The following is a 57,671-nucleotide window of genomic DNA, read 5'->3' as shown; positions in this document are numbered from 1 at the left end:
CGACTTCGACCGGGTCGCGGAGGAGTCGCTGGAGTTCCTCGGCGAGTTCGGCTTCGTGCCGCTGCGGAGCCAGCCGGTGGGGAGCCGGTAGCCATGACCGGCGGCCTGCTCGTCGGCGTGGACCTCGGTACCACCGGTGCCAAGGCGGTCGTGGTCGACCCCGGCGACGGCAAGACGGTGTCCCGGGGCTACCGCGCGTACCCGTCGGACACCACGCACGCCGACCGCCACGAGCAGGACCCGGCCGACTGGTGGAGCGCGTCGGCGGGCGCGTTGCGGGACGCGCTCGCCGAAGTGCCCTCCGGTGCGGTCCGCGGCGTCGGGCTGAGCGGCCACACCCACGCCGTGGCCCTCTTCGACGCCGCCGACCGCCCGGTGCGCCCGGCGATGACCTGGGCCGACCGGCGGGCCGCCGCCGAGGTGGCCCGGCTGCGCCAGCACGGCGACCTGTTCCGGGAGCGCTGCGGCAACCCGGTCGTCGAGGCGTTCACCGCGCCGAAGCTCGCCTGGCTGGCCGCGCACGAGCCGGACGCGCTGCGCCGGGCGGCGCGGCTGGTGCAGCCGAAGGACGCGGTCCGCCACCACCTCACCGGCGAGTGGCACACCGACGTCTCGGACGCCGCCGCCACGCTCCTGTTCGACGTCCGCCGCAACGGTTGGGACCCGGAGCTCTGGGCGCTCTGCGCCGCCGACACCCGCCTGGCCCCGCCGGTCGTCTCCGGTACCACGGTCGTGGGGGAGGTCCGCGCGGAGGCCGCGCGCCTCACCGGCCTGCCGGCCGGCACCCCGGTCGTGGCCGGCGGCTGCGACGTGGCCTGCGCCGCGCTCGGCGGCGGGGCGGTCGCCCCCGGCCGGGTCTACGTCAACGCCGGCACCGCCGCCCAGGTCCTCACCCCGCTGCCGGACCTGCGCGCGGGCGACTACTTCGTCTTCGCCCGCGCCGGCGAGCCCGGCTTCCTGGCCATGGTCTCGGTGTACGCGGCCGGCCTCGCCATCGGCTGGTGCGAGGAGCACCTGCTCGGCGGCGCGGCCGGCGAGCCGCCCGGGCGGGCCGACCGCCTCGCCGCGGGCACCGAGCCGGGGGCGCGCGGGCTCACGTTCGTGCCGCACCTCGTCGGCACCAGCACGCCCACCCACGACCCGCGGGTACGGGCGGCGCTGCTCGGCGCCGCACCGATGCACGGCACCGGCGACGTCGCGCGGGCCGCGCTGGAAGGGGTCGCCTACGCCTGCGCCGCCGCCGTCGACCACCTCGCCCGGGCCGCCGGCGGCGACGTCACCGAGGTGCGGGTCGGCGGCGGCGTGGCCCGCTCCCCGATCTGGCGGGAGAGCCTCGCCGCCGTCCTCGACGCGCCGGTGCGGCGGCTCTCCCAGGACGCCACCCCGCGCGCCGCCGTCGCGCTGGCCGGCGCCGGCACCGGCGTCTGGCCCGACGTGGCGGCCGCCTCCGCCGCGCTCGACGACACCGAGCCGGTCACCGTCCCCGATGGACACCTCGCCGCGTACCGCGAGGCCGCCGAGCGGTACACGGTGGCCGCCGACGCGATGCTCGCCCTCGCCCGCTCCGGTGCCGGCGGCCGCTGGTCCGAGCGGAGCGACGCGGCCGGCGAGCGAGGCGAGCCGGGGGTGGCGCCGTGACCGGGTCGCCGCCCCGGATCGACCATGACGCCGTGGTCGCGGAGGCGGCGCGGCTGATCGCGGTCGAGGGGCACCAGGACCACCCCCGCGCCGAACGCGCCGTAGCCGACCACCTGGCCGCCCGCCTCACCGCCGCCGGCGCCGAGGTGACGCTCCAGCCGGTGGGCGCAGACCGCCGCAACGTCATCGCCCGGGTACGCGGCCAGCGCCCCGGCCCGACGCTCATGCTCAACGCGCACCTGGACACCGTGCCGCCGTACGCCATGCCGGACGCCCTCACCCCGCGGGTCGAGGACGGGCGGCTGTGGGGCCGGGGCGCGGTCGACATGAAGGGCGCGCTGGCCGCGATGGCGGCGGTCGTCGCCGCGCTCGCCGCCCCCGGCGTCCGCCTCGCCGGCGAGCTCGTCCTGACCGCCGTCGCGGGGGAGGAGAGCGGCAGCGACGGCATGCGGGCACTGGTCGCGGCGGGCACCGGCGCCGACTTCGCGGTCGTCGGCGAGCCGACGGCGCTGCGGGTCGGGCGGGCGCACAAGGGCGCGATGTGGGCCGAGGCGGCGTTCCGGGGCGTGGCGGCGCACGGCAGCGTGCCGGAGGCCGGCGTGAACGCCATCCACCACGCGGCCCGCTTCGTCGAACGGGTCGAGCGGAGCCTCGCCCCGGCCCTCGCCGAGCGGCGGCACCCGCTGCTCGGGCCGGCCACCGTCAACGTCGGGGTGATCGCCGGCGGCGACCGCCCGCCGATGGTGCCCGCCGCCTGCCGGGTGCAGCTCGACCGCCGCTGGCTCCCCGGCGAGCGGCACGAGCAGGTGCTCGGCGAGCTCCGCGCGATCGTCGCCGACCTGCGCCGCGCGGACCCGGCGGTCGACGCCACCGTGACCGAGATGGAAGGCACGTCGGGCTTCGTGCACGCCCCGCTCGACACCCCGGCCGACCACCGGTACGTGCGGCTGCTCGGCGAGGTGGCGGCCGAGCGGACCGGCCAGGACACCGCGCCGGTCGGCCTCCAGTTCTGGACCGACGGGGCGCTGCTGGCCGCCGCCACCGGTACGCCGACCGTCGTCTGTGGACCCGGCGACATCGCCCAGGCGCACTCGCTGGCCGAATGGGTGGCCGTCGAGCAGCTGCACCGGGCGGCCGATGTCTACTTGTCCCTGGCGGCACGGATGCTCTCCGTGCACGCCGCCTGACGTCACGCGGATAGGGAGGATCTGACCGTGGCCAACACCGAACGCGGGCCCGACGGGCTGCGCGCGGTCGAACGGACGATGGCGGTGCTCACCGCCCTCACCGAGCACCCGCACGGCGCCTCCCTGACCGACATCGTGCGGATCACCGGCATCCCCACCACCACGCTGCACCGGCTGCTCGGCGTGCTGCGCGGCACCGCGCTGGTGCGGGAGACGCCGGACGGCAGGTACGCGCTCGCGGCCGGCACGATGACGCTCGCCCGGGCCTTCCTCGACGGGCTCGACCTGCGCCAGGAGGCCCGCGCCGCCATGCGCGGCCTGGCCGGCGAGACCGGCGAGACCTGCCACCTCGGCGTGCTGGCGGTCACGCACGTGGTCTACATCGAGAAGATCGACAGCCCGCACCCGGTGCGCATGTACTCCCGGGTCGGGTCGAGCAACCCGGCGCTGACCACCGCGATCGGCCGGGCCGTGCTGGCGTACTCGCCGGAGCACGTGGTCACCGAGGCGGTGGAGGCCTCCGCGCGGCTCACCGGCGAACCGGCGCAGGACGTCGGCGCGCTGCTCGCGGCCGTGCGGCACCACGGGTACGCGACCGACCTGCAGGAGAACGAGGCCGGAATCTGCTGCCTCGGCGCCCCGGTCTTCGACCACGCCGGCCGGGTCGTCGCCGGGCTGAGCGTCTCGATGCCGGCCACCCGCTTCGACGCCGGCGCGCTGCCGAAGACCGGCGCACTGGTGCGGGCCACCGCCGACGACCTGTCCCGCCGCATGGGCTGGAACGGCACGGTGGCCACCAGCGGCGACCCCGGCGATTTTCCGCTCCCGCCGCCCGCCCCGCGCCCAGAGCCGACGGTGCTGTGATGAGCGGCCGCCGCGACTTCACCGTACGCTGCACCGCCTGCGCGGCGCCGGCCACGTACCCGGCGTACCGCTGCGACCGGTGCGGCGGGCCGCTCGTGCTCGACCTGGCGCCGCTCGGCCCGGCAGACCACCGCCCCGGCCCGGGCGTCGGCGCCTGGCGGTACGCCGGCATGCTGCCCCGCACCCGGCACGCGGTCAGCCTCGGCGAGGGCGGCACCCCGCTCGTACCGCTCCCTCGTGGACAGTCCACTCTGTACGCCAAGCTGGAGTCGCTGAACCCCTCGCTCTCCTTCAAGGACCGGGCGATGGCGGTCGCCGCCGCCACCGCGCTCGACCTCGGCCTGGGTGGTCTGGTGCTCGCCTCCAGCGGCAACGCGGCGGTCTCCGCGGCCACGTACGCGGCCGCGGCCGGGCTGCGCTGCCGGATCTACTGCGCCACCGGCTCCAACGCCCAGGCCAAGCTCGACGTCGCCCGCGCGCACGGCGCCACGGTCGAGCTCGTCGACGGGCACTACAGCGACGCGTACGCGCGGGCGGTCGAGGCCGAGGAGGGCGGCTGGCTCAACGTCACCACCACGTACCGGAACCCGCTGCTCGCCGAGGCGTACCGGCCGGTCGCCGCCGAGCTCGTCGAGCGCCTCGGCGCCGCGCCGGACGCGGTGGTCGTACCGATCGGCGCCGGGCCGCTGCTGCACGGGGTACTGCGCGGCTTCGAAGACCTGCGGGCCGCGGGCGTCACGTCCGCGGTACCGAGGATGGTGGGGGTGCAGGCCGCCGCGTGCGCGCCGCTGGCGCGCGCGTGGCGGTCCCCCGACTGGCGGGCGGCGCTCGCCGAACCGGTCGCGGTCGGCCCCACCGCGGCAGCGGCCATCGCCGACGCGCTGCGCGGCTACGCGGACGAGGGGCTGCTGACGCTCGCCGCCGTCCGGGACAGCGGCGGCACGGTCGTGGCGGTGGACGAGGCGCGGATCGCCGCCGCCACGGCCGACCTCGCCCGCCGCGGCCTGCTGGTGGAGCCGGCCGCCGCGACGGCTTTGGCCGCGCTGGACGATCCGGCGGTCGCCCGCCTCACCGGGCCGGGCTCCGCCGCCCGCGTCGTGCTGATGCTGACCGGCCACGGCGCCAAGGAGCCGGCCGCGTTCCGCTCCGCTGGAGGTGCGTCATGAGCCAGGGACCCACCGTCGTGGTCGCCGGGGTCGGCCGCTTCGGAGCGTTGCACGCCCGGGTCTGGCGCGAGGCCGGTGCCCGGGTCGTCGGCCTGGTCGACACCGACCCCGGCCGGCTGGCCGAGGTGGCCGCCGCGCACCGGGTCGCGCAGACCGACCGCGACCTGGCCGCGCTGCTAGCCCGGCAGCCCGCCGACGCCGTCGTGGTCGCCTCCGACGAGGCCAGCCACGCCGACCTCGCGGTCACCGCGCTGGAGGCCGGCAGCCACGCCTTCGTGGAGAAGCCGCTCGCGCTCTCCACAGTGGACGCGCAGCGGATCGCCGACACCGCGGCCGCGCGGGGCCGGCAGGTCGTCGCCGGGCACATCTCCCGCTTCGCCGCCCCGATGGCCCGGATGCGCGCCCGCATCGCCGGTGGCGCCGTCGGCACCCTCTGCGTCCTGCGGCTGCGCCGCGACTTCAGCCGCGCCTGGTACGCCTCCTTCGGCGACCGGGTACACCCGGTGTGGGAGTCCTGCATCCACGACATCGACCTGGCCATCTCGTTCACCGGCCGGCCGGTGCGGCGGGTGGTGGCGACCCGGAGCGCGGCCGCGGGGGAGGCGGCGCCGAGCGTGGTGAGCGCGCTGCTGGAGTTCGACGGCGGGGTCATCGCGACGATCGAGTCCGCCTGGCTGGTACCGGCCGGCGCCCCGGGCACACTCGACGACGGCCCGCTCGCGCTGGACGGCGCCATCGTCGGCGAGGCCGAGGCGCTCGGCCTGGGCGGCGTCATCAAGCAGCGGCTGGTCAGCGACGCCCTCGTGGAGTGGACCGGGAGCGGCGCGCAGGTGCCGGACCTGTCGCTGTGGCCCGAGGAGGACGGCGTGGTCGGTGGGGCGCTGCGCCGCGAGGTCGGGTACGCCGTCGACGTCTTCACCGGCCGCCGCGCACCCGACGTCATGCCGCTGCGCGAGGCGTGCTGGGGCGTCGCCACCGCCGAAGCCATCGTCTCCTCCCTGGACACCGGCGACCCGGTACGTGTCACCGCCCCCGCGTGATCGAAGCTCCCCCCATGCCGTTCTAGCGACGTGAGGGGAGCTTCGATCACGCGGGGTGTGCCCAGGGTCAGGTGAGGAGGGTTTCGCCGATCCAGCCGCCCGCCTGGCAACCGGGCGGCACGGCGAAGACGGCGGAGCCGATCGGGGTGATCCAGTCGTTCATCAGGTCGGCTTCGGCGAGGTTGCGCTGGATCGGCAGGAACTGGTCGCCGACGTCGCGCTGGTACGCGGCGAAGACGAGCCCCATGTCGGGGCGGCCGTCCGGGCCGGGCGGCTCGTCGTAGTTGTACGGCCGGCGGAAGATGCGCTGCCGGTCGCTGTCGACGTGCGCGCGGGCGATGTGCGCGGCCTCGGCGATGACGGTGAGCCCGAGCGCGTTCGTGGCGGCGTAGTCGGGCGGGTCGTGCTCGTGCTCCCCGCTCAACGGCGCCCCGGTGTCCAGCCGGCGGCCGACCGCGAACTCCTTGCCGGCGGTGTCGACCGCGTCCCACTTCTCCATCTCGGCCCGGATCCGCCGTACGACCAGCGTCGTGCCACCGTGCAACCAGGACGGTCCACTGTCGACCCACACCGCGCCGTCGAACTCCGGGCTGCCCAGCGCCGGGTTGCGGGTGCCGTCGAGCTGGCCCATCACGTTGCGCTGCGTCACGCCGTCGTCCTGGGTACCCCGGCCCCGGCGGAAGCCGCGCTGCGTCCACCGTGGACGGGCGAAGGCGAGCGTGTCCTTGACGAGCATGCGCTGGGCGTGGGTGACGGTGAGCGGGTCGTCGGCGCAGACCTGGACGAGCAGGTCGCCGCCGCACCACCGCTGCTCCAGCCGGTCGATGCCGAACGCCGGCAGCGGCGCGACCGACTCCGGCCGCAGCGCCTCCCGCCCGGCCGCGGCGAAGAAGCGCGGCCCGAAGCCGAACGTGACGGTGAGGCGGGCCGGGAGCGCGGCCAGCTCGGGCTCGGTGTCGGCGAGGGCCGGCCGCCCCTGGGTGAGCCGCGCCGCGTCGTCGGTGAGCAGCCGCATCAGCCGGCCGAGCGCGGCCCGGTCGACGCCGGCCGCCAGGTCGAAGGCGCAGAACGCGGCGTGCGCCTGCGCCGGCGTGTCGATCCCCGCCTGGTGTACCCCGTGGAAGGGAACGGTCTGCGTGCCGTGCGCGACCGGCCCGGCCTCGGCGGGGGTCGGGGTGTCCGGGTCGCGGGCGAGAGCGACCGCGGCGCCCGCCATCGCGCCACCGGCGGTCAGCGCCCCGCCGGCCAGCAGGCGGCGCCGGCTCAGCCGGCTCATCCGCCCATGCTCATGCTCGGCGAGGCCGACATGCCGGGCATCTCCGGCTGGTAGCTCTCGTTGCCGCCGGCGAAGTCCTTGCCCAGTGCGGTGAACTCCATCGTCCCGCCGTCGGCGAACGTCAGCGTGATGGTGACTTCCGTGCCGGCGGTGACCGGCGTCCTGACGTCCATCATCATCAGGTGGTCGCCGCCCGGCTCCAGCTCGTGCGAACCGCCGGCCGGGATGGTGAACCCGCCCTCCTTGGGGCGCATCACCATCTTGCCGTCCACTGTGGCCACTTCGTGCAGCTCCATCGTGGGCGAGGCGGTGGAGGTGGCCTTGACGACGGTGACGTCGGCACCGGTGGTGTTCATCAGCGTCCCGTACGCGGCGGACATCCCGGACGTCGCGGTCTTGACCCACATGTCCTTCACCACCAGCGGCCGCGCGGCCGCTGGCGGCGACCCGGACGGGCCGGCCTCCGGCTCGGCGTCGTCGCCGCACGCCCCCAGCAGCAGCACAGCCGCCGCCAGGACGCTGCCCAAACCCCACGCACGGCGCCGGTTTCCACCCACGGTCATCGAGAACTCGCCCTTCCCACGATCAGGCTCGGTCAGGAAGGTTGTCGCCGCGCGGCCCCGGAAAGTTCCCGCGATGGTCGATGGCGAGTTCGCTTGACAAACCACCGGGGGTGAGGCGCTACGGTGGGCGCCGTGAATCGCTACCGCCCGCTGTCCGCCGCCGCCCTCCTCGCCGCGGCGCTGGCCGTCGCCGTGCTGCCCGCCGCGCCGGCGTCGGCGCACACCGAGCTGAAAAGCACGACCCCGGCGGCCAAAAGCACCACGACCAGGCCCGTCGCCGAGGTCACGCTCACGTTTACCGGGCTCGTCAAGAAGCCGGGTACGACGGTCGCGGTTACCGGTCCGGACAAGACGTCGTACAGCAGCGGCGACGCCGAGGTCCTCGACCGGACGATCACCCAGAAGGTCGACGCGCTGCCGGTCGGGGCGATCACCGTCGCCTGGCGCACGGTCGCCGCCGACGGGCATCCGATGCAGGGCAGTTTCACGTTCACCAACCGGGCCGCGCCGCCCACGCCCAGCGCGGAGCCGAGCCCCAGCCCGAGCGCCGTGCCGACCACCGCCCCGCCCACCAGCGCCGCCGCGCCGACCCCGGTCGGTCAGGCCAGCGACGACGACTCCTCGTCATCGCCGGTGGTGTGGGTGGTCGTGGCCGCCGTCGTGCTGGCCGCGGCGGCGCTGGGCGGCGTGCTCTGGCGCCGCCGCAGATCCGGCACCTGAGCCGGCGGCGGGTTAACGTCGGGGGATGGACGCCCGGGAGCAGCGGTGGGAGTTCGCGGTGGCGCCGCCACGCAGCGCCCCGGGGGTCGGGTCGATGGTGGGCTACCGGGCGCTCGACGTCCCGGACGCCGTCCACCGGGGGTTGCCCTCGTCGCGGCTGACGTTCATCGTGAGCCTGGACGACGGGGTCGAGGGCGCGGCGACCGCGGCGGCGCTGGCCGCCACCGGCCCGATCCCGGTGATTCTCGGCGGGCTGCACGTCCGGACGAGCCACGTGCGGCTGCGGCGCGGCCAGGCCGGGGTCCAGCTCGCGGTGCACCCGCTCGCCGCGCGGGCGCTGTTCGGGGTGCCAGCCGCCGAGCTGAGCGTGACCGACTTCGACGCCGCCGCGGTGCTCGGCCGCCCCGCCGTCGACCTGCGCGACCGGCTGGCCGAGGCCCCGGGGTGGCGGGAGCGGTTCGCGCTGGTCACCGGCCATCTCGTGGCCGCGCGGGGGCGCCGCCGCGACCCGTCGGTGCGGCCGGAGGTGGCGTACGCCTGGCACGAGCTGGAACGCAGCCGGGGGTGCCTGCCGGTCGGCGCGCTGGCCGACCGGGTCGGGTTGACCGCGCGGCACCTGGGCACCCTGTTCCGGCGCGAGGTCGGCCGCGGCCCGAAGACCGTGGCCAGGCTGATCCGGTTCGAGCACGCGGTCGCCGCGATCGCCGATTCCGTACGCCGGTCCGGCGGCGTGGACCTGGCCGGTGTGGCGGCGGCGACCGGCCACTACGACCAGGCCCACCTGACCCGCGAGTTCGTCAGCTTCGCCGGCGTACCACCCCGGGCCTGGCTGGCCGAGGAGTTCCGTTCCATCCAAGACGGCGGCCACGCCGGGTGGTCAGACTGGGCGGATGACGAACGTGAACCCGACCGTGTGGTTGACGCTCCAGGCGCATGACGCGCCGGCGTTGATCGACTACTACGTGCGTACATTTGGCTTCGTGGTGGCGGCCCGCTACGGCGCGGAGGACACCGTCGACCACGCCCAGCTCAACTGGCCGGAGGGGTCCGGCGGCATCATGCTGGGCAGCCACCGCCCCGGCGCCGCCTGGTCCCGCGAGCCGGGCACGGCGGGCGGCTACGTCGTCGTCGCCGACCCGGACGCGCTCTACGAGCGGGTGCTGAAGCAGGGCGCCGACGTCGTCCGGCCCCTGGCCAAGACCGACTACGGGGCGCGCGAGTTCGCCGTACGCGACCCGGAGGGCAACCTCTGGTCCTTCGGCGACTACGCCGGCGAGCCCGCGCCGTCGTAGCCGTCCGGGCGCACCGCCGGCACCGACCCGAGAAAGACATGAGCTACCGCGACGTCGACGGTGTGATGCGCGGCGATCGTGGTATTCCGGTGCCCGCCCGAGGGCACCTGCGTACCACGATCTCGACGAACGGCGCGGGGAAGAGCCGCACCGCCTGGCCCGGGCCGGCCTCGGGCGCACCTTCCAGACGTCGAACCTCTTCCTCGGGCGGAGCCTGCTGGAGAACGCGAGGCTCGCGGCGAACGGCCGGGACTCGCGGCTGCGCACCGGGTTTCGCCGGTCGGGCGCCGCCCACCGGGCGTGACCGCGGGCCACCCGGGTCGGCGGCCTCGGACGCGGCCCGCTGCGGCTCGTGTCCGGGAAACCGGGCGGTGCCGCCGCGCCGTACGATCTCGCCGGCGATGCCGAGCGCCGCCGGCAGGTTTCCACCTGAAATGCCGGTTGGCGGCTCCGCGGGCGGGTATCGCGGGCGGTCATGAGAGCCGGCGTGATCACGATCCTCGTCGTCGCCGCCGTCGTGGTGCTGATCGCGCTGGCGATGAGCGTGCGGATGGTGCAGCAGTACGAGCGGGGGATCGTCTTTCGCTTCGGGCGGGTGCTTGAGCGGGTACGCCAACCCGGGCTCCGGCTCATCGTCCCGGTCGCCGACCGGATGGTGAAGGTCAGCATGCAGACCACGGTCGTCGGCGTACCGGCGCAGGGGGCGATCACCCGCGACAACGTCACGCTGACCGTGGACGCGGTCGTCTACTACCGGGTGGTCGACCCGGTGAAGGTGCTGGTGAACGTCCACGACTACCCGGCCGCGGTGCTGCAGGTCGCGCAGACCTCGATGCGCTCGGTCATCGGCCGTACCGACCTCGACACGCTGCTGAGCGACCGCGAGCGGGTCAACACCGAGCTCAAGAACGTCATCGACGCCCCCACCGAGCAGCCGTGGGGGCTGCTGGTCGAGCGGGTGGAGGTGAAGGACGTCGCGCTGCCGGACGCGATGAAGCGGTCGATGTCGCGGCAGGCCGAGGCGGAGCGGGAGCGGCGCGCGCGGGTGATCTCGGCGGACGCCGAGTACCAGGCCTCGCGCCGGCTCGCCGACGCCTCCAGCACGATGTCCGGCACGCCCGGCGCGTTCCAGCTGCGGCTGCTGCAGACCGTCGTGGAGGTCGCCGCCGAGAAGAACAGCACGCTGGTGATGCCGTTTCCGGTGGAGTTGCTGCGCTTCTTCGACCAGCTCACCCAGGGCCGGTCGACGCTCGCCCAGACCGCCGGCGACGGCCGAGGAGCGGCGAAGACCCGCTGACACCGGCGCCGGTGCCGCCGCTCAGCGCAGGACCGTGTCGCGAAACGCGGCGAACCCGTCCGGCCCCAGCACCCGGCGGCATATTGACTACCACGCGATGCAGATGAATACTACTCCCTGGGGTCAGATGCTATGCCACGGGGGAGACGCCGTCATGCCGTCGATCATCATCGCCGCGATGCCCATCCACGGCCACGTCACACCGCTGCTCGCGGTCGCCCGGCACCTGGCCGGCCGGGGAGACCGGGTGCGGTTCGTCACCGGCGCGAGGTTCGCCGCGGCCGTCGAGGCCACCGGCGCCGAGCACGTCCCGCTGCCCGCCGAGGCCGACTTCGACGACCGGCAGGACTGGAACGCGACGTTTCCCGAGCGCGCCGCGCTGAAGGGTACGAAGGCGATCGCGCACGACATCGAGCAGATCTTCGTGCGCCCCGGGCGGCCCCAGCACGACACGATCATGGCGGCACACGCGGCCGAGCCGGCCGACGCCGTGCTGGCCGACCCGGCCTTCGTGGGCGGCGCGTTCCTGCTCGGCCACCCGCTCGGCGTCCGGCCACCGGTCGTCATGTGCGGCATCTGCCCGCTGATGATCTCCAGCCGCGACACGGCGCCGTTCGGCATGGGGCTCACCCCGCTGCGCGGCCCGATCGGCCGGCTCCGCAACGCCGCGCTCGCCGCGGTCACCCGCAAGGTCGTGTTTCCGCCGGCCGAGCGGATCGCCGAGCGGACGTTCCGGGAGCTGCACGGCCGCCCGATCCCCTTCGCGGTGCTCGACTGGCCGCGGCACGCCGAGGCGATCGTGCAGTTCACCGTGCCCGAGTTCGAGTACCCCCGCTCCGACGCGCCGGCCACCCTGCACTTCGCGGGACCGGTCTCGGCCTCCGGCTCGCGGGCGCCGCTCCCGCCGTGGTGGGAGGAGCTCGACGGTTCGCGGCCGGTCGTCCACGTCACGCAGGGCACGATCGCGAACGCCGACTTCGGCCAGCTGGTCGAGCCGGTGCTCCAGGGGCTCGCCGGCGACGACGTGCTGATCGCCGTCGCGACCGGCGGGCGGCCGGTGGAGTCGCTGCCACCGCTGCCGGCGAACGCCCGGGCGGCCGAGTTCCTCCCCTACGACGACCTGCTGCCGAAGACCGGCGTCTTCGTCACGAACGGCGGGTACGGGGGCGTGCAGTACGCGCTGCGGTACGGCGTGCCGATCGTCGCCGCCGGCCGCCACGAGGACAAACCCGAGGTCATCGCCCGGGTCGAGTGGGCCGGTGTCGGGCGGCGCCTCAAGACCGACACCCCGACGCCGGCCGCGGTCCGCGGCGCCGTCCGGGCCGTGCTCGCCGACCGGCGGTACCGGGACGCCGCGCGCCGGGTCGCCGGCCGGATGGCGACCACCCGCGGCGTCCACCTGCTCGCCGACGTCGTCGACAAGCTGATCGCCGAGAGCCCTCGGGCCCTCGGCCGCCCGTGAGGGCGCGGCATCCGCCGCCGCCGCTCAGCCCTTTCGCAGCGCCCGCTGCAGCTCGGCCTTGCTCATCCCGGAGCGGCCCTTGATGTCGCGGCGCCGCGCCTCGGCGTACAGCACGTCGCGCGAGGCGTCGCCCCGGCTGATCGCGGCCCGCTCGGCCTTGGTCGGCGTGTGGGCCTTCGTCGACGTCTTCATCGTCGGGGTCGGCTTGCCCAGCTCCTGCCAGCGGGTCGCGGTCATCTCGACGCCGTACCGGTCCGCCGCCCGCCGGATCCGCCGGAACGCCTCGCTCCGCTCGTCGTCGCTGGCTTCGCGGACCTGGTCGAAGCGGGCGATCGCGTTACGGACGTGCGACGCGTCGTTGATCGGCTCCTTCCGCAGGCGCGGGAAGGCGTAAGCGCTCTCCGGTATCGCCTTGCGCTCCTCGGCGTTCAGGTCGTGCCGTGTGCGTGTTCTGGCCATGACGTGGGACTACCCAGGGTGCGCGGATCCTACGCACCGGCCGGCGGGATGTTGTGGTTGAAGCGGAACATGTTCTCCGGGTCGTACCGGGCCTTGAGCCGCTGGAGCCGCCGGTAGTCCTCCGGCTCGTACGCCTCGCGCACCCGCTCCACGCTCGCCGCCGGCCCGGACATGAAGTTCAGGCTGCGGCCGAGCACCCAGCGCCGCTGTCCATCGTGGACCCGCTCGTGCGCCGACCCGACCGCGTCGACGTCCGCCGACGGGTCCAGCGGGGTGACCAGGGCCAGCAGGTACGACGCGTTCCGGTGGCCGACCGCGCTCGGCTCGGCGGGTGGGCGGGCGAGCGCCCCGCCGAGGTGGCGGATCTCGGCGATGAACGGCACCTGTGCCTCGGGCGGCGAGGTGCGTTCCAGCACGGCACCACTGTCCACCGTGCTCAGCAGGACGTTGGTGCTGTAGGCGGCGACCGGCTCGGTCGGGTCGTTGTGCACCGTGCCGGACTCCGCGTACGGCATGTCCCGGGCCGTGTCGAGCAGGCGCGGGCCGGCCGCGCGCAACGGCGCGAGCAGCTCCGCGCCGTCGCCGGCGTCGCCGGAGTACGCGACCCGGACCTGCGCGACATGCTTCCCGCGCAGCGGCTCCGGGATGGCCGGCAGGTCGGGAAACCGCGCCAGCGCCAGGGAGGACGCCATCTGCTCGGGCACCGTACGGGTCCAGGACAGGTAGGTGTCCATGATGGACTGCGCCCGGTCGCCGGGGAAGGAGAGCGCGCCGCCGTACAGCCGGGCGACCGGTACGAGGTCGACCTCCAGGCCGGTGACCGCGCCGAAGTTGTCCCGCCCGCCGCGCAGCGCCCAGAACAGGTCCGGCTCGCTGGCCGCGGTGACGTGGTGCGCACCGCCGTCGGGCGTGACCACCTCGATGCCGCGTACGCTGTCCGCGGCGAAGCCGTAGCCGCGGGAGAGCAGGCCCAGCCCGCCGCCGAGCGTGTAGCCGACCGCGCCGACGTGCGGGGCGCTGCCGCTCAGCGGCGCCAGGCCGTGCGGCGCGCAGGCCTCGATCACCTGGTCCCAGCGGGTGCCCGCCTCGAACGAGGCGGTGTGCGCCTCCTTGTCGACGTGCACGCCGGTCATCCGGCGGGTGCTGACCAGGACGCCGCCGGACGCCGCGACGGACGTGCCGTGCCCGGTCGCCTTCACCGCCAGCGGCAGCCGGTTGGCGGCGGCGAACTCCACCGCCGCCTGGACGTCGCCCGCGCTCTCCGCGACGTAGATGACGTCGGGACGGTGTTCCACCGCGGCCTGGAACCCGGCCCGCTCCTCGTCGTACCCGGCCTCACCCGGCCGGACCGTGCTGGTCATCGCTCTCCTCCTCGGGTGAACCTCCAACGGCGTCGTACCCGATGCGGCGCGCTGAACACGCCGACGCCGGGGTTCATGCCGGGAGCGGGGCGCCGACCCGTTCCACCCGCAGGGCTGTGACGACCCCGCGGTCACGGCTCGGCGCGGACCGCGGTGAGGCCCCAGGTCGCGTACCGGAGCGTGACGGTGCCGCCCAGCGCGTCGACCGCCGCCGCCACGTCGGCCAGGATCCCGGCCACCTTGTCCGGCGGGAGGCTGGTGAGGCCGCCGGACGTGGGGATCAGGTCGAGCAGCTCGTCCCGGCGGTACGCCCGCTCCCAGTCGTACCGCCACAGCTCCGGCTCGCCGAACCCGCCCGCCTCGCGGATCCCCTCCGCGGCCCTGGCGTAGAGCCCTCGGTACGCGTCCAGGATCGACCCGTCCCGCTGGCCGTCGAAGCCGACGGGCGATTCGGGAGCGGCCCGCCGGTACGCCGCGGCGAGCGCCTGGGCCACGCCGGGCGGGAGCTCGAACACGTGCCCGAAGGGCGCCAGCACCCCGCCGGGCCGGAGCACCCGCGCGGCCTTGGCGGCGCCGGCGACCGGGTCGATCCAGTGCCAGGCGGTGCCGGCGACGACCGCGTCGAAACTCCGCCCGGCCGGGTCCCACGCCTCGAACGCCGCCACCTCCACCTCGACGCCGGTACTTCGCGCGAAGCCGGCCATCCGCGGGTCCGGCTCGATGCCGAGCACCCGGCACCCGGCCGCCTGGAACTGGCGCGCGTCGATGCCGGTGCCGCAGCCGACGGCCAGGAGGTCCGGGCCGGGGCTGGCGGCCAGGATCCGCTCGACCATCGCGTCCGGGTACGGCGCCCGGGTCCGGTCGTAGCGCTCGGGATCGACCCCGAACGACTCCGCCATCTCGCGGTGCCGGTGGGGCTCGGGTTTCGCGGCGGGAACAGTGGGCATGCGCCCACTCTAGTGGGCAAGTGCCCATTAGGCACACGATAGTGTTCCGCGGTGAGCGGCGAGCGTGAGGGAGGTCCTGGCGGTGCCCACCGGTGTGGCGCTGAGCGACCCGCGCCAGCAGCTGTTCGACGCGGCCGAGCGGGTCCTGCTGCGGACCGGGGCGGCCGGGCTGACCAGCCGGGCGGTCACCGCCGAGGCGGGCGTCGCCAAGGGGGTACTGCACCGGCACTTCGCCGACTTCGACGGGTTCCTCGCGGAACTGGTGCTGGACCGCATCGCCCGGGTCGGCGCCCAGACCACCGCGCTGCGCGGCGCGGCCGGCACCGGCTCCGTCGCCGGCAACCTGACCGGCGCGCTGACCCTCCTCTTCGAGCCGGTGATGGTGGCCATCGTGGCCCTGGTCATCGCCCGGGACGAGCTGCGTACCCGGTTGCGCCGGGCCGGCACCGCCCGGTTCCCGCTCGTCGGCGAGGGGACCGCGATGGTCGCCGGCTACCTCGCCGCCGAGCGCGACCTGGGCCGGATCGCCCCGGACGCCGACGTCGACACGCTCGCCCCGACCCTGATCGGCGCCGCGCACCTGCTCTTCACCGAGCGGAAGGGGAGCCCGCCGGAGCCCGAGGCGCTCCGCAGGGTGGTGACCACGGTCCTGGCCGGCGTCACCCGCTGACGGTCGCGCTGACCGCCGTCAGCCGGGCGCTGGCCACCCCTCGACGGCGTGTCCCGTGTGAAGACCGCCCCGGTCGTACGCCGGCTGAAAGGCCCTGGGATCCTCCTCGTCCCCTGAGCCTCAGTCCTTGAGCAGCCGCTCGCTCAGCTCCCAGAGCCGCCGCGCCGACTCCGGGTCGATGGCGTGCGGCACGACGTCGGAGGGGACGTCCTCCCCGCTGCCGAAGTCGAAGGCCCGCGGGGTGTCCAGCGGCCCGACCTCGTTGTCCTTCAGGTAGACGCCGCCGATGCCGTCGAGCAGCGGGCTCGTCGCCGCGAACACGCTGGTGCTCGCCCCCTGCCGCGGTGTCTTCATCTCCCGGGCGGGGTCGAGGACCGGCCGGCCGGTCTCGTCGATCAGCCCCATCGCCCGCAGCTGGTCCTCGTTCACCGCGGGGCCGTCCTCGGTCCGCGACGGGCCCAGGCCGGTGGTGACCACGATGCCCGGGTGCGCGGCGTAGCCGCGGATGCCGTCCGCCGCCCACCGCCGGTCCAGCTCGACGGCGAAGAGCACGTTGGCGGTCTTGGACTGGCCGTAGGCGAGCAGGCCGTCGTACCCGGTGGTGAAGTGCGGGTCGTCCCAGCGGATGTCGGAGAGGCGGTGGCCCCCGGAGGTCACGTTGACGACCCGGGCGCCGTGGGCGGCGCGCAGCGCGGGCAGCAGGGCCAGGGTGAGCTGGAAGTGGCCGAGGTGGTTGGTCGCGAACTGCGACTCGTAGCCGCGCGCGTCGCGAAACAGCGGGCCGCCCATGATGCCGGCGTTGTTGATCAGCATGTGCAGCGGGCGGCCGGAGTCGAGGTAGCGGTTGGCGAAGTCGTCGATGGACTTCGGGTCGAGCAGGTCCAGCCGGCCGACCTCGACGCGCTCGATGCCGGCCACCGCCGCCGCGGCGCGGTCCGGGGTACGCGTACCGACGACGACGGACGCGCCGGCCTTGCCGAGCGCCCGGGTGGTCTCCAGGCCGAGCCCGGCGTGGCCGCCCGTCACGATGGCGTACCGGCCGGTCAGGTCGATGCCCCGCAGGACGTCGTCGGCCGTCGAGGCGGCGGTGAACCCGGTGCCGATGGGGTGCTGCTTGTCTGTCATGCCACCAGCCTGCGCCGGGCTTTCCGGACTCTGAATAGTTGTCAGTCCGCATTTCTTGCGTGATAGTACGGAGGTGGCCGGTGACCAGCTGTCCGAGGTGTTCGACCTCGTCGAGATCCGCGGTCTGCTCTCCGGCGGTTTCGCCGTGCGCGGCCCCTGGGTGTCGCGCGCCTCCGTGGAGGGCCTGAAGTTCTTCGCGCTCGTCTGCGGCCGGGCCCGGCTCACCACCGACGGCATCGACCGGCCGATCGACCTCGAGCCGGGCGACGTCGCCATCCTCAACAACCGGTCCTGGCTGGAGCTCGAGGGCGGCACCGGCGACGGACCGCCCCGCGAGATCCAGCCCGAGCCGGGCTTCTCCTCCAGCCGCCTCCAGTGCGCCGACCGCGGCACCGACGACATCATGGTCGGCGGCCGGGTCGAGCTCAACCCGGCCGGCCAGGCCCTGCTGCAGCAGGCGCTCCCGCCGGTGGGGCACGTGCGGGCCTCGGCCGCCGCGGCGACCCACCTGCGCGGCAGCCTCGACCGCCTCTTCGACGAGGTGACCGGCAACCGCATGGGCTCCGCGTTCGCGATCCGGCAGTACGGCCAGCTCCTGCTTCTCGAAGTGCTGCGGGCCTACGTCGACCAGGCCGAGCTGCCGCCGGGCTGGCTGCGGGTGCTGGCCGACGAGCGGCTGCGCCCGGCACTCCGCCTCATCCACGCCGAGCCCGGCAGGCCCTGGGGCCTGGCCGAGCTGGCACACGCCGCCGCGATGTCGCGCACCTCGTTCGCCGAGCGCTTCCGGAGCGTGGCGGGCATGCCGCCGCTGACCTACCTCAACCGCTGGCGGATGCTGCTGGCGCAGCGCGCCCTCCGCGACGGCGAGGTCCGCGTCGGGTCGCTCGCCACGAAGCTGGGGTACGCGTCGGAGAGCGCCTTCAGCACCGCGTTCAAGCGGGAGGTGGGCGAGTCGCCGCTGCGCTACCGCTACCGCCTCCGCGCCGAGCGGTCCCGCTGACCGCCGCCGGACCGAGTCTGTGATCGAAGCTCCTTTGAAGTCGCTAGAGCGACTTGGCGGGAGCTTCGATCACGAACACCGCCGAGGCGGTTGAGCTCGTCGAGCCCGACCGGTCCGCGCTCCAGCCAGACGTCGTTCTCGTGGATGTGCGGGGGTAGGAGAAGGCCCGGCTCGAAGGGTTACTCGATGATCGAGACGGCGCCGGCGGTCTCCTCGGCGTAGAGCTTGACGACGACGCCGTGGGCGTCGTCTCCCTCGTCGGCGGCGATCAGGGTCTTGCCTTGACCCGATTCTGCATGGCTAACCTCCTTGCCCGCGCTCGTCGCGGCGGTCAGGTCTCGTCGAGTCGTTGGTCAGTCGAATCTCGTCACCCCTCCACCCTTGCCCCGACCGGCTGTCGGTCATGCCTTCCCGGAACCCTCCGGGAGTGCGTCGAATCGAGGACAGTCTCCTTTATCGGGGCGGGGTGGTCGGTAGCCTCGCATTTAACGAATTTTCCGGCGGCGAAACCGCGCCGACCGTCCAGCGTTTTCGCCTTTCGCTGTCGGGGACACGATCGACAAATGGGGGAGTCGTGAATCTCGCACAGTCAACGTCGCCACACCGCCATGCCTACCCGCTACGGGGGATCGACAACGTCGCCAGGTCCGCATTGTTCGAGGGCCGATTCGGGCGAATCTTCCGCCGCCTGCCGGCATTCACGCCCGACGACACCACGATCGCCGAGATCGCCGCGGCGATGGCCGAACCCAGCGGCGGTGACCCGGCCCTGGACAACGAGAAGATCCCGGCCGGATACACCTACCTGGGGCAGTTCATCGACCACGATCTCACGTTCGACCCGGTCTCCAGCCTCGACCGGCAGAACGACCCCGACTCGCTCACCAACTTCCGCACACCCCGCTTCGACCTCGACTGCCTCTACGGGCGGGGCCCGGCCGACCAGCCCTACCTGTACGACAAGAGGAACAGCGGCCAGTTCGTGATCGGCGAGCACGACAACGAGCTCGACCTGCCCCGAAGCGGCCAGGACACCGCCCTGATCGGTGATCCGCGCAACGACGAAAACATCTTCGTCAGCCAGATCCACCTGACCATGCTGCTGTTTCACAACAAGGTCTTCGAACGGCGTGCCGACTTCGGCCAGGCGGTCGCCCAGGCCACCGAAACCGAATTCACCGCCGTGCAGCGGGTGGTGCGTTGGCACTACCAGTGGGTCGTGATCCACGACTTCCTGCGCCGGATCGTCGGCGAGGAGACGCTCGGCCAGGTGCTGATCCGCGAACCGCAGACACCGTACGGGCCGCCGGTCGAAAAGGCGCGGCTGGCCTTTTTCAAGTGGCGCAACCAGCCTTTCATGCCGGTCGAGTTCGCGGTGGCCGCGTACCGGTTCGGGCACTCGATGATCCGCGGCAGGTACACGTTCAACAGCACCGTGCCGCCACTTCCGATCTTCACCAAGGAACCGATCGCCGAGTCGCCACCGCTCAGCCACCTCGGCGGGTTCCGCATCCTGCCGCCGTTCTGGCAGGTCGAGTGGGCCCGGTTCTTCGAGATCGACCCGGCCGTCCAGCCGCAGGCCACCCGCAGGATCGACACCAACATCGTCGGCCCGATGCTCGAACTGCCGCCGGAGGTCGCCCCCGGCATGCCGTCGCTGGCCGAGCGCAACATCACCCGCGGCGCCCGCCTCGGGCTCCCCTCCGGACAGTCCGTCGCCCGGGCGATGGGCCTGACCCCCCTCACCGACCAGGAGCTCGCGCTCCCCAAGCCGGGCCCCGCACCGCTGTGGTACTACGTGCTGCGCGAGGCCGCCCTGCACGCCAACGGTGAGCACCTCGGCCCGGTCGGCGGCCGCATCGTCGCCGAGGTCTTCCTCGGGCTCCTCGCCGCCGACCCCTCCTCCTACCTGCACACCGACCCCGGCTGGACACCCTTCCTGCCCGCCGCCACGCCCGGCGAGTTCACCATGGTCGACCTGATCAACTTCACCGGGTTCGGCCTTACGCCGATCGTCTGAGCGCCGATTGGGCGGCCTGGGCTGGACCCGGCAGCCGCCCGGCAGTGAGGGAATACCCCCGATCCGGCGGCGGGCGCGACGCGCCCCCGCCGGTGCCGGGCGGCGGCCGGCATGCTGCTGGCATGGGCAGGATGTCGCTGCGCCGGCTCCGCGACTGGCGGACGCCGGCGCCGTCCGCCTGCGGCGACGGCCTGATCGTCGAACACTACGGCGTCGGCGTGCTCATCACCCACCCCGCCGATCCGCCGTACGTGTACTGGCGCATGCTGCGCACGGCGGCCGGTACGGCGGGCGAGCCGCTGGTGCTGATGTCTCCGGGCGCGGCCGGGCATCCCGAGGCCCGCACCGTGCTCGCGGACGCGGTGTGCGCGGCGGCGCGGGCCCGTCCCGGCCGCGAGCGGGTCTGGCTGGGCAACCCGGGGCTCGGCGGCACCGACCCGGCGAACGTCGCCTGGCTGGCCGCGCTCTCCCGGACGTCCGGTGTGGACCTCGTCGCGGCGGACGGCCAGATCGCGTTCCTGCCCGGTGGCGGCCTCTACGCCGGCCCGACCTCCGGCGCCTCCGGCTGGCGGCTGTTCGGCCCGGACGGGGCCGGCGACATCATCGGGTACCGGTATCCGGCGCCGGGCCCACCGCCGCAGACGCCGGCGCGACCGGCGCGGGCGGACGGGCGCCCCGGCGAGCGGGTACCGTCCGCGCTCACGGCCGGCTGGCTGCGGCGGGACACCCGGCTCTGGTGGCTCGGGGACGAGGGGGACGTCGTCGCCGAGGTGGTGCCGGCCGGCATCCTGCTCCGCCCCGGTGGACTGTACACTTCGGACGCTCTGGTCGTCGTGGACCCGCTCTCGTCGACGATTTCCGTTGGCACGGTGGGCTTTCCGGTGCCGGCGACGCTGGTGGACGCGCTGCGCCGGCTGGTCGCGGGCGCCCCACCCGACCCGCCCGGCGCGCTGCTGCTGAGAGTGACCGGCGAGGCCGACCCCGAGCGGCGCGCCGAGATCGCCGCCGTGGCCGAGGAGGCCGGCTGGGAGACGGAGGGCGTGCCGCCCGGCGTCGCCTCGTCGCCCCGGGCATCCGCACCGCCGCCCCGCGTCTCCGCACCGCCACTTCCCGCGGCGCCCTTGCCGCCGCTCGCCCCAACGTCCGCGCCGCCGGCGCCGGCGCCCGACCCGCTGCCTCCGGTGCCGCCGCAGCTGTCCTGGGTGTCGGTGCTGCCGCTCTCGGAGCCCGCGCCGCTGCCGCAGGCGCCCATATCGCCGGCGCCCTCCTGGCTGTCCCAGCCGCCGCCGCCGTCGTCGTCGGTGTTCGAGCCGCCGCCGTCGGTGTTCGGGCCGCCGCCTTCGGTGTCCGCGTGGCCGCCACTCTCCGAAGAGGACGCCCACCCGCCGCTCTCGGCGCCCATTGAGCCGCCGCTCCCGAAGGCCGCCGAGCCGCTGCCTTTGGAGCAGCCTGAGGCGCCGCTCTTGGAGCACACCGAGCCGCTGCCGGCGGCGGGACCGCCGCCCGCCCCAGCCCAACCGGTCGGCGTTGAGCCGGTGCCCGCTGACCTTGGGTCTCCGCCCGCGCCAGCCCAGCCGGCCGACGTTGAGCCGGTGCCCGCTGACCTTGGGCCTCCGCCCGCGCCAGCTCAGCCGGTCGACGCTGGGCCGCTGCCCGCGCCAGCACCGCCCGCTGACGTCGGGCCACTGCCCGCGCCAGCCCGGCCGGTGGGCGCGTGGCCGCCGCTGGCCGTGTCCGCGCCACCGACCCGCGTGGTCTCCAACCCGGTGCCGGTGCCGCCGCCCGCGGCGCCCGATCCCGTGCCGGGTAACGCACCCCATCCGCCGCCGTGGGCTCCCGATCCGTTGCCGCCAACCGCGCCCGCCCCGGTGCCCGACGGCGCGCCCGACCCTGTAACGGCCGGCGTGCCTGACCTGGCGCAGGCAAGCGCGACCGCCGCCGTGCCCGCTCAGGCGGCGGCCGGCGCGAGCGGGCCGGGCGCCACCGCGTACCCGATGGTTGTCGCGGCGCCGGTGATCACGGTGGCCGAGCCTTCGACGGACGAGCCGCCGCCCGCCCCTGAGGCACCGGCCGTGACGGTGACGGCCCCGGTGGCCCCGGCGGTGCCGGTGCGCCTGGCGGACCGGGCGAGTACGGCGGCGGAGCAGCGCGCGTTCGTGGCGGCGCTCGGGCCGGCCTTCACCGACTCGCTGGCGACCGTCAACGCGGCCCTCTCCACCTGGCCGGCGCTGCGCGACGACTCGCCGGGCGCGAAGGCGGACTACGCGGCGGTCTGCGTCTACCTTGGCGGCGGCGGCTGGGGAGCGGTGCGGCTCAACGCGGCGCTCCGCGCGGGCCGCCCGCCGGAGCTCGACGGGTACCTGGCCTGCCTGGTCTCCGGGATGCGCCGGCTGCCGCTGCACCGCCGCGCGGTGCTCTGCCAGGCTACGGTCGCCGGGCCGGTCGAGCTGAGCTACCCGGTGGGTGAGGTGCTGACCGAGCCGGCGTTCCGGAGCGCGAGCGCCGGCCTGGACGTCGCGGTTCCCGGCGCGAACGTCGACCTGCTGATCCTGTCCCGGACCGCGCGCCAGATCTCGGTGCTCGCCCCGCGCGACCGGGTCCTGGAGGAGGCGGCCTTCCTGGGCGGAACGCGGTTCAAGGTGCTGGAGGTGCGCAGGTCCGAGGCGAAGGGCGGGGACGGCGCCGCCCTGCCCGGCACCGCGGTCCTGCTGCGGGAGGTGCCGCCGGGCGAGCGGGCCGCCGCGAACGGTCCGGACGACGCGGACCGCCTCGCGCTCGACCGGCTGGCCCGGGCCCTGGCACACCGGCAGAGCCAGCCGCCGCGCGCGGTCGAGGACGCCGATCTGATGCAGCGGCTGGCCGGCCCGGCCCTGGGTGCCGCCGGCGCGGCGGTGGCGTACCCGTGACGGCCTTCGGACGCCCGGCGCCGCGGGTGGTCGCGGCGGTCGCGCTGGTCGCCGTCGCCGCGGTGCCGACCCCACCGTCCACTGCGGACGGTGCCTGCCTGCCGGCGCCGACGAGCACCGAGACCGGGGTACCGTGGGGCCAGCAGCGCCTCGGCGTCGAGCGGGCCTGGCCCCTGTCCCGCGGGCAGGGCGTGACGGTCGCCGTGGTGGACACCGGCGTCGACGGGGGCACCCCGCAGCTTCGCGGCCGCGTGCTGCCCGGCCAGGATCTCACCGCGACCGGCCGGCCCCGCGCCGACAACGACTGCTTCGGCCACGGCACCTTCGTCGCCGGTATCGTCGCCGCGGCCCCGGCGGAGGGGACCGGGTTTACCGGTGTCGCGCCGGACGCGCGGATCCTGCCGGTCCGGGTGGCCAACACGATGGAGGACGGCACCGCGGCCCGGCTCGCCCAAGGCGTGCGCGCCGCGGTGGACGCCGGTGCCAAGGTCGTCAACATCTCGGCCAGTACGCCGGTGCCGGATCCGAGCCTGGTCGCCGCCGTGGAGTACGCCGAGCGGCGCGACGTCGTGGTCGTCGCGGCCGCCGCCAACGGCGCCGAGCGGGGCCAGACGGTCGCCTACCCCGCCGCGTTCCCCACCGTGGTCGCCGTGGGCGCGATCGACTCCGGCGGCGGCCTCGCCAACTTCTCCCAGACCGGCAAGCACCTCGGGCTGGTCGCGCCCGGCGTGGACGTGACCAGCGTGGGACCGCGCGGCGCCGGACACTGGCAGGGGAGCGGCACGAGCTACGCCGTACCGTTCGTGAGCGGGACGGCGGCGCTGGTCCGGGCGTACCGGCCGGGGCTGACCGCGGCGCAGGTGCGGGCCCGGCTGCTCGCCACCGCCGACCATCCGGCCGCGGCGATGCCGGACCCCGGGTTCGGGTGGGGCGTGGTCAACCCGGCCGCCGCGGTCTCCGCCGTCCTCCCCGAGGAGGGCGGCGCGAGCGCGGCCGAGCCACCCCCGGCGGCACGCCACCCCGACCTGCCCCCGCCCGACCCGACCGGCCCACGACTCGCGGCGCTCGCCGCCGGCGCCGCGGTGGTCGCGACCGGCCTGGTGGCGCTGCTCGCGGTCCTGTTGCCCGCCGCCAACCGCCGCCGCTGGCGCCCCGCCCGCTCAGCCGTGGTCGATCAGACCCGCCGCTAGTGCGGTGGCCACTAACGTTCACCGGGTGACCGGCGGCCTTCGGCCGCTGGTCACCCGGGCCGGCGAAGCCGGCAAAGGTTAGTGGCCAGCGCACTAGCGGATCCAACCCAAGAGACAGATGCGAGCCACGCCGACGTCCACGGCGGTCCAGCCCAATGCCACTCCCCTCCTGCGCGCGACGGCTTGACCCAAACCGGTCGACGCGTCGGCGATCGTGGTATTTCAGTGCCCCTCCGAGGGCACCTGGATACCACGATCCCAAGCCGCAGATCGTGGTACCTGGCTGTAGCTCTGGCGACAGCCAGGTACCACGATCCGCACGAGCCAGCCCACGCCCCGACGCCGATCAAGGGACGCACGGCTCAAGAGCGGACCGTCCCAGCAGATCGTGGTACGGATCCGCCCGCCCGGGGGCAACTGCGTACCACGATCTCGACCACCCGCCCGGTGGTGACCGCGGCCCGCGCGGGCCGGGCGACGGCCTGGAGTTCGCGAGCGTGCCCAGTTCACCGGGCCTTGACCGAATCAGCGTGAGTGGCATTGGGGCCGGACCGTCGCGCCCGCGGCCTCACCCTTCGCGCTTCACAAGCCCGACGCTCGCGACGGCGGTTGCGGCGCGTGCCGCGTGCCGCGGGCATCGTGGTGTCTGGACCACCGCGGAGGTCGCGGTAGCCCTAATGTCTATTGTGGATCCTCAGGTCTGCGGGGTCTGGACGAGGCGGACCTGGCGCCGGCGGTTGACGTACTGGCCGCGGCCGGTGGGCAGCTTGCGCGGCCGTACCGTGCCGAGGAAGGCGCCCTCCTCGCGCGGGCACGACAGCAGCACCGCCGGCGAGCCGAGCTCCCAGGCGCGGCGCATCACCGGGTTGGTCATCGCGCGGCCGGCGCCGCTGGTGCTGCGCGCGATGATCAGGTGGAGGCCGATGTCGGCGCCGTGCGGGAGCAGGGGGAGCAGCGGCTGCAGCGGGGCTTCGCGGCCGCCCTCGATGAGCTCGAAGTCGTCGATGATGATGAACAGCCGGCCGCCGGTCCACCAGTCGCGTTTGGGCAGCCGGCCGGGTGGGATGTCCGGGCCGGGCAGGCGGCCGGTCAGGATCTGGCCGGCCTCGGCCATCGTCGCGGCGAGGCGGTCGACGGACATCGAGTAGCCGATCTGGTGCGCCTCGGGGATCGCCTCGTGCAGCTCGCGGCGGAAGTCGCCGAAGACCACGCGGGCCTCGGCCGGCGGGTGGTGCGCGGCGACCGAGCGGGCGATGTGCCGCAGCAGGTTGGTCTTGCCGGTCTCCGTGTCGCCGAAGACGAGCAGGTGCGGGTTGGTGTCGAAGTCGTGCCAGAGCGGCTCCAGGCGGGCGTCGTCGAGGCCGAGCGGTACGCGCACCTCGGCCTCGCGGGAGGGCGCGGTCGGCGCCGGCAGCGCGGTCGCGGGCAGCCGGTCGGGCAGCAGCCGCACCTGCGGGGCGCGCGGCGCGGTCGGTACGTCCAGCACCTCGACCAGCTCCGCCGTCGCCTCGGCGAGGTCGTCCGTGGTCTGGTACCCGTCGATGCGGGGCAGGGCGGTCAGGAAGTGCTGCCGGTCGGAGGTGATGCCGCGGCCCGGGATGGCCGGCACGGTCGCGGCGACGCGGCTGTTGACCTCCGACTCCACCGGGTCGCCGAGCCGCAGTTCGAAGCGGGTGCCGAGCACGTCGCGCAGCCAGGGCCGGATCTCCGACCAGCGGCCGGCGGAGACGGCGAGGTGGATGCCGAAGCTCAAGCCGCGCGCGGCCAACTCGCCGAAGCGGTCGTCCAGCTCCTGGAAGTCCTGCCGGACCGTGTACCAGCCGTCCACGACGAGGAAGACGTCGCCGTACGGGTCCTGGTCGCGGAACTGGCCGTTGCGGCGGGCGCGGCGGTAGCTGAGCATCGAGTCGATGCCGTTGCTGGCGAAGATCTGCTCGCGCCGGGCCAGCAGGTTGGTCATCTCCAGCACGGTCCGGGTGACCCGGTCGCGGTCCAGCCGGCCGGCGACGCTGCCGACGTGCGGCAGGCGGGCCAGTGAGGCGAGCGCGCCGCCACCGAAGTCGAGGCAGTAGATCTGCACCTCCTCGGCGGTGTGGGTGAGGGCGAGCGAGCAGATCAGCGTGCGCAGCAGGGTGCTCTTGCCGGCCTGCGGGCCGCCGACGACGCCGATGTTGCCGGCGCTGCCGGCCAGGCTGGCCAGGAGCAGCTCGCGCCGCTGCTGGGCGGGGAGGTCGACGAGGCCGACCGGTACGGTGAGCTGGCCGGTGTCGTACTCGCCGACCGGGCGTACGCCGAGCCGCGGGTGCTCGACCAGGGGCGGCAGCAGCTTCTCCAGGGTGGCGGTCTCCTTCAGCGGCGGCAGCCACACCTGGTGCGCCGCCGGGCCGTGGCCGCGCAGCACCTCCAGCAGTACGTCGGCCAGGACCGGTGGCTTCTCCTCGCTCTCCGGCTGCTGGTCCGGCTCGGGCGTGGCCGGCTCCTCCGGGCGCAGGTGCGCGGTGCCGAACGGGACCAGCCCGGCCCCAGCCGCCCGGCGGCGCCGCTGGCCCGGCGGGCGGTACGGCCCGGAGCAGTACGCGGCCTTGAAGCGGATCAGTGTCTGGGTGTCCGGCCGCAGGTAGCCGTTGCCGGGCACGTTGGGCAGCTCGTACGCGTCCGGTACGCCGATCACGCTGCGGCTCTCCATCGAGGAGAAGGTGCGCAGGCCGATCCGGTACGACAGGTGGGTCTCGATCGCGTGGATGCGCCCGTCGTCCAGGCGCTGGCTGGCCAGCAGCAGGTGTACGCCGAGGCTCCGCCCCAGCCGGCCGATCATCGCGAAGACGTCGATGAACTCCGGCTTGTTGCTGAGCATCTCGCTGAACTCGTCCACCACGATGAACAGCGCCGGCATCGGCTCCAGCCGGACCCCTTCGGCGCGGGCCTGCTCGTAGTCGCGGCGGGACGGGTAGCCGGTCGCGCGCAGGTGCTCCTGGCGGCGGTTCAGCTCGCCGGTGAGCGCGTCCTGCATGCGGTCGACCAGCTCCAGCTCCTCGGCCAGGTTGGTGATGACGGCGGAGGTGTGCGGCAGCCGTTCGAAGCCGAGGAACGCCGCGCCGCCCTTGAAGTCGACCAGGACGAGGTTGAGCTCCTCGGAGGAGTGCCGGGCGGCGAGCGCCAGCACCAGCGTGCGCAGCAGCTCGCTCTTGCCGGACCCGGTGGCGCCGATCAGCATCCCGTGCGGCCCCATGCCACCCTCGGCCGCCTCCTTGATGTCCAGCTCGATCGGGGTGCCGGTGGTGGACATGCCGATCGGTACCCGCAGCCGCTGCGCCGCGCTCCGCCCGGCCCGGTACGCCGCGGGGTCGAATGTGGACAGATCGCCGAGGTGCAGCAGGCCGGCCAGGTCGTAGTCGCCGGCGAGCGGCTCCTCGGTGTCGGTGCCCTGGCCGACCCGGTACCGGGCGATCGAGCGGGCCAGCGCCGCGGCGGCGACCGGCCCCATCCGGTCCGGGCGGCCCAGCGGATTGGCGCTCACCTTCCCCAGGTGGTCGAACGTGACGGTGCTCAGCCGCTCCCCGTCCACCTCCAGCAGCAGCGTGTGCGGGCGGGCCTCCCAGCCCAGCGTCCCGCCGGCGTCGAGGACGACGAGGTTGCGGTACCCCTCCATCGCCAGGCGGTGGTCGGCCGGCAGGTGCGGCCCGTCGAGGACCACCACGACGAACGGCTCGACGGCCGTGACCGGGGTGTCCGGCTCGAAGCCCGGCCGGTCCGGTACGCCGAGCGCGGCCAGCACCTCGTCGAGCTCGGCCGCCTCCGTGGCGAACAGCCGGCGGGTACCGGTCACGTCCGGGACCGTCTCGTCCTGCACGTGCGGCAGCCACTTGGCCCAGGCCCAGTCCGGGTGGCTGGAGGCGACCACCAGGCGCAGCTCCTGCGGGGAGTGCGCGACGGCGGTCTGGGCGAGCGCCGCGCGCAGCAGCGCCCGGATGGCCGGGGTGTCGCCGCGGACCCCGATCCGGGCGAACCCGCGCAGGTACACGGCGATCGGCGCGTCCTGCAACGTCGTGTACGCCCGCAGGAAGCGGCGCAGCGCGTGCGCGGCCAGCGGCTCCAGGTCTTCCACCGGCTTGCTCTGCGGCGGCACCAGGCGCAGCGTGGAGCGGCGGGTGCCGAGCCCGAGCCGTACCTCGCCGAAGTCCTCGTGCGCGGTGCGCCGCTCCCAGAGCCGCTGGCTCAGCGCGATCGACCAGAGCGCGCCGGGGTCGGGGTGCTGCCACCGGGCGGCGCGCCGCTCCTCGGTGAGCGCGCCCCGCACCTTGCGCCGGACCTGCCCCAGGTAGCGCAGGTAGTCGCGGCGCTCGCCGTTGAGCCGGTGCTTGTGCTGCCCGGCGTTGCGGATCAGCGGTACGACGAGCATCGCGGCCGCGGAGAGCACCATCAGCCCGACGCCGACGTAGGCGAGCGCGCCGGCGTTGGGGCGCAGGAAGATCAGGACCATGGCCAGTGACGCGATGGCCATCGGCGCGAGCATCAGCACCGCGCTGAGGCCCCGCTCGGCCGGCTCCGGGATGACCGGCGGCTCCTGGAGGGTGATCTCGTCGACGGGCGCCACCGGCCCGGCCCGCCGCGCCTTGCGGGTGAACAACACCGTGCCCACGTCGTCGCTCCTTCGGTGAGGGGTTTCCCTCCATCGGGCGGGTGCCGCACCGCGCCTGCTGCGCTTGGGTGGGCCCCGTGCCTACCGTCTCGACGGGTCTCGGTGTCGCCTTGGCGGGAGATGACCGGACCAACGAAGAAGGACGGACCCACCATACAGGGGGCGTTGTGGCCGCTACAAACGTTGTTCCGGCGGAGCTGAAGAAGATCGCGACGAGCATCGACGGGTTGCTGGACGACCAGAAGGCCATCCTGAGCCTCGGTGAGTGGGCACCCAACGCCGGCAAGTTCGACATGGCGGTGTGGCTGGAGGCCGTCTACACGGACCGCCGCGACGGCGTCGTGACGCACGTGAAGTACCTGGAGATGGCGTGCGCCGAGATCGTCCGCGGGCTCAACACGATCGCGAGCGACTTCGAGAAGGTGGACACCGCCAACGGCGAGGCCGTGGCGGCGTTCGACCAGCGGGCGCTCGACGCGGTCAAGGGCATGGAGGACGCCGAGTTCGCACCGGTCATGGCGGCGGCGCCGCCGGCGAACGGCTTCAAGACCGGGGACGACAAACCCACCGGCGACACCGGCGTCACGATCGTCGGCGACAAGGTGGTCCTGGACGGCGACCCGTTCACCAAGGGCATCCCGGGGATCAGCTCCTTCGACGACCTGGCGCTGCCGTCCGGCAAGGGCACCCTCGACCTGTCGTCGGCGCCGGACGGGCCGGCGGCGAACGGGGAGGGCGTGGTGGAGATCCCCACGCATCTGTCCGACGGCGGCGACCACAGCGACTTCCCGGGCGGCAACAACGGCGGTGGGGGCAACAACGGCGGCGGCGGGAGCAACTACCCGACCGGCGCCGCCTTCGACTCCGGCGCCGAGCCGGACAAGACGAAGTACGACCACCACGACACCAAGTACCGGGGCTCCTCGTTCGTGGTGTACGAGTTCGACGGCAAGCAGCAGACGACCAGCGAGGGCTGGGCGGTCTTCTGGAAGGACGGGAAGGCCTACTACGACAAGAACGGCAACGGCCACCCGGACGCGTTCGAGCACCGTTGAGGATCTGTCCACGATGGAACCGCTGACGAGCCGACGGATCGCGGCGCCGGTGCGGCTGAGGTTCGTGCTCGGCGCCCGCGCCGTCGACCTGGCCCTGCCTGGCGAGGTGCCGCTCGCCGACGTACTGCCGGCCGTGCTCCCGCAGCTCAGCCCGGACGCCCCGGACCGCGGCGCGGAGCACGACGGCTGGGTGGTGCAGCGCCTCGGCGAGCCGCCGCTGGACGAGGAGCGTACCGCCGCCGAGCTCAACCTGCTCGACGGCGAGGCGCTGCACCTGCGCCCCCGCGCCGAGCAGCTGCCCCCGATCGACTTCGACGACCTGGTCGACGGCGTCGCCGAGCAGGCGCGCACCAGCCCGCACCGGTGGACGGTGCCGCGTACCCGGTGGATGCTGCTGGTCTTCGGCGGGCTGCTGCTCGGCGCCGGGCTGGTGCCGCTCGCCCTGGCCGGGCCGGCCGGGGTCCGCGCCACGGTCGCGGCGGCGACGGCCGTGCTGCTGCTCGCCGCGGCCGGCCTGGTGAGCCGGGCGGTGCCCGACGCCCAGACCGGTACGCTGCTGGCCGGCGCGGCCACGGCGTACGCGGCGGTGGGCGGCTGGCTCGGCGCCGACGTGCTGGCGCCGCACTCGGCCGTACCGGTGCGGGCGTCGCTGGCCGTCCTGGCCGCGCTGGTGGTGCTCGCCGCCGGGCTGGCCCTGGTCGGCGACTCGGCGCTGCTGTTCACCGGGGCGCTGGTCTGCGCCGGCTGCCTCGCGGTGCCGGCGGTGCTCTCGGCGGCGGGCGGCCTCGCGGCCCAGTCCGCCGCGGCCTGCGGGCTGGTCGTCACGCTGGTGGTGACGGTGCTGCTGCCGCCGGCCGCGTTCCGGCTCGGCGGGCTGGAGCTGCCGCTGCTGCCGGGCAAGCCGGAGCAGCTCGCCGAAAACATCGAACCCGCGCCGTACCAGGTGGTGGTCGAGCGCGGCCCGGCCGGCCTGGCCTACCTGGCCGCGCTGACGGTCGGCGTGGGGGTCGCGCAGACGGTCGTGGCCGGCGTGCTCGTCGCGCCCGGCGGCCGCTGGCCGATGATCCTGGCGGTGGCGGTCGCCGCCCTGCTGTTCATGCGGGCCCGGCACCTCACCGGCACGGTGGCCCGCTGGGCGATCATGGTCCCGGCCGCCGGGCTGGTCCTCTTCGACCTCGTCCGGTACGCCGCCGACCGCTCCGACCTGGTGCGGGCGGCGGTGGTGGCGCCGGTGGCGGTCGCGGTGGCCGGGGCGCTGCTGACCGCGGCCGCCACGCTGCCCGGCCGGCGGCTGCGCCCGTACTGGGGTCGCGCGGTGGACATCCTGGAGATCGTCATCGCGGTGGCGCTGGTACCGCTGCTCGGCGCCGTGCTCGGCGTCTACCAGATGGTCCGGGCCTGGGCGAGCTGACATGGAGTCCCGCCGCGATCAGGTCCACGCGTACTTCTACCTGGTGGGGCGCCTCAACTCGGCGGTCATGCAGGGCCGGCCGGACCCGTACGAGCCGCCGAACCGCCGGCCCCTGCTCGGCTTCGTCATCGGCGTCCTGCTGGCCGTCGTGGTCGCCGGCGGCTTCGGCATCTACGGCATCTTCCGCCCCGGCGGGGACTCCTCGTGGCGGCAGCCCGGCGTCGTCATCCTGGTGAAGGAGACCGGCGCCCGGTACGTGCTGCTGGAGGAGCAGCTGCGGCCGGTGCTCAACTACGCCTCCGCCCGCCTGGTGCTCGGCAGCGGCGGCACGGCGCGGCTGGTCACCGTCTCCCGCAACTCGCTGCGCGGCGTACCGGTGGGGGCGCCGATCGGCATCCCGGACGCGCCGGACACGCTGCCGCTGGCGGGCAAGCTGGAGACCGGGGCGTGGACGGTGTGCGCCCAGCCGCCCGCGCCGTCCGGGCAACCCGCCACCACGCTCCTGATCGGCGACGGCCCGGCGCTGTCCACAGTGGCCGAAGGCGAGGGGTTCCTGGTCGCCACGCCGGACCGGCAGGCACAGCTGGTCTGGCAGGGGCGCCGGTACCGGCTGGCGCCGCGGGCCGCGGTGGCCCTCGGGTACGCCGGCGTGGAGCCGGTACCGGTGACCGCGGCCTGGCTCAACCCGATCCCCGCCGGCCGCGACCTCGCCTTCCCCACCGTGAACGGGCGCGGGCAGGCCGGCCCGCGGGTCGGCGACCGCACCAGCGTCGTGGGGCAGGTCTACGAGGCGCGCGACCCGGCCCGCGGGACCAGCGACCTGTACCTGGCCCGCGCCGACGGGTTCGTCCGGCTCAGCCGCACCACCGCGGCGCTCGTCCTGGCCGACCCGGCGGTCGGCGCGGCCTACCCCGGCGCACCCGTGGCGCCGGTCCCGATCCGGCCGGACGAGCTGGCCGCCGCGCCGGTGACGGAGAGCACCGAGCTCGTCGAGGGGTACCCGCCCGAGCCGCCGCGCACCGCCGGGGGTCCGGGGACGCTGCCCTGCGTCCGGTACCGGCCCGGCGGCGACACCGTCGCGGTCACGCTCGCGCGGGTGCCGGCGGCGGCCGCGGCCAAGGCGGTGCCGGTACCCCGGTCGGCGGCGGCGGGCGGCACCGCGGACCGGATCCTGATCCCGGCCGGTACCGGCGTGCTGGCCCGCAACCCGTACGCCCCCGGCGGCGGCCTCTTCCTGGTGACCGAGTACGGCGTCAAGTACCCGCTGCCGGACGCCGGCGCGCAGGCGCTCGGCTACTCCGGCACCGCCCCGGTCGAGGTCCCGGTGGAGCTGCTCGACCTGCTGCCGACCGGCGCCGTGCTCGACCCGGCGGCGGCCCTGGCGAGCAAGACCTGGGGCGGTTGACGGGGGATATCCCCGGGACAGCGGCCCGCGCGGCGCGGAACCGGCCACCGGGCTCGGTTGACTGATTCCATTTTCCTGGCACCCAACCAGGTTTTCCGGCAGAGAGAAGAAGGGGTACGCATGTCCACCAAGCTCGACCCGGAGGTCGCCACGAAGGTCGCCGGCCTCCACCGCTCCACCGGCGGCGACATCGACCTGGAGATCGGCAAGTTTCGCGACACCGTCGACTTCATGGACGGGTACTGCCAGGGCGCGATGATGACCGCGCTGCTGAACGCGCAGGCCGCCTGGGAACAGGAGGCGCGCAACATCATCGGCCACCTGAACGTGATGGCCGGCGACGTGGAGAGCGCCGTCGGCGCCATCGACACGCAGGACGTGGACAACGCCCAGGGCGTCGGCAGCGTCGGCGTGAGCATCCTCCGGGACATCTGACCCTCCACACGGGACCCCCGTCCAGAACGCTAGGGAAGGAGCCGCAATGGCGGACGGAACCATCAGCTACGACTACGGCAAGATCGCCGAAGGCATCGACGCGATGCAGCAGATCAACCGGGCCATCGAGGGTCTGGTCGAGAGCCTCGCGCAGGAGACCGGTACCGCCCTCGACACCTGGACCGGCGACGCGGCCGACCACTACAACGCCACGGCGGCGAAGATCCGTACGGACTTCGGCGACCTCAACAGCATCGTCCACGACCTGGCCACCGAGATCGGTATCCGGTCCGAGGACATGCGGCTGCAGGACCAGCGTTCCGGTAACTCGTTCGGGGGCTGACCGTGCCGGGGACGACGCCGGGAGGGCCGCGCGCCGCCCGGTGTCTTCCCGGCCGCCCACAGATTCGATCGGATGGGGTGAGTCGTGGCGTCAGGTGAGGTCGGATCGTTCGACCAGATGAATCCGCCGCGTGGCCAGACGTTCGGCAACTACGAGGTGTGGACGCAGCTCACCCCGTACATCGAGGACCTGATCGACCTCGGACAGAACCCCGGCGAGGCCTGGTACGAGGCCGAGCGGCGGTGGGCGAAGGCGAGGACCCGGCTCGACGAGTACCTGGACGAGCTGGAGCGGCAGGTCGGCCTGCTCAAGCCGCACTTCGCCGGCGCGGCCGCGGACGCCTTCTACAAGCACGTCGAGCAGCTGGTCAGCCGCAGCCGCGAGGGCGTGTACAACGTCCTGGAGGGCAACTACCCGGTCAACATCGGCAACGTCGGCCACGCGATCAACGCGTTCCGGGGCGACTTCTGGCGCATCGTGAACGCCGGCCACTACCTGGCCGACCAGTGGCGCGACTGGGTCGAGAAGCAGATCACCGACATCTACAACCGGGCCGGCGCGAGCACGACCTCGGCCGAGTTCAAGAGCGACGTGGAGAAGGGCAAGGAGGCCGCGTACCAGGCGAGCGAACGCTGGATCATGTCGAAGGTACGGCACCGGCTGGTGGAGCTCACCTACGAGTACGACGAAAAGGGGCGCAACATGTCGCCGCTGGACGTCTCCCTGCTCAAGCCGGTCGACACGACCAGCGGCGGGGGCGGCAACGGTGGCAGCGGCTCCGGCGGCGGCAGCGGCTCCGGCTCCGGCAGCGGGTCCGGCGACGACGAGGGCGGCGCGGGCGGCGGCAGCGGCTCCGGCAGCGGCGGCGGTTCGGGCAGCGGCAGTGGTGGCCCGGACACCGGCGACTTCGACTTCGGCTCCGGCGGCGACGAGAGCGGCGCGGGCTCCGGCAGTGGCGCGGGCAGCGGCAGCGGGGCCGGTAGCGGCGGCGGCTCGGGCAGCGGCGCCGGCAACGACCCGGCCCGCCAGCAGGCGTTGGACGACGCGCAACAGGCCGCGAACAACGCCATCGACGGCCTCAAGAACGGCGACCCCGCGTACGACGGGGCGCTGGACGAGGCGAAGCAAGCCGCGAACGACGCGATCGAAGGGCTGCAGGAGGGCGGCGCCGGCAGCGGCAGCGGCGCCGGCGGCGGGTTCCCCGGCATGGGTGGCGGCGGCTCCGGCGCCGGGCTGCCCGGCGGGGCCGGCAAGCCGGGCCGCGGGTCGAGCGGCGACGACGAGGCCAAGCGCAAGAAGGCGCTCGAGGACGCGCAGGACGCGGCGAACGACGCGATCGACGGCCTGCAGGACGTCGACACCGAGTCCGGTGACCCGGCGGCCGACGCGGCGCGCGACGACGCCCTCGAAGACGCGCGGGACGCGGCGGACGACGCCATCGAGGACCTGCTCGGCGACGACGAGCTCCCGCCGACCTCCTCCGCCGATCCGGCCGACGAGGCCGACGCGGCGCGCGAGGAGGCGCTGGAGGAGGCCCAGGAGGCGGCGGACAAGGCCATCGAGGACCTGATGGGCCCGTCCACCGGCGACCCGGAGGCCGACGCGGCGCGGGCCGAGGCGCTCGAGGACGCGCAGGACGCGGCGAACGACGCCATCGAGGACCTGCGGGGTTCGGACGCCGGCGACGTCACCGCGGAGCAGGCCCGGGAACGGGCGCTGGACGAGGCGCAGCAGGCCGCCGACGACGCCATCCAGGACCTCATCGAGGACGGGGGTACCGGCGAGCGCTCGGACGCGCTGAAGGACGCCCGCGACGCGGCGGAGAAGGCGATCGGGGAGCAGGGCGAGCGCGGTGCCCCCGGCACCGAGGGCGGCAAGGGCGGCGCCACCGACGCGGCGCGCCAGGACGCCCTCCAGGACGCGCAGGACGCCGCCGACCAGGCCATCGACGACCTGCTGTCGGGCGAGGGCGCGGGCGAACCCGGCGCGGACGGCGAGCAGGTCCGCGACGACGCCCTGGTCGAGGCGAAGGACGCGGTCACCGACTCGATCGACGAGCTCATCGACAAGGAGATGGCCGGCGAGGGCGAGGGCGGTACCGAGGAGGAGCGCGACGCCCGGGTGAAGGCGCTCACCGACGCCAAGGAGGCCGTTTCCGGCGCCATCGACGACCTGGTCGAGGTGGGCGGCGACCACTCGACGATGTCGGACTTCCTGACCGGCCGGGACCCCCTCGGCGGCGCGAAGGGCCTCGGCGGGCCCGGTGGCGGTGGTCCCGGTGGTGGCGGATCCGGCGGCGGTGGGCTCGGCGGTGGCGCCGGGGTCGACCTGCCCGGCGGTGGCTCGGGCGGCGGCGGTTCGGGTGGCGGCAGTGGGCCGGCCCCGCTGGAGCTGGCGCCGGTCACCGCCGCGGAGCACAGCCAGCAGAGCTCGTTCCCGGCGGGGGGTGCGGGACAGCCCGGCCAGTTCGGCGGGTCGGGCATGCCGATGGCCCCGCCGATGGGCGGCGGCCAGGGCCACGGTGCCGACCGCGACCGCGAGCGCAACACCTGGCTCGTCGGCGAGGACGGCATGTGGGGCGAGGAGACCGACGGGGCGTCCGGCCCCGCGCTGGGACGGGACTGACCCATGGACGCGAACACCACACAGCCGACCGGCCAGCCGCGCACGCTCGACGAGATCGTGGCGGCGCTCGCCCAGGCGTCCCCGGCCGACCTGCACCGCCACGCCGACCTCTTCGACGACGCCCGGCGCGCGCTGGGCGAGGTGGTGGACGCACTCGACCGGGCCTGGACCGACCTGGAGCAGGCCTGGCCGGGCGCCGGTGCGGTCGCCGCGGCCGGGTGGGAGGTGTCCCGGCGTACCAGGTCGCTGCTGCACGCTCTGGACGGGGCGGCCTGCGGGCTCATGCTCCGGATGACCGCGGACACCCTCGCCGACGGGCAGGCCCGCCTGCGCGACCTGCAGGCCCAACGAGCCACGGGTACCGGCACGGCCGCGCAGTACGACGAGCAGGCCCGGCTGGTGCTGCACGGGGTCTCGGACACCTACCGCGACATCGGCGTACGGGTCGGCGGGGAGCCACCCGCCCGGGCGGCGTACGACGAGACGGCACCGCTCACCCTCGCCGCGGCCGGGGCGGAGGCGGAGGCCGACGAGCTCTTCCGTCCGATCTCGACGGTGGCGGCGGGGCGCCCCGGCGAGCCCGCCCTACCCCCGGCGGCCGGCGGCGGCGGTGCGGGCGGCAGCGGGTACCCGATGATGCCTTTCATGCCCATGGGCGGGATGGGCGGGATGGGCGGCGCGCAGGTCGACGCCGCGCCCCAGCAACAGCAGCGGCGCGCCGGCCTCCCGGGCGACCAGGGGGTCTGGGGCAGCCAGGAGAGCGGATGGCAGGTGCTCGGGCGCCGGGAACGGGCCGCCGCCACCACCGCCCGGGAGCGGTCCGCGGCCCTCCTGGAGGAACTCGAAGCCAGGTCGAAGGGAGACAGGAATGGCTGACGCGACCGGCCCTTCCCGGGCCAGGGACGCCCAGGTGGAGACGGCGTTCGCGGTCTTCGCCGAGGAGCAGCGCAAGCTCGCCGACTTCCAGCGGAGGATGCGCGACGCCAGCACCACCGTCGAGTCGCCGAACAAGATGGTCACGGCCACCTTCGACGGCCGCGGCGAGCTGGTCCGGCTGACCTTCAACAACACGAAGTACCGCGGGATGGCCCCCACCGAGCTGGCGAGCGTCATCACCGAGACGCTGGCCCGCGGGCGCAGCCAGGCGTTCAACAAGATTGGTGAGATGGCGGGCGGTGACGTGCTGCCGGGCGTCTCCTTCGGCGACCTGGCCGCCGGCAAGGTCGACCTCGACAAGGTGGTCGGCACGATGATGACCTCCGTGCTGGACCTGCCGGCGATCGCCCGGGCCCTCAAGGGCGAGGAGGTCAAGCCCGATGGCCGATGAGACCCGTATCGACCCGGACGGCCTCTACCGGATCTTCAACAACGTCGACGGCGTCGGCGACGACGTCCAGGGCGCCCTGGACCGGGTGACCGGCATCCGGACGACGGTCCCGGCGCCGTGGGGCGACGACGAGCACGGCGAGAAGTTTTCGACCAAGAACGAGCTCCAGGCCACGGACGTGCTGGACGGCACCGGCGCGCAGGTGACGTTCATCCGCGACCTGACCGGTCAGGGGCGCGGCGCCGTCGACGGGTTCGTGTCGCTCGACGGCGACAACAGCCACGGCCTCGCGCCCTAGACCTGGCCTGCCGAGGGCGCGATGGACACTCCCATCCCGGACTGGCTGAACCACATCCTGGAGTTCATGGTCGGTGAGCGCTGGCCGACCGGGAGCGAGAACGGGATGTGGCACCACGCCGACGAGTGGGCCAACCTCGTGTCCGTACTCGGCGCCGCGCGGGACCGGGTCTCCACCGAGCGCGACAAGGTGCCGGACGTTGCGGCCGGCGCCTTCGCCGACGGGCTGCGGCAGGACCTCCAGTCCCTTATGGACAACCTGCAGCTGCTGCGGGACGGCGCGGAGAACATCCGCAAGGCCACCAAGAACGGCGGGGCGGATCTTCAGGAAACGAAGATCATGATCGTCATCCAGCTGGTACTGCTCGCCATCCAGCTGGCCTGGCTGATCGCCTCCCTCTTCGGGGCGCTCGCCATCCCGGCGACGATCGCCGGGTTCCGGGCCATCATCTGGTCGATCATGCGGCAGCTCTTCGTCGAGATCGCGCAGGAGCTCGCCGAGGAGCCGCTGCTGAAGCTGATCATCCAGGCGGCGCAGGACGGGGACGGCACGCGCGACGGCATCGACTGGGACGCCATCGGCAAGGCGGCCATCCAGTCCGTGGTCGCGGCGGGCTTCGGCGCCCTGGCCAACGTCGGCGCCGAGATGATCGTCGACTGGGCGGCCAAGAAGTTCGCCAAGGTCAGCCGGATCGGCGACGACGGGACGCTCTTCGTCACGGACTGGAAGTTCCGGTCCGGGGCCATGCTCGGCAAGGGCCTGACCCAGGGCGGCGTGGCGATGCCGGCCGAGGCCCTGGGCGCGATGGCGGCGGGCGCGGAGGTCGAGTGGCGCTGGGGGACCGCCACCAGCGCGTTCGTGAGCGGCCTCAACGAAAACAACGAAGCCAGCCCGATGGACCTGCTCAAGACGAGCAACCTGGCGATGTTCACCGGCTTCGACCGGGCCGTCCCGGTCACCGGCACCGAGACCCCGGCCGGCGGTGACGAGAAGCCGGCCGGCGGTGCCGACTCCGACGACGACTCCTGGGACACCAGGACGCTGGTGGACGCCGGTTCCGGTGACGGTTCCGGGATCGGTGCCTACGCCGGGAACGGCGCCGGCGCCGGCGGCGTCAAGGCCGCCACCGGCGGTGGTCGCGGTGGCGGTGCGGCCGGCGGTGCCGGCGCGACGGGCGGCGGTCGCGGTGGCGCCGCCGGCGGCTCGTCCGGTGGTCGCGGTGGCGCTGCGGGTGGCGGGGCCGGCGGCTCGTCCGGTGGTCGCGGTGGTGGTGCGGGCGGTGGGGCCGGTGCGGCCGGTGGCGGCGGTGCCGGGCGCGTGGGCGGTGGCTCCGGGGCCGGGGACGACTTCGCGGCTCCCGACGACTTCGGGGTAACGGACGACGGCACGTGGTCGTCGGGCGAGGGCTCGGGCGACTGGGATACGGAGACCATCACCGGTGACGACACCGCCGGTGCCGCTTCTTCGAACGGTGCCGGTTCGTCCAACGGCGCCGCCTCTTCGAACGGTGCGGCTTCGTCCAACGGTGCCGCGTCTTCCAATGCCGCCGGTGCTTCCGGCGGTGGGGGCGCTCCTGGCGGTGCCGGCGGCACTGGCGCCTCGAACGGCGCCGGCGGCTCGGGCGGTGCCGGCGCCTCTAACGGTGCCGCTGCCTCCGACGGCGGCGGCGCTTCCGGCGGTGCTGCAACCTCGGGTGGTTCTGGCGCCTCCGGTGATTCCGGCAGTGGCGGCGCGTCTGGTGGTGCTGCCGCTTCGGGTGGCGGCGGCGCTTCCGGTAGTGCTGCCGCTTCGGGTGGCGCGGACCAGGATGGTGGCGCTGGCCAGGATGGTGGCGGGCGGGACGGTGCCGGCGGTTCGCAGGGCAGCGGGAGTTCGAACGGCGCCGCCGTGGGCAGCGACACCGGTGCCACGGACGGATCCAGCATCGATGGCACCGAGGACTTCGACGCCGCGAGCGGTTACGGCGGCAGTGACAGCCTCGACGGCTCCAGCGACACCGGAAGCAGCGACAGCACCGCATCCTCGGACAGCACCGCATCCTCGGACAGCACCGCATCCTCGGACAGCACCAACGGTGCCGGCGACGCTGGCGGCGCCAGCGGTGCCGCTTCCTCGAACGCCGCTGGCGGCTCCAATGGTGCCGGCGGAAGCAGCGACGCCGGCGGCTTCAGCGACGCTGGCGGAAGTAGCGGTGCCGGCGGAAGCAGCGGTGCTGGCGGCGCCAGCGGTGCGGGCGGAAGCGGCGGCGCGGGCGGCGCCCCCGGTTCGAGCGGCTCCGGCACCGGGAGCCAGGCCGCGCCCACGAACCAGGCGGCCGGCCCGAACAACGCCGGCTTCGGCACGAAGGCCAGCCCCGTCGCCGGCACCACCGGCGTCCCCGCAGCCAGCACAGTGGACGGAGGCCCGGCGGGCGGCGCGACCGGCGGGGGGCATGGGCCGGCCACCGTGTCCGCCGGGCCGGACCTCGGCGCCCTCGACTCCTCCTCGACCGGTACGCCGGACGGCTCGACGGAGACCGCGTCGATCGACACGGAGAGCACCGCCCCCGATCCGACCCCACCCGAGAGCCTCAGCACCGACGAACAAGCCAGCACCCACGAACAGGACAGCGCGCACGAACAGGACGGCACCCCCGAACAGGACCGGACGCGGGCCGAGCAGCCACCGTCGCGTGCGGGGGAGGATGGCGGCGGTCAGCGGGTCGGTCGCGGCATGGACGCCGAGGGTGTGCGGCGCCTCTACGGGGATCTGCCGGTGTCCTGGGCGCAGGAGGGAATGTCCACAGTCGAGCGCCGCACGGCCGCGGCCGGGCAGCTGGTCGCGCAGATCGGTGGCGGGCGGGGTGCGCCGCCGGCGCTGCGGTTCGCCGAGGCGATGTCGGGTGTGGACGGCGGCGCGGGTCCACCGCGGACCGAGTCCGGGCCGGTGGGCAACCGGCTGAACCCGGACATGACCAGCTACGACCGGGTGGAGCGGGCGGTGGCACAGGCTCCGCCGGGCGCCGCCGGGGTGCTGGTGACGCGGGACGGGCCCGGGATGCCGCCGGTGATGACCGTGGTGCACCACTCGTGGAACGGCGAGGTGGCGTTCGTCGACGCCGAGTCGCACGAGCGGGCCACGCTCCCGGCGCTGCCGTACGACGTGCGCTTCGTACCACTGGATCCGGCACTGCAAGGCGTGGCCGACCCGGCGGTCGAGGTGGGGCTGGCGCGGGAGCGGTTCGTCGAGGAGGTCAACAGCCTCGGCCGGGACCTGCCGGTGGTCAACCCGCACGCCGGCGAGAAGGACTACCTCGCGGCCTGTGTGGACTCGGCGCTGGCCATGTACGACCACTTCGCCCACCAGGAGGAGCGGCTGGCGCGACCGGGGCCGCCCCGGGACGCCGCCCAGCTCGACCGGGTGCTGGAGTGGCTGTCGGACTACCACGCGAGCAGCGTGCCCGACTACGGCGCGGTGGAGCGCGCCATGGACGACGCCACCCCGCTCGCCCAGGGCTTCCTGCGGGTGTCCACACCGGACAGTCCGGACGGCCACCTGTACCTGGTGGTCATGGGGATCAGCGGTCCCGGCTTCGTCAACGCGTACGACCGGTCGGTGGGCGCCCTGCCGCCGAACCCGTCCGACCTCAAGTTCTACCCGATGCACGACAGCATCCGGATCGCGTCCGCGGACCGGCGCTCCGTGGGTGGCCCGGAGCCGGTGCGGGTCGGCATGAACCCGAACGGGACGTCCACCGGGACGCGGGACACACCGGCCGGCGGGCTGCCGGCCCGACGGCTCTCCAAGCGGCGCCCGCCCGTGGCGCGGCCCGCGTGGACGCCGGACCACCTTGGCCGGGTGGCCCGGCTGCGGCAGGCGTTCACGGAACTAGCTGGCACTGCCGCGGACCCGGCGCGGCTGGAGGCCGGGATCGCCGCGGACCTGGCCGCCATTGGGGTCCTCGGCGACCAGCGGGATTCGGTCAACCGGAGCGCGAGTCTGGTCCGGTGGCTGGGGAGCAGCCGGCCGCTGCCCGGCACCGCCCGGGCCGACCGGATGCGGAAGGCCGCGCCGCTGCCGGCCGCGGCGACCGGGCTGCTGTGGCAGCGGATCTTCGACACCCGCGCGGACGCCACGCCGCCGGTGGTGCGGGCGGCGGTCGAGCGGGCCACCACGGCGACGCTCGCCACGACGCCCGGGGTACGGGCCGCCGTGATCCGCGACGGCGCGCGTGACGTGCTGCGCCTGTCCGCCGACCGGAGCCACCCGCTGCCGGGGGCGGACGGCGGAAACGTCGTACGGATGGGGATCGAGCTCGTATCCGATGTGGACGGACCCGGCGTCACCCGGGACGCCCCGGTGGAGATCCGGGCCGCCGACCGCGGCGGGTACGTCATGCGGGTGCGGCGCGACGCCAGCGACGCGGCGCTGCGCGTGGGCGTGGCCGGCGCGCTCGCCGCCTGGCTGGCCGCCAACCGGCCGCCGGCCGCCCCGGACTCCGGCACCGCACCGCCGGCCGCACCGGCGGACCCGGATCCGCCGGCAGAAGCCGAGGTGCGGGCCCACCGGCTGATCGCCGAGCTCGACGCGCTCCGGCGGCTGGCCGCCGGCCGCTCGCGGTTCGGCAAGCTGCTGCGGGCCGGAGCGGACCGCCACCGGGCCGCCGACCTCGCCCAGCAGCGGGCGCTCGACCGCGCCCGGACCCTGCTGCGCGGCGGGGAACTGCCGGCCGGCGTCGCCGCCCGGCTGAGGGCCGCCGCCGGCAGCCGCGCGGAGACGCCCGCGCCACTCATGGCCGCGGCGCCACCGCCGGCCGAGGCACCACTCGCCCCACCCCCCGCGGGTACGGCGACGCGGGAGGCACCGCCGTGGTACGTGAGCCTGGGCGTGCTGGGCGGCGGCCACGTGGTGTCCGCCGGCGGCGTGGTGGACGCGGCGGTGGAGCGCGACGCCGCAGGCGGGCAGCGGGCCGGCGACGGCGTGTCCGACTGGCTCGGCGCCCTGACCGCCGGGCTGCCGTCCAAAGTGGCCGCCGACATCCGCGGTCAGGTCGTCGGGCTGCTCGCCGACCGCGACCCGGGCCACTGGGAGCGGCTGCTGCGCACGGGCGCGCTGCTGTCCGCCGGCGGTGTACAGGTCGAGCTCCGCTTCACGGTGGCGGGGGCGGAGCCGAGCGGGGCGCCCACCGGCGAACGGCGCGACTACGCCGGCACCCTGCACGTCGACGGCACCGTGCGGCATGCCGGACCGAGCGGCGGGCGCGGGACCGCACCGGTACGGGCCGGCATGGACCTGCCCGGCCGGGCGCACCTGAGCATGCCGGCGGACCAGTCGTCCGATGTGGAGTCCCAGTTTCACACGACGGCGCCGGCCGAAGGGGTACGCCCGCCGGTGGGCGTCGTCGACGCGACCGCGCTGCGAGGGCTCACGTACGAGGTCGGCGCGGTGGACCCGGAGCCGCTGCTCGCCAGCCTCCGGCAGATCCTGGTCGACCTCCGGGTACCGTCGGCCGCGATCGCGCACATCACCCAGGCGGCGGCCGAGCAGATCCTCAACGACGGTGTCCTCGGCGACCACGGCCAGGACTGGCTCTCCGGCGATTGGAGCCCGGGGCTGCTGGCCGCGAAGGTGTCCACGAAGGACCGGACCACCATCGCCTCGAACGGCCGCCGGCTGCTCGCCCGAAGGCTCCCCGACCACGGCGACTTCGCCGGCCACCTGACGCTCAGCGCCCAGCCGCGCACGGTCCGGTACGTGACGACGACCGCTCCGCCGCCCCGGACCGGTGACGGGGCCGCGCCGGCCGTGCGCGCGGAGGGCATGGTGCGGTACCAGACGGTGTTCGACTTCACGCTCGCCGTCCGGTCGACGCACGGGCGGGCCGACCGGGAGGCGACGACCGCCGGCGAGCTGGGGGTGGCCGCGCCCGACGCCGACCGGTTCGAACGCGACGCGCTGGACGGGCCGACCGGCCGTCGCGAGGACGAGGGGTCCGACGCCTGGTCCGTCGCCTCCACCCCGTCCACAGTGGACCAGGACGGCGGCAACGACGCCGACAGCTTCGGCGGCGGCGACTTCGAGGGCGGCGGCCTCGGCAGCCTGGGCCTCGACGGCGATGGCCTCGGTGGTCTCAGCGGTCTCAGCGGTCTGAGCGGTCTCAGCGGCGAGGGTGGCGGCTTCGACACCGAGGAGCACCGGCCGATGGAGAGCGGCGGCGAGGGATCGCCGCTGCCAGAGCCGGAACGCCCTGCGGAAACCCCAGCCCTGGTCTCCGAGACCCCACTGGAGAGCGGCGAAACCGGCGACGACGGCGAGGACGGCGAGACCGGCGGCGGCGCGAAGGAGCCCAGCAAGAGCGGCGGCGAAGACGAGCACGGCGGTGAAGGCGAACGGGACGGCGGCGAGGACGAGCGCGGCGGGAGCGAGGACGAGCGGGGCGACGAGGACGAGCGGGGCGGCGACGAGCGCGGCGGCGACGAGCGGGGGGAGGGCGAGAAGGAGCGGGAAGGGGACGAGAAGGAGCGCGAGGACGACCGGGACGGCGAGAAGAAGGACGGGGAGAAGGGGGACGAAGAGGAGGACGGCGAGAAAGAGGAAGAGGACGAGGGCGAAGAAGAGGCCGAGAAGGGGAAGGCGAAAGCGCTCCCCGCCATCACCGTCACCGACGAACTGGTCCAGGCGGCGCCCCTGGACCTGACCACGGAGAAGGGGGCCGCCGAGCGGGCCGAGCACGTCCGGCTGCTCGGCGTCGTCGAGGGCCTCGACGCCGTCCGCAAGGAGCGGGAGGAGCAGGCCGCCGAGCGGGGGCGGGAGTGGTGGGGGGCGGTCGAGGCGGAGCGGGACGGCCTCGTACCGATCGACGAGGCGGACCGGGCCGCGGCCGGCCGGGTCGAGGAGCGGAACCGGCAGCGTGAGGCCGCGCGCGTGACCGAAGAGCGGGTCGCCGGCGAGCGTGCGGCGGAGCGCGAGCGGGCGCGCCAGGACGCGGAGGAGCGTGCGGCGCAGCGTACGGCGGCGGCCGAGGCGGCCAAGGCACGGGCAGCGGCCCGGGAACGCGCGGCGCAGGAGGAACGCGAGGAGCACGGGCGGCTGGAGGAGGTGAAGCGCGACGCCGAGGGACGGCGGTCGGAGCGCGCGGCCGCCGAGCAGCGGGCCGCCGAGGAGGAGCAGCGGCGCCGGGAAGAGGAGGAGCGGGCCAACCAGGAGGAACAGCAACGCCGGGAAGAGGATGAGCGGGCCGCCGAGGAGGAGCGGCAGCGCCGGCAGCAGGAGGAGCAGGCCGAGCGGGACGAGGCGGACCGGCTGGCCGCCGACCAGGACCCGGCCCGGGCGGCCGGGCGGGAGCAGCGGGAGCAGGAGCGCCAGGCGGCCGCCGAGGCGGCGGAGCGGCGGGCGGCGGCGCGGCGCGAGGCTGGGGAGGCGGCGGAGCGGCGGGCGGCGGCGCGGCGCACGGCGGAGGAGGCGGCCGAGGCCCGGCGGCAGCAGGCGGAGCAGGACGGCCGGCTGGTCGAGGAGGCCGAGCGGAGGTGGACCGAGTTCACCGAGACGGCGCGGCTCGCCGAGGCCGGACGCGAGCGGGCGGAGCGGGACGAGGAGGCCCGCGAGCGGCAGCGGGCGCTGGACGACCGGCGCGCGGCGGAGCGGGAGGCCGATCGGGTCGCGGCGGAACGCAGGGAGGCCGGGGAGAAAGCGGCCCGCGAGGAGGAGTGGCGCCGGGCGGAGGAGCGGGACGCCGCCGAGGCGAAGGCGCGCGCGGAGGAACGGGAGCGGCTGGCCGGAGAGGTGACCCGAAGGTCGGCGGCGCACGAGAAGGCCAAGAAGGCGGCGGAGGACGCGCGGGCGGACTGGAAGCGCGCGACCGAGGAGCTCGCACGGGCCAAGGCGGCCCTCGACGCGGTCACCGAGGAGCCGAAGGACACCGGCACGAAGAAGCCCGAGGACGCCAAGGAGCCGGAGGACGCCAAGGAGCCCGAGGACGCCAAGAAGTCCGAGGACGCCAAGAAGTCCGAGGACGCCAAGAAGCCGGAAGAGGCGGAGAAGCCGGCGGAGACCAAGCCCGAGGACACCGGTACCAAGAAGGCGGAGGACCAGACCGCCACGTTCCCGTGGTATTTCGCCGAGGGCGCCCTCGGCGAGGTGAGTGTGGCACGGGCGGCGACCATGTCCGAAGCGGCCGTAGCCGAGGCCGTCACCGCGCTGATGGACGACCTGCCGCCCAACCCGCCGGCCCGGCGGGAGCCCGACATCGAGATGGGGGTGATCGGCGAGGGCGCCCGGGAGCGTCCCGACCTGGGCACCGCCGAGCAGGAGCGGGAGATCCGGGCGGCCGTCGAGCGGGAGCTGCGGAAGCTGCTGGCCGAGCCGGATCCGTCGGAGTCGGCGGACAAGCACGCCGAGGCGGATCCGTCGAAGTCGGCGGACAAGCACCGCGAACGGTGGGAGCACGCGCTGTTTGGCGGCGTGACCGTCAGCGCGGGCGGGCGGCTGGTCTGGATCCGCCCGGTGCCGCACAACCCCCGCCCCTCGGCCGGCAAGGACACCAAGGGCGCCCGCGAGTACGCGGTCTCCTTCGGCTCGACGAAGGTCGGACACGAGGAGTCCTCGTCGGCCGAGCGGGGCCTCGGCGGTGGCCTGGAACAGACGTACACGCTGTCGACCGGGTTGGCTTCCCGGCTGATCGCCGGCCTGCCGGTGCTGTCGGTCAGCGGCGGGCGCGAGCGGGGCCGGTCAGCGGAGTCGCGGATCATCTGGGGCCGCAAGCTCTTCGTGACCGACGCGACGCCGTTCACCAGCAGCGTCTCGTTCCAGGTGTACGTCAACGGCGTGGAGTGGGGCCGGCCCTCGTTGCCGGCCGGCACCGACCTGCTCGACCTCACCGTGCCGACCAACTACGCCAGGGCCGACGCGCGGCCGGACCCGGGGGCGCCCCGGGCGCCGGTCCCCGCCGGCCGGCCCGGGATGCCGGTCTCCCCGGCCCGGGACGTGCTCAACGCGATCGACCTCACCCCGGTCCTCACCGCCTGGCACGCGGCGCTGGTGGCCGCGTTCCCGGCGGACATCGCGGCCGGCGTCGCCACGACCGCCACGCGGCAGCTGCTGAACGAGCGGACCACCCGCAACCGCAGCCGCTGGCTGCTGTCCACAGGGGACATGACCGACACGATCGAGCACGGCCCGCTGCTCGGGAAGTTCAGCGGGTACCTGACGACCCAGGTGACCCTGCGCCAGCTGCAGCTCGTGGACGTCACCAAGGACGTCACGGTCCGGGACGACCTCGGGGTGATCTCGTCCTCCGGCGTCGAGCTGTCCAGCAAGAGCGCCGCCGGGGTGGCCGGGTCCGCCAACGTGATCGGGTTGACCCACGAGCCGGCGGACTCCGGCGGCCACGAGGACTCCTCGTCGAAGGTGACCGGCGGCTTCAACTTCGGCTTCGGCGGGGAGACCGAGCGGGAGGTCGGCCTGGAGTCCGGCGGCAAGGTGCTCAACCACACGGTGCTCAACCGCAAGGAGGGGCAGGCGCGGTACCGGGCCGTCTTCGACTTCACGCTCACCACGCACGCCAACCGCGAGGTGGCGACCGTGACCCGTACGGTGGTGGCGGAGCAGGGCGTGCCGGCGAGCGAGGCGGCGGCCTTCGAGCGAGGCGTCTACGGCGGCGTCTTCACCCCGGACTTCGGCGCGCCGGGCGTCCGGCGTCCCCGGGCCCTCATCGCCCCGCCACCGCCGGCCCCGCCGCCGCCACCGGCGACACCGGATGCGATCGCCGGCGTACTGCCACCGGCCGTGGACGGGGCACCGCAGGCGCGGCAGGCCTACGTACCCGCGGACGGGCCGGCCCCGCGCGAACCGCTCGCCGCCGCGATGCGTCGCGGGCAGGGCCTCGGCATCGCGTCGAACAAGCCGGGCGGCGAGAAGGTCGCCGACCTGGTGCTGTCGGTCCTGCGGCAGAAGTCCGGCGGGGCGGACATCGGCGCCAAGGCGCGGCGGGACGTGCTGGCCCGGGTGGGGCGCGCGGCGATGGAGGCCGACCCGAGCCGGATCCAGGGCGGGCGGAAGTTCGCCGTCACCGTGGGCGGCCGGCGCTTCCAGGTGCTGGTGACGGAGCACCGGCTGGCGCTGCTGGACAGCGCCACGTACCCGATGGTGGTCAACGGCCGCACGCTGACCGGCTCGACGACCGCCGGGTCCCGGTCGACCGAGACCAGCGCCAGCGGCCGGGTGGGCGGCGGCCCGTCCATCCCGCTGAAGAAGAAGGAGGACGAGCCCGCCGACGGGGCGCCGGCGGAGGGCGCCGCGGCGGAGCCGGAGCACCAGGGGAGGTTCTACTTCCCCCGGCTCCGGGTCGAGGTCGAGGGCTCGCTCGGCCGGGAGCACGAGTTCAAGCAGGAGGTCAAGGAGTACCGCCGCACCGAGACCGACGGCGACGTGGTGGACAACGGCTACCAGACCGTGTACGAGGTGGCGATCCGCGAGCTGCCCGCCAGCGGCGCGCCCGGTCCCCGCGAGACATGGCTGGTCGGCGCCGACCGCGACGAGGGCGTCTCGACCCAGATCGCGGTGCCGGTCGAGCACCTGCCCCGCGACCCGGAGACCGGCGCCGAGCGGACCATCACCGCCGAGGAACTGCGCGGGGCCGGTGCCGTGCGCGGCGGCGACGATCCCCGGGTCGCCTGGGAGCCGATCGCCGGGCCGGCCCACCTGCCACTGGACGAGGACGGCACGGCCGGCCTGTACCCCTCCTTCCGGCACATCCCGCAGCTGCCGGCCGCCGCGGCCAAGCAGTACCAGCGGCTCAACGGGCTCTCGGACGAGTGGTTCAACGAGCCGATGAACTGGCCGGACGAGCTCTTCGACCTCGGCGCCGGCTCGGAGCTCAGCGGCCAGTTCCCGGACTCGGTCGACGAGGACGGCTGGATGCTGCACCTGCCCGACCACGACGGGTACGAGCAGACCATCCGGGTGCGCGAGCGGGTCTTCAAGGCGGGGCTGGACTACCGGTACAGCAGCGACCGGATCGGCAGCGAGAAGGGCGTCGAGCTGGAGCAGTACCGCCAGTCGGCGATCAGCCACGGCTCGGCCACCGAGTGGGAGACCGGCCTGGAGGGCAAGGCCGGGGTCGGCGGGCTGTACCTGAACTACGGCACGGACGAGGGGAAGTCGTACGAGCGGGGGCGCGGCGGCGCCAACCTGTACGGCGAGGGGGAGCTGTCGTTCGGCGGCTCGGTCGGCAAGGACTCCGGCGCCATCGACATCACCCGGGCCACGTACAACGACCCGGTCCACGCGTACGGCGGGCGGGTGGTCTTCGAGGTCACCGCCGTGCGCACCAAGGACGGCGTGAGCACCGAGAGCGGCCCGACGTACCTGGACGTCGAGGACGCGATGGACCTGCTGGCCACCGACCGCGCGGTCGAGGACCTGGGGCTGGACCGCCCGCCGAAGGACCCGGCGGAGGCGGCGCCGGCGCGGGCCATCGTGGACGAGGCGCTGCTGCCCGCGGTCTCACACACCGAACGGATGCGCGCCAACCAGGTCCTCCGCACGCTCCGGGGCATCGTGCGCGACCTCCAGAATGAGGGACGGATCGCGGCCGGCGACGGCGTCGAGCTGCTCCGGCGGGCACTGGCCAAGCGGTTCGGCTCGCGCAAGCTGGAGCCGCAGCTGCTGGCGCTCAGCGGCCAGGGCGTGTACGGCTGGTTCCCGGTGCCCGGCCCGTTCGACACGGTCCAGTACATGTGGGTGCGGGTCACCGGGCGCCCGGCCGGGCCACCGCGCGGCGACCGTCCGCGCGACCGGGTCAGCCTCACCCTGCGCGGCGAGACCCACGACGCCGAGTCGAACACCGACAGCACCGGGTGGGGCGGGTCCGGCGTGTTCCAGTTTCACGGCCGGGGGGCCTGGAACAGCCACGGCGACACGGCCGGCGGGCTCGGCCACTACGGGTACGGGCAGTCCGGCTCGGGCGAGGCCGGCGAGCAGACCGAGTCCAAGGACATCTTCCGGACCGGTCCGAAGCAGTCACACGAGCTCGAGTACGGGATGGACTTCACCATCGAGGTCGCGCTGACCAGCGAGATGCCGCAGGCGGTCAAGCTCATGATCGACACCGCCCGCGCGGCGATGTTCGGCAGCGCCCGGCTGGCCGGCTTCTGGGGCCCGGCGGCCGAGCTGGCCGTCATGGACTTCTGGTACGACAACGTCGAGTACTCCTGGCGGGACGAGCAGACCGCCAAGGGCGACGTGCGGGTCATCGTGCCGAAGTACCTGACCCGACCCGCGGGCGAGCCGGCGGGCAGCTGGCGGGAGCCGGGCGGGGAACCGTCCGAGAAGCCCGACGAGACGGGCCCACCGCCCGCCGCCGCCCGGCCGGTGCCCCGGTGGGAGGAGCCCCCGGCCGTACGCCCCGCGCTCAACACCGACCTGGCCGCCGACCAGAGCCTCCACCCGTGGGTACTGGAGAAGGTGGCCCGGGAGTTCGTGCGGTGGGCGGCGCTGACCACGCAGCCGGCCCGGCTCAGCCACGCCCGCGACCTGGCGGCCGTCGGTGCCTGGCACGTGCCCGGCACCGACGCGGGCAGCGGGCTGCACCGCCTGGTCTTCCACCACGCCTCCGAGGTGATGCTCCGGGCCCGCCTCGTGCCGCTGCTCGCACACCGCTACGAGATCCCGGGTACCGGCATCACCCTCGGCCTGGACATCCGCCGCCGCAAGGTCTACTACGACGGGCACGGCAACGCGCTGAGTTTCGAGCAGAAAGCCCGCCGCTACCAGCAGCACGAGAAGGGACCGATCAACAAGAGCTCGTCCTCCTCCGGCTGGGACGCCGCGTTCGGGCCGCAGGGCGGCCGCCCGACCGGCACCATCAAGAAGCTCGGCTGGTACGGCGAGGGCGCCAGCGGCGGCGCCGAGCGGGGGACCGGCCACTCGGCCGAGATGAGCGAGGTGAACGAGCGCAACGTCGAGGGCAAGCGCACGTTCTACCAGTACCGGTACGACGTCACCGGCGTCATCAAGGGCCCGCACGGCACGCTGTTGATCGACGTCGACGCCGGCCTGTACCTGATGCGCGATGCCGAGCCGGCCGCGGCACCGGTCGAGGCACCGGTCGAGGAGAAGCCGGAGCAGAAGGAGCCGCCCGCCGACCCGAAGGGCAAGAAGCCGGTCAAGAGCGGGAAGATGCCGGGATCGTGGCCCGAAGACGAGGAGACCGGGCAGACCGGCGAGACCGGGAAGTCCGACGACACCGGGAAGTCCGACGACACCAGCGGGGAGGACGCCCCACATCCTGGTTGGACGGTCGCGGGCGACGGCGAGTACCGGTGGACGGGTCCCGGCGACCCGGTGGCCCTCCCGCCCGGTCTGGAGCGGGGGACGGCGAGCGGCGAGGGAAACCGCTGCCTGCTCGACTCGCTCCGGCAGCTCATCAACGTGCGCCGCGGCGAGGACGAGCCCCCGGTCACCACCGAGCACCTGCGCCAGTTCCTGCTGGACAACCTGCGCGCCGAAGGCAGCCCCGACGCCCTCCGCGCCGTCGCCGACCTCGAAGCCGACCAGATGCTCGACGTCTACGCCCCGGTCTTCGCCGACACAGTCCGGGACGGCTTCGGGATCCGGATCCAGCTCTTCCAGGCCACCGGGACCCCGCGCCGGATCGTCGTCCACCCGATCAGCGGCACCCAGGGACCGGTCGTCTACCTGCACCACGAGGGCCTGCACTTCACCCCGCTCTGGCCGGCGGCGGACCCGGCCGGCGCGGTGGACCCGACGTGGGAGCCGCTGCCCGGCGAGCGTTCGCAGGCCGAGCTGGACCGCGAGTACGGCTGGCTGCCGCGGGTCAACCCGTACCGCGACCGGGGCGGGGAGTTCCAGACCAACTGCGTGCCGATCACCATCGCCACCGACCTGACCCAGGCGGACCGGTCGCGCGGGGACGACGTGTACTTCCAGGCGCCGCCCTCCACCCCGCAGGCCGCGACCGACCTGGAGAACTACACCGGCAAGCCGTACCGGGAGGTGCCGGACTACGCGGCCGTCGACGCCGCCATGCGGGCCGCGCCGGTCGGGGCGCGCGGCGTCGTCGTGGTCACCGACGTCGAGGGTACGATCTCGCACGCCTTCAACGCGTTCCGCGACAAGCGCGGCGTCGCGTACCTGGACGGGCAGACCGGCAAGTGGGCGACCGCCCCGGCGCATCCGGCCCGGGTCCGGTTCATGCCGGTGACGGATGGCATCCCCGAGCCGCGCACCGTACCGCCGCCCGCGCCGCGCCGGGAGAAGGGCGGCGGCGACCTGGCCGACTTCCTGGGCGGCGCCGATCCCGGCGGCACCGGCGACCGGAAGCGGCCGGCCGAGCAGGAGTCGCGCCGCCCGCGCCGTGCCGCCCCGCGCCGGCCGGCCGCGGTACCCGTCGACGAGGTGGACGAGGCGGCCTGGCTGGTGCGCCCGCCGGCGCGGGTGGGGCGGTCGGTACCCGGGGAACAGCAGTGGGCACCCGCGGACCCGGAGCGGGTCGCGGACCTGAAGCTCCAGGCGGCCCGCACCGCGGAGGGCTTCAGCGACCAGCGCGGCCTGGTCCGCGAGGTGGCGGTCGGGCGCCCGCCGGCGCAGCCGCCCGGGATGGCGACCGACCCCGACCCGGACGGCGTCGGGTTCGCCTGCGTCGTGTTCGGGCCGAGCCGGGCCCGGCGGACCGCCGACGACCGGTCGCCGCTCGAGCTGGTGAGGATGTACCGGGAGGCGATGGGCGGCCGGTTCGACCGGATGCGGATGGTCGTCGGGATCAACCGCTGGAACGACCCGGCCACCGACCTGCCGACCGCGCGGCTGGAGCAGGAGCTCGCCCGCGAGGTCGCCGAGGAGCAGGCGCTGATCGACGCCGCGCTCGGCGACGAGGCGGGCGCGGTCACGGTGATCGGCCACGTGCTGGACCTGCCGGTACGGGAGCGGGCGCCGGACGGCTCGGCGGAGGGCCCGGTCGTCGACGCCGACTACTGGCGCCGTCGCCGCGCCGACGGCGACTGGATGCTGGACTTCCGGCTGAACTTCCCGCACGCCGGGGTGCAGCACGCGATCGTGGGGAGCCCCACGTTCCTGGGCTACCTGGGGCAGCTGCGGGCCGCGCACGGCGAGGTGTTCGTCCACTTCGGAGACTCCGATGTGGTCGGTCTGACCAACCCGCACGGCGGCAACACCACGCCGCTCTTCGACCGGCTCACCGAGGAGGTCCGGCGCAGCCGGGTGGAAGGCGAGCGGAGCCCGCTGGTACGGCTCGGCGGCGCGGTCGCCTACAGCGAGAAGGAGGTCGACGGCCCGGCGCACACCGGTGCCCCGAGCGCCGAGGCGAAGCTGACCGTGCTGCTGGACGAGGCGCACCAGCTCTACTCGGCGGAGCTGGCCGAGGGGGAGTTCCCGCTGGCGTACTTCATGGAGGCGAACACCGCGCTCAACACCCGGTACCTGGGCCCGCTGCGCCTGGCGGACGGCACGGTGGTGCCCGGGCTGCTGGACTCGCTGTCGCAGCGGGCGGCCCAGAAGGCGGGCGGCTTCGCCTCGAACTACGCCGTGCACCGCCGCCTGACCCAGCTCGGCCTGAACGACCAGGAGCGGTCGCGGTTCCTGGCCGACCCGGCGGCGCAGCTCGTGACCTCGGTACGGGGTGACAAGCGCACCTACCGGGAACGGCACATCGAGCTCGTGGCCACCCCGAACGACACCGGCGGATGGGAGCCGAACAAGCCCGGCCGCACGCTGTACCTGCTCGGGCAGCTGCCCCGGTCGAGCAACTTCGCGTTCGCGCCGGGCCGGCTGCTGGGCCGCTCCGCCGCGCACGCCGGCCTCGCCAACCCGGTCTTGGCGGCCAGCCTCTTCGATCCGCTGAGCCGCCCGTACGCCCTGCTCGACCTGCCCCGGAACGTGGTGGTCGAGACGCGCGAGAAGCTGCTGCGGCTCTGGCAGCTCAACCACGTGCTGGAGCAGATGCTCCGCGAGGGCCTCGACGCCCCGCTGGACGACCTGCTGGCCCGCCTGGCCGGCTACCGGGACGTGCCGCTGCCCGAGTGGTACCGCGCGGAGGTGCGGAACCTGGCCCCGGTCGCGCCCGACCCGGAGCACGAGCCGGCCCCCGACGAGGAGACCGACCAGGAGAGCGACGGGTCCGGCACGGGCACGCCGGACAGCGACGACTCCTCGGACGAGGAGTCGGTGGCGCAGAGCGAGTGGGGGAGCGAGCCGGACACCGCCGGGCCGCCGGCCGCACGGCGGTTTCCGCGGGCGCACCCGCGGACCCTGGCGCCGGCGCTGCCGCGGCTGGCCCCCGCGGCGCCGGACGCGGCGGGCCCGCTCGTCCCGGCCGGCCGCTACCGCGCCCCGGTGGTGGACAGCCGGCGCGTCATCTTCGCCGACCAGGTGATCTACCTGCCCCGGCGGGTCCGCGTGGGGGCGCTCGACGTGAGCGTCGACGCCACCGGCTGGTACATGATGACGCACCCGGACACCGGGGCCCGGATCATGTCCGGCCGGGTCCCGTTCGGCCTCGGCGACGGCGGCTGGCTGCGGGCCGGCGAGCGGGTCGACCGCGACCGCCCCGGCCCCGGCGAGGAGCAGGCGACGCTCCGCGGCGGCGAGGGCGAGCGCACCGTCTTCGGCCACCTCGTGACGATCCCGCCGGGAATCACCGCGCCGATCGTCCGGGCCCGTCCCGACCTCGGCCAGCTCGCGATCGTGGACGACGGCGGCGTCGTACGGGAGGTCCTGCCCACGGGGCGCCGCGACGAGGACCCCGGGTCCAGCGACGACCCCCGGGTCCAGCTGGTCGTCCATCCGGCGTACCAGGTGCGGGTGTCGCCGGGCGGCACCGTCGCGCACGCCGGCTCCGAGGGGGTGCGGCTGTATGCCGGCGGAGGGCACGCGGACTCCTTCGTCACCGTCGAGTCGACCGCCGACGGCTGGGTCACGGTCACCGACGACGCCGGTGAGGTCCTGCTGCGCCGCCGCTGGGAAGGGCTGGTCTCGGGCGCCGCCCCGCTGCCGGACGAGGCCGTGGCGAGGGTGCCGGACGAGGTGGCGGCGACCCGGACCGCCAGGGTCGAGCACGGTCACCTGGACACCGGCGAAGGCCACGTCCCGATCGACTCCCACCAGGACGGCCGGGACGTCGGCGTGTGGGACGACGGGCGGGACGGCCTGGTCTACTTCGACCGGGAGACGAGGGTCGTGCTGACCCGGGTGCCGACCGACGGCACCGCGCGGTACGGTGCCGCGCCGCGGGTCGGCCGCGTCCGGATCAAGCCGGGGTACCACGCGGCGAAGCCGGGCGGCACCGGGCGGCATGTGCAGTTCGCCCAGCGGACCTTCGACGTACCGGACCACCTGCGCGGCGTGGCCATGGACGTCACGGTGGACGACCAGGGGCGGTTCGTGATGACCCACGCGGACACCGCCGAGCGGGTCTGGTCCGGATGGGTGCGCGGGGCTCCCGGTGCGCCCGGCACCGGAGCGTGGCTGCGGCCCGGGACGGTGGCCGGCCCGGCGGTACGGCGCGAGCGGGAGCGGCTGATCGCGGCCGGGGTCACGAAGCTGCCCGGGGGTACCCGGGTCCGCCGGCCGCGCGGCATGGCGAAGGTGCTGGTCCGGCAGAGCCCGGCGCACGGCCGGCTCGCGCTCGTCGACCCGACCTCGCGGCGCGTGCGCAAGGTCATGCGGACGCTCCGCCTGGACCCGCCGGGGACGAGCTTCGCCGTGCACGGGCCGGTCACCGTGCACGTGGCACCCGGCCGCTCGGTCGCGCACATGGACCCGGCCGGCGGGCGGCTGTACGTCGAGGGGGCGAAGCCCGGCGAGCGGGTCACGATCGAGTCCACCCGCGACGGGATGGTGGTCGTCCGGGACCAGGCGGGCGAGGTGCTCGCGTCGCGGCGCTGGGCGTCGATGGTCGACGGCACCCCACCCGGCCGGGACGAGCGGGTGACCACCGTACCGGCCGGGACCCGGACCACCACCGAGCCGGTCGACGAGCACGGCTTCGTACGCCGGCCGGACGGGCGGGTGCTGGTCGGCCCCCGCTTCGCCGGCGCCGAGGTGGGCGTGTGGATCAACGGCGCCGTCCGGTACTACTTCAACCCCGCCACCCGGGTCGTGCTCGCCCGCGAGTCGCCCAAGGAGCAGCCGTACGTGCCCGCTGTGCCGGGGCGCCGGATCCGCCGCCGGCAGGCCCCGGTGATGTCCGGCCTGTACCGGGCGACCCGGGCGACCCGCGAGCGCGCGGTCGTCTTCGGCCGGGCCACGCACCGGCTCCCGCCGGGGCTGCGGGTCACCGAGGTCGACGCGGGCGTGGCGGCGGACGGCTGGTACCTGCTCACCCACCCGGACACCGGCGACGTGGTCGCGTCCGGCTGGCTCTCCTGGACGCCGCACACCGAGGCCGAGCGCGGCGCCGTACCCCGGGTGCACATGCCGGTGCCGATGCGGGTCTCGCCCGGCGGCTCGGTGACCCACCCCGACCCCGCCGTCGGCCGCCTCTACGTGGACGACGCGCTGGTCGACGCCGCACCGGACGGCGCGCCGGACCCGGACCGGGTCGTGACGCTGGAGTCCACGGTGGACGGCTGGGTGGTCGTCCGGGACGCGGCCGGCGAGGTCCGGCTGAAGCGCCGCTACCAGGCGCTCGTCGACGGCGACCCGCCGGCCGTGGACGCCGGCGAGGTGGCCAGGACGGTGCCGGCGGGGGTACCGACCACCACCGTCCCGGTCTCCGACACCGGCCTCGTCACCGGACGCGGCGGCCCGCTGCCGGTCGGCACCCGGTACGCCGGGTCCACAGTGGGCGCCTACGACGACGGGCACGGGACGCAGTTCTTCGACCAGCGCAGCCGGGTGGTGCTGGCCCGCGGCGAGCGCTCGCCCGGGACCCGGTACCTGCCGGAGCCCGACGTGCGGCCGCGGGCGGCCAGCCGCAACACCGCCGGCCGGCACACGACCCCGATCAGCAAGGGCGCGATCCGGTACCTGACCACCAACTTCCCGGTACCCAAGCACCTGCGCGACGGCGCGGCGACGGTCAGCGTGACCGACAGCGGCTGGTTCGTCATCACGTCCACGAAGACCGCGGAGCTGATCGGGTCCGGTTGGCTCCCCGGCAAGGGCGGCGGACCGGCCTGGCTCCAGCGGGGGCAGGACGCCGGGCCCGCTCAGGAGGGCGACGTGGTGCTGCCGGCGGGCAAGGCGAGCGTGTACGTGTTCCACCGCCAGCTCCCGTTTCCGCCCGGCCTGCCGGAGGCCCGCTTCCGGCTCGAGCCCGAACGGGGCGGCCAGGTCGCCACGATCGACACCCGCGACAACACGGTCAACCGGATCAAGGACGTGCTCCGGGTCGACTTCCGGTGGACGGAGCCCGTACCCGACCCGGTGCCGCTGTTCCAGGCGCACGAGCCGTTCCCGCTGACGGTCTCGCGGGGCCGGACGATCGCCCACCCCGCCCTGCCCGGCACCCGCGTGTACCTGGGCGGCGGGGTCCGGCCCGGTGCGACCGTCACGCTGGAGACCGAGCCGGGCGGCCGGGTCACCGTACGCGACGAGGCCGGACAGCCGATCGTCCACTCCCGACTGTCCGACCTGGACGCCGGTACCGCCGCGGAGCGGGTCCCGCCGGACGTGCCGCACGGCACCGTGACGGTGGACGACGAGGGCTTCGCCACCGGCGGCGGGGAGCCGGTGCCGGTCGGCCGCCGGTACGCCGGCCGTGCGGTCGGGGTCTGGGACGGCGGCGCGCGGACCCGCTACTTCGACCTGGCGACGCGGGCGACGCTGGCCCTGGTGGCCGCCGGCGACCCGGTCGCCGAGGGCCCGGGACAGCAGAGCGCCGGTGCCGGCCGGCGGGGTGGCCGCGGTGGCGCCGCCGGCGGGGCGCGCGGCGGCCGGGCGGGACGCGGTGGCCGGGGCGGTCTGGGCGCCGCGCGCGGTGCCGGGCCGGAACGG

At 75.0% G+C, this 57,671-nt stretch carries 33 protein-coding genes (1 of these 33 running past the window's edge); 26 read left to right on the top strand and 7 right to left on the bottom strand.

From position 1 onward, the window contains the following. The 6 genes in view from RB614_RS33255 to RB614_RS33230 are tightly spaced (at most 27 nt apart) and all read left to right on the top strand, a layout consistent with a single transcriptional unit that may run on beyond the window. Window positions 1-91, top strand: partial view of a sugar phosphate isomerase/epimerase family protein gene (locus RB614_RS33255; RefSeq protein WP_308716661.1) — the 3' end only. The gene continues 866 nt to the left of window position 1, outside the view; the window shows 91 of its 957 coding nt (coding positions 867-957); its start codon lies off the left edge, out of view; the stop codon is at window positions 89-91. Between the two features lie 2 nt (window positions 92-93). After that, the gene (locus tag RB614_RS33250) at window positions 94-1,638 is read left to right on the top strand and encodes a xylulokinase (protein ID WP_308716660.1); all 1,545 of its coding nucleotides are present in this window, start codon (window positions 94-96) and stop codon (window positions 1,636-1,638) included. Beyond that, window positions 1,635-2,825, top strand: coding sequence for a M20 family metallopeptidase (locus RB614_RS33245; RefSeq protein WP_308716659.1), 1,191 nt, complete (start codon window positions 1,635-1,637; stop codon window positions 2,823-2,825). The genes RB614_RS33250 and RB614_RS33245 overlap by 4 nt, the downstream gene beginning before the upstream one ends. A 27-nt stretch (window positions 2,826-2,852) precedes the next feature. Beyond that, the gene (locus RB614_RS33240) at window positions 2,853-3,689 is read left to right on the top strand and encodes an IclR family transcriptional regulator (RefSeq protein ID WP_308716658.1); all 837 of its coding nucleotides are present in this window, start codon (window positions 2,853-2,855) and stop codon (window positions 3,687-3,689) included. Then, window positions 3,689-4,855: a pyridoxal-phosphate dependent enzyme gene (locus RB614_RS33235; protein ID WP_308716657.1), complete on the top strand. Its 1,167-nt coding sequence runs from the start codon at window positions 3,689-3,691 to the stop codon at window positions 4,853-4,855. The genes RB614_RS33240 and RB614_RS33235 overlap by 1 nt, the downstream gene beginning before the upstream one ends. Next, window positions 4,852-5,895: a Gfo/Idh/MocA family oxidoreductase gene (locus RB614_RS33230; protein ID WP_308716656.1), complete on the top strand. Its 1,044-nt coding sequence runs from the start codon at window positions 4,852-4,854 to the stop codon at window positions 5,893-5,895. Before RB614_RS33235 ends, RB614_RS33230 begins: the two co-directional genes overlap by 4 nt. A gap of 67 nt (window positions 5,896-5,962) precedes the next feature. Here the strand turns inward: RB614_RS33230 and RB614_RS33225 are convergent, their stop codons facing one another. Together RB614_RS33225 and RB614_RS33220 are read right to left on the bottom strand one after the other, a co-directional pair. Beyond that, window positions 5,963-7,171: a Dyp-type peroxidase gene (locus RB614_RS33225; RefSeq protein ID WP_308716655.1), complete on the bottom strand. Its 1,209-nt coding sequence runs from the start codon at window positions 7,169-7,171 to the stop codon at window positions 5,963-5,965. Continuing rightward, window positions 7,168-7,734, bottom strand: coding sequence for a copper chaperone PCu(A)C (locus tag RB614_RS33220; RefSeq protein WP_308716654.1), 567 nt, complete (start codon window positions 7,732-7,734; stop codon window positions 7,168-7,170). Before RB614_RS33220 ends, RB614_RS33225 begins: the two co-directional genes overlap by 4 nt. 132 nt (window positions 7,735-7,866) lie before the next feature. Between RB614_RS33220 and RB614_RS33215 the strand changes: the two genes are divergently transcribed. The 5 genes from RB614_RS33215 to RB614_RS33195 all read left to right on the top strand — a co-directional run bounded on the left by RB614_RS33215 (window position 7,867) and on the right by RB614_RS33195 (window position 12,505). Then, a complete protein-coding gene (locus RB614_RS33215) occupies window positions 7,867-8,454 on the top strand; it encodes a copper resistance CopC family protein (RefSeq protein WP_308716653.1) in 588 nt (195 codons plus the stop codon). A 25-nt stretch (window positions 8,455-8,479) separates the two neighbouring features. Further along, window positions 8,480-9,391: an AraC family transcriptional regulator gene (locus RB614_RS33210; protein ID WP_308716651.1), complete on the top strand. Its 912-nt coding sequence runs from the start codon at window positions 8,480-8,482 to the stop codon at window positions 9,389-9,391. After that, window positions 9,345-9,746, top strand: a complete 402-nt coding sequence (locus RB614_RS33205; RefSeq protein WP_308716650.1) for a VOC family protein — start codon at window positions 9,345-9,347, stop codon at window positions 9,744-9,746. The genes RB614_RS33210 and RB614_RS33205 overlap by 47 nt, the downstream gene beginning before the upstream one ends. A gap of 475 nt (window positions 9,747-10,221) precedes the next feature. Continuing rightward, window positions 10,222-11,043 (top strand): SPFH domain-containing protein, encoded by an 822-nt coding sequence (locus RB614_RS33200; protein ID WP_308716649.1) that lies wholly within the window; start codon window positions 10,222-10,224, stop codon window positions 11,041-11,043. Between the two features lie 154 nt (window positions 11,044-11,197). Next, complete coding sequence (locus RB614_RS33195; RefSeq protein ID WP_308716648.1) at window positions 11,198-12,505, top strand: glycosyltransferase; 1,308 nt, start codon at window positions 11,198-11,200, stop codon at window positions 12,503-12,505. Window positions 12,506-12,529: 24 nt separating this feature from the next. Here RB614_RS33195 and RB614_RS33190 read toward each other — a convergent pair whose 3' ends face one another. The 3 genes from RB614_RS33190 to RB614_RS33180 form a co-directional block, all read right to left on the bottom strand. Beyond that, window positions 12,530-12,964 (bottom strand): DUF6582 domain-containing protein, encoded by a 435-nt coding sequence (locus tag RB614_RS33190; protein WP_308716647.1) that lies wholly within the window; start codon window positions 12,962-12,964, stop codon window positions 12,530-12,532. Between the two features lie 29 nt (window positions 12,965-12,993). Continuing rightward, the gene (locus RB614_RS33185; protein ID WP_308716646.1) at window positions 12,994-14,325 is read right to left on the bottom strand and encodes an FAD-binding oxidoreductase; all 1,332 of its coding nucleotides are present in this window, start codon (window positions 14,323-14,325) and stop codon (window positions 12,994-12,996) included. A 131-nt stretch (window positions 14,326-14,456) separates the two neighbouring features. Continuing rightward, window positions 14,457-15,272, bottom strand: a complete 816-nt coding sequence (locus tag RB614_RS33180) for a class I SAM-dependent methyltransferase (RefSeq protein WP_308716645.1) — start codon at window positions 15,270-15,272, stop codon at window positions 14,457-14,459. Between the two features lie 64 nt (window positions 15,273-15,336). Here RB614_RS33180 and RB614_RS33175 point away from each other — a divergent pair, with 64 nt between their 5' ends. Beyond that, entirely contained in the window at window positions 15,337-15,942 is a 606-nt protein-coding gene (locus RB614_RS33175; protein ID WP_308716644.1) for a TetR/AcrR family transcriptional regulator, read from the top strand. Between the two features lie 120 nt (window positions 15,943-16,062). On the opposite strand, the gene RB614_RS33170 is transcribed toward RB614_RS33175, so the two are convergent. Next, window positions 16,063-17,067: an SDR family NAD(P)-dependent oxidoreductase gene (locus RB614_RS33170; protein WP_308716643.1), complete on the bottom strand. Its 1,005-nt coding sequence runs from the start codon at window positions 17,065-17,067 to the stop codon at window positions 16,063-16,065. A gap of 55 nt (window positions 17,068-17,122) precedes the next feature. On the opposite strand from RB614_RS33170, the gene RB614_RS33165 reads away from it, so the two are divergent. From RB614_RS33165 to mycP, 4 genes are all read left to right on the top strand, one after another. Next, window positions 17,123-18,067 (top strand): AraC family transcriptional regulator, encoded by a 945-nt coding sequence (locus tag RB614_RS33165; RefSeq protein ID WP_308716642.1) that lies wholly within the window; start codon window positions 17,123-17,125, stop codon window positions 18,065-18,067. Between the two features lie 652 nt (window positions 18,068-18,719). Next, window positions 18,720-20,087, top strand: a complete 1,368-nt coding sequence (locus RB614_RS33160) for a peroxidase family protein (RefSeq protein ID WP_308716641.1) — start codon at window positions 18,720-18,722, stop codon at window positions 20,085-20,087. A gap of 122 nt (window positions 20,088-20,209) precedes the next feature. Then, window positions 20,210-22,993 (top strand): hypothetical protein, encoded by a 2,784-nt coding sequence (locus RB614_RS33155; protein WP_308716640.1) that lies wholly within the window; start codon window positions 20,210-20,212, stop codon window positions 22,991-22,993. Further along, a complete protein-coding gene (gene mycP / locus RB614_RS33150; RefSeq protein WP_308716639.1) occupies window positions 22,990-24,183 on the top strand; it encodes a type VII secretion-associated serine protease mycosin in 1,194 nt (397 codons plus the stop codon). Before RB614_RS33155 ends, mycP begins: the two co-directional genes overlap by 4 nt. A 694-nt stretch (window positions 24,184-24,877) precedes the next feature. On the opposite strand, the gene eccCa is transcribed toward mycP, so the two are convergent. Continuing rightward, window positions 24,878-28,822 (bottom strand): type VII secretion protein EccCa, encoded by a 3,945-nt coding sequence (eccCa, locus tag RB614_RS33145; protein WP_308716638.1) that lies wholly within the window; start codon window positions 28,820-28,822, stop codon window positions 24,878-24,880. A 167-nt stretch (window positions 28,823-28,989) separates the two neighbouring features. On the opposite strand from eccCa, the gene RB614_RS33140 reads away from it, so the two are divergent. From RB614_RS33140 to RB614_RS33095, 10 genes are all read left to right on the top strand, one after another. Then, a complete protein-coding gene (locus RB614_RS33140) occupies window positions 28,990-29,877 on the top strand; it encodes a hypothetical protein (RefSeq protein WP_308716636.1) in 888 nt (295 codons plus the stop codon). A gap of 13 nt (window positions 29,878-29,890) precedes the next feature. Beyond that, entirely contained in the window at window positions 29,891-31,288 is a 1,398-nt protein-coding gene (gene eccD / locus RB614_RS33135) for a type VII secretion integral membrane protein EccD (protein WP_308716635.1), read from the top strand. A 1-nt stretch (window position 31,289) separates the two neighbouring features. Beyond that, window positions 31,290-32,693, top strand: coding sequence for a type VII secretion protein EccB (gene eccB / locus RB614_RS33130; RefSeq protein ID WP_308716634.1), 1,404 nt, complete (start codon window positions 31,290-31,292; stop codon window positions 32,691-32,693). A 120-nt stretch (window positions 32,694-32,813) separates the two neighbouring features. Continuing rightward, a complete protein-coding gene (locus RB614_RS33125) occupies window positions 32,814-33,128 on the top strand; it encodes a WXG100 family type VII secretion target (protein ID WP_308716633.1) in 315 nt (104 codons plus the stop codon). 46 nt (window positions 33,129-33,174) lie between these two features. Further along, a complete protein-coding gene (locus RB614_RS33120; protein WP_308716632.1) occupies window positions 33,175-33,471 on the top strand; it encodes a WXG100 family type VII secretion target in 297 nt (98 codons plus the stop codon). A 117-nt stretch (window positions 33,472-33,588) separates the two neighbouring features. After that, window positions 33,589-36,096, top strand: a complete 2,508-nt coding sequence (locus RB614_RS33115; protein ID WP_308716631.1) for a hypothetical protein — start codon at window positions 33,589-33,591, stop codon at window positions 36,094-36,096. Between the two features lie 3 nt (window positions 36,097-36,099). Next, complete coding sequence (locus RB614_RS33110) at window positions 36,100-36,972, top strand: hypothetical protein (protein ID WP_308716630.1); 873 nt, start codon at window positions 36,100-36,102, stop codon at window positions 36,970-36,972. Then, the gene (locus RB614_RS33105; RefSeq protein WP_308716629.1) at window positions 36,965-37,423 is read left to right on the top strand and encodes a YbaB/EbfC family nucleoid-associated protein; all 459 of its coding nucleotides are present in this window, start codon (window positions 36,965-36,967) and stop codon (window positions 37,421-37,423) included. Before RB614_RS33110 ends, RB614_RS33105 begins: the two co-directional genes overlap by 8 nt. Then, window positions 37,413-37,721: a hypothetical protein gene (locus tag RB614_RS33100; RefSeq protein WP_308716628.1), complete on the top strand. Its 309-nt coding sequence runs from the start codon at window positions 37,413-37,415 to the stop codon at window positions 37,719-37,721. Before RB614_RS33105 ends, RB614_RS33100 begins: the two co-directional genes overlap by 11 nt. A 21-nt stretch (window positions 37,722-37,742) precedes the next feature. Next, the coding region (locus RB614_RS33095; protein ID WP_487379840.1) for a toxin glutamine deamidase domain-containing protein at window positions 37,743-57,671 on the top strand (19,929 nt) is incomplete at its 3' end.

This window comes from Phytohabitans maris (genome assembly GCF_031085175.1).
Taxonomy (GTDB): domain Bacteria; phylum Actinomycetota; class Actinomycetes; order Mycobacteriales; family Micromonosporaceae; genus Phytohabitans; species Phytohabitans maris.
The sequence above is the reverse complement of the archived record's forward strand: the minus strand, read 5'-3'. Positions and strand labels throughout refer to the sequence as shown.

Bases quoted from the DNA above. Each gene is read 5' to 3' on its own strand.
- RB614_RS33125 (WP_308716633.1), top strand. From the start codon at position 32,814: ATGTCCACCAAGCTCGACCCGGAGGTCGCCACGAAGGTCGCCGGCCTC.
- RB614_RS33100 (WP_308716628.1), top strand. From the start codon at position 37,413: ATGGCCGATGAGACCCGTATCGACCCGGACGGCCTCTACCGGATCTTC.
- RB614_RS33120 (WP_308716632.1), top strand. From the start codon at position 33,175: ATGGCGGACGGAACCATCAGCTACGACTACGGCAAGATCGCCGAAGGC.
- RB614_RS33155 (WP_308716640.1), top strand. From the start codon at position 20,210: ATGGGCAGGATGTCGCTGCGCCGGCTCCGCGACTGGCGGACGCCGGCG.
- RB614_RS33205 (WP_308716650.1), top strand. From the start codon at position 9,345: ATGACGAACGTGAACCCGACCGTGTGGTTGACGCTCCAGGCGCATGAC.
- RB614_RS33210 (WP_308716651.1), top strand. From the start codon at position 8,480: ATGGACGCCCGGGAGCAGCGGTGGGAGTTCGCGGTGGCGCCGCCACGC.
- RB614_RS33185 (WP_308716646.1), bottom strand. From the start codon at position 14,325: ATGACCAGCACGGTCCGGCCGGGTGAGGCCGGGTACGACGAGGAGCGG.
- RB614_RS33250 (WP_308716660.1), top strand. From the start codon at position 94: ATGACCGGCGGCCTGCTCGTCGGCGTGGACCTCGGTACCACCGGTGCC.
- RB614_RS33170 (WP_308716643.1), bottom strand. From the start codon at position 17,067: ATGACAGACAAGCAGCACCCCATCGGCACCGGGTTCACCGCCGCCTCG.
- RB614_RS33115 (WP_308716631.1), top strand. From the start codon at position 33,589: ATGAATCCGCCGCGTGGCCAGACGTTCGGCAACTACGAGGTGTGGACG.
- eccB (WP_308716634.1), top strand. From the start codon at position 31,290: ATGGAGTCCCGCCGCGATCAGGTCCACGCGTACTTCTACCTGGTGGGG.
- RB614_RS33235 (WP_308716657.1), top strand. From the start codon at position 3,689: ATGAGCGGCCGCCGCGACTTCACCGTACGCTGCACCGCCTGCGCGGCG.
- RB614_RS33110 (WP_308716630.1), top strand. From the start codon at position 36,100: ATGGACGCGAACACCACACAGCCGACCGGCCAGCCGCGCACGCTCGAC.
- eccD (WP_308716635.1), top strand. From the start codon at position 29,891: ATGGAACCGCTGACGAGCCGACGGATCGCGGCGCCGGTGCGGCTGAGG.
- RB614_RS33180 (WP_308716645.1), bottom strand. From the start codon at position 15,272: ATGCCCACTGTTCCCGCCGCGAAACCCGAGCCCCACCGGCACCGCGAG.
- RB614_RS33195 (WP_308716648.1), top strand. From the start codon at position 11,198: ATGCCGTCGATCATCATCGCCGCGATGCCCATCCACGGCCACGTCACA.
- RB614_RS33220 (WP_308716654.1), bottom strand. From the start codon at position 7,734: ATGACCGTGGGTGGAAACCGGCGCCGTGCGTGGGGTTTGGGCAGCGTC.
- RB614_RS33190 (WP_308716647.1), bottom strand. From the start codon at position 12,964: ATGGCCAGAACACGCACACGGCACGACCTGAACGCCGAGGAGCGCAAG.
- RB614_RS33230 (WP_308716656.1), top strand. From the start codon at position 4,852: ATGAGCCAGGGACCCACCGTCGTGGTCGCCGGGGTCGGCCGCTTCGGA.
- RB614_RS33105 (WP_308716629.1), top strand. From the start codon at position 36,965: ATGGCTGACGCGACCGGCCCTTCCCGGGCCAGGGACGCCCAGGTGGAG.
- RB614_RS33225 (WP_308716655.1), bottom strand. From the start codon at position 7,171: ATGAGCCGGCTGAGCCGGCGCCGCCTGCTGGCCGGCGGGGCGCTGACC.
- RB614_RS33200 (WP_308716649.1), top strand. From the start codon at position 10,222: ATGAGAGCCGGCGTGATCACGATCCTCGTCGTCGCCGCCGTCGTGGTG.